Genomic DNA, 56,925 nt, shown 5'->3' on the forward strand with positions numbered 1-56,925 from the left:
GGTGACGGCCACCCCGAACGGCGGAACGGGCCTGTACGACAGCGTGCTGGACACCTACCGGACCGCGCGCCGCGAGTGGGAGCCGGGCCGGTTGAACCTGGTGATCGTGATGACGGACGGCCGCAACGAGGACCCGCACGGCATCTCCCGCGCGGAGTTGCTGACGGAGCTGGCCAAACTGCAGGACGCCCGCCGCCCGATCCCGTTGATCGGGGTGGGCATCGGCCCGGACGCGGACAAGTCGGAACTCGACCAGCTGACGGCGGCAACCGGCGGACAGGCCTTCGTGGCCCCGGACCCGGCCAAGATCACGGACGTGTTTTTCGGGGCCCTGAGCCGGATCGCCGGCGGCTAGCTGAACCAGGCGCCGAACATCGAACCGTGCGACCGGCCGCTCAACCGCTCGTCCAGGTCAACGGCTTGCGCTTCGGTCAGCACGCAGATGTAGTCGACGACGGCCCGTGCTTCCCGGGCTTCCGAGGACCGCGGGTAGGCGGACGCGAAATCGGCGTCATGACCGAGGTCTCGATAAAGCGAGCGAAGCTGGATCGGCAACCGAGGGCTTTTCGGTGACTCTGCGAGACAGTCGCGGAGCCGATCGTAGAGGGATTGGACGATCCGTTTCTGCCCCTTCTGCATCACTGCCAGCGACGGTCTGTCGATGACGTAGAACCAGGTGAGCTCCTTCAGGGCTTCGACCAGGTATTGACACCGCGGATCGACCGTCACGTGCGGAGGTTCGGCCACCAGGGAAACCGCGCCGACGCACTCCGTGAGGTTCATCGTCGTTATCGCGTTCATCGCGGACCGGTTCTCCCGGGTATCCCAGCATGACGAGGTGATGCCCGCTCCGAACCGCTTGATGACCTTTTTCAGGGCGGCGTCGAACCGGGCCGGTTCGAAGTCCGCCATACCGCCGAGCCGGCGATGGGCGTGCCGGGCGATGCGGGCGCGGTCCCGGCGCAAGTCGTGCAGGGGGATCAGGCCGGCTCGGAAGTAATCCTCGATGTCGTGGGTCGCGTAGGTGATGTCGTCGGCCCAATCCATGAGGATGGCGTTGGCCGACCTGAGCGCGGCCGGAGTGTCCTTCCGCGCCCAGCGGAAGTCCCTGAGTTCACTCGCGTACGCACCCCACTTGCTGCCGAAACGACGGTCCGTCCAAGCGGGGACGACGAAGGGATCGTCGGCGGACGTCGGCCTCGGCCGGGGGTATTTGAGCATGGCGTCGAGGGCCGCCCGGGTGAGATCGAGGCCCGGGTAGTCGGTCCTCCGCCTGGCGAGCTTCGTGACGATGCGGAACGACTGGGCATTTCCTTCGAAACCCTCCAGGCCGTCGGTGCGGCGAAGGCAGGCGTCGAGGACGGGTTCGGCGATGTGCCCGAAGGGTGGGTGGCCGATGTCGTGGACGAGACCTGCCGTCTCGACCACATCCGCTTTGATTCCCGCCAGTTTCCGGAGTTCTCGTTCGTCCGCGGATTCGCCGTGTTTCAGCTGCTGGACCAGCCGACGGCCGAGTTGGGCCACCTTCAAGCTGTGCGTGAGCCGGTTGTGCAGAACTCGCTGCTCGTTCACCGCGGCCACTTGGGCGACGCCGGACAGGCGGCGGAATGCGGACGAATACAGCACCCGGTCGCGGTCTCGCTGGTAAGGAGAGCGAAACGGGTCATCTTCGATTTTGACGTGCTTTCGTGCGCACCTTCGTGGTTTTCCCATGGTCGCCCCTCGACGCTCGCAGTTGCCATATATCAACGGCGTGGCGAGCGGCCTGTTACTGGGAAAAGGGGGGTGAGAATCCGGAAGTTGCCGTGTCGTGTCCGATCCGGAAGCGGATTGCGATCCTCGGGTGCGGTCGGTTGCGATCGAGCATCTTCGGCGAGGCGCGCATCTCGTCAATCACGCGTGATGCCGGGTGCCGCACGGCCGGATCGCCGGCGGATGAGGGCGTAGACACCGAGGATCACCGCCAAGCTGATCAAGCTCAAGTACAGCTGCGCCCGGGCGTCCTCGTCGACGAACAACATCGAGGCCACCACGACCAGCGTCAGGGCCAGCGTGACCCAGCTCAGCCACGGATAGCCCCACATCCGCAGCTTCAGCTTCTCCGGCGCCGTCGCTTCGAGCGTGCGGCGCATCCTGAGCTGGGAGCCGCAGATGATCGCGTACACGAACAGGGCCACCGCGCCCGCCGAATTGATGATGAAGTAGAAGATCTTGTCCGGGGACACGTAACTCATCACCACCGCCACGTAGCCGACCGACGTCGACGCCAGGATCGCCTTCCACGGCACGCCTCGCGCGTTCGTGTCCGCGATCCAGGCCGGCGCCCAGCCGTGGCGGCGCAGCGCGAACAGCATGCGGGATGCCGTGTACAGCCCCGAATTCAAGACCGACAACGCCGCCGTGAGGACCACCGCCGACACGATCGTCGACGCCGCCGGGACGCCGAAGCGGCCGAACGCCGCCGCGAACGGGCTTGTCTCGCTCGGGATTTCGCGCCACGGCGTGATCATCACCAGCAGTGCCACCGAACCCACGTAGAACACGATCACGCGCCAGACGATCGTCGAGGTCGCCTTGCGGACCGCCGTCTCCGGCTGGTCGGACTCCGCCGCCGCGATCGTGACGATCTCCGCGCCGAAGTACGAGAAGATCACGATGACCACGCCGTGGACGACCGAAAACGGCCCGTTCGCGACGAAGCCGTCGAGGCCGATGTTGCCGACCGAGAAGTGCGCGTCCGGCCAGAGCCCGAGCACGAACAGCGTGCCGAGCAGCAGGAACACGACGATGGTGGCGACCTTGATCGACGCCAGCCAGAACTCCGTCTCGCCGAAGGAACGCGCCGACGCCAGGTTCGTCGCCGTCAGCAGGAGCATCAGCGCCAGCGAGAACACCCACTGCGGGACGCCCGGGATCCAGCCCTGCAGGATCTTCGCGCCCGCGACGGCCTCGAACGCGACCACGCCGACCCAGAAGTACCAGTACAGCCAGCCGATCGTGAAGCCCGCCCAGCCGCCGAGCGCGTCGCGCGCGTACTCCATGAACGAGCCCAGTGCCGGCGCCGCCGTCGCCATCTCGCCGAGCATCCGCATCACCAGCACGACGAGCAGCCCGCCGATGGCGTAGGACAGCACCGCGGCCGGGCCGACGGTGTGGATCACCGCGCCGCTGCCGATGAACAGGCTCGCGCCGATGATGCCGCCGAGGGCGATCATCCGGACGTGCCGCTGCCGCAGGTCGGGCCGCAGCCCGGACTTCGTCGCCAAGGTGCTTCCTCCCCGGGTGGGCATCGATCGCGGGAATTGTCCACCCGGGCGAGGTCAGACGCAGAATTTGCGCAAGCTCACCCGCTGAGGATCTCCGAGTAGCGCTGCACGATGTACGCACCGGCCAGCAGGATCGCCGACCCGAGCAGCTGGGGCCAGGCGAGCTCCTCGCCGATGAGCACCCACGCCGCGAAGATCGTGATCACCGGTTCGACCAGCCCGACCACGCTCGCCACCGACGCCGGCAGGTGGCGCAGCGCCGAAATGCCGCAGACGTACGCGAGCACCGTCGCGACCAGCACCAGCAGGGTCAGCAGCAGCCACACCGGCGGGTGCCAGGCGCCGAACCCGACCGGGACGTCGAGCAGCGCGGCGGGCCACGTCCACGGCGGCGCGACGAAGCTGATCGCGACCGCGCCGATCACCATGCCCCAGGTGACCAGGCCCAGCGGGTCGATCCCGGCCACCGCGCGTTCGCCCAGCAGGAAGTACCCGGCCGAGCAGAGCGCCGCGCCGAAGCCGGCCAGCAGGCCGAGCCCGTCCAGCGTGACGCCTTCCCAGACCTGGGCGACCAGCGCGAGCCCGGCCATGGCCAGCGCGATGCCGCCCCAGACCGCCCGCGGCAGCCGGTGCCGCCGCACGAACCGCACCCACAGCGCGATGAGCACCGGCGAGACGAACTCCAGCAGGATGGCGATCCCGACCGGGATCCGCCCCGCGGCGACGAAGTAGAGCAGCTGCACGCCGGCCACGCCGAGCAGGCCGTACCCCGCCAGGACGGGCAGCTCCGCCCGGCGCACCCGCAGCTTCCGCGGCGCCACCAGCGCCACCCCGGCGAGCAGCACCACGCCGGCCAGCGCGATCCGCGCCGCGGCCACCTGCTGCGGCGTGACCCCGGCGGACATCACGGACTTGCCCAGGGTGCCCGACGTACTGAAGAACAGGGCGGCGAGCAGGACGTAGGCGGTCCCCCGGCCCCGGTGGGCGACCCGGGGCGGTGCGAGGACGGGGAGTTCGGTGGTCACCACCGCGACTGTAGGTGGCCCGGCGTGACCGCCGAAGCGATTTTCCCGGTTACGCTGGTCACGCGGGCGCGGAGTCCGGTTCGTTGCGTCGAGGTCGCAACCGGGCCGGTGGGCAGGCGTCTTCCGGCTGTCTCGAGAGACTTGGAACCCCGCGATTCATTTCGGCGGCGAGCGATTTCTCTTCACGCGCTGTCGCCGTCGTGGCGTCGGCCGCGGAAACGCCCGACCGCCGACCGGCGGCACTCGGACTGTCCGAAGAGGACTGAATCCGGCGAGTCCGTTTCGTTACGTCCGGGTGGCAACCACCGATCCGGCGGCGGGCGTCTCCAAGAGGCTCGCGCGCAGTTGCCGTGCGAGGACCCTGGAGGTGAAACAATGCGAAGAACTTTGCTCGTCGCTGGTGTTTCCGCCGGTTGCGTGTTGCTGTCGCCGATCGTGGCTTCGGCCGACAAAGCGTACCCGGGCAATCCGACGTCGATGAAGGTCACCGTGAAAGGGAACGCGGTGACCATCACGGGTACGTGTGAGACCGCCGATGTCCGGGCCCTGGCGACTTACGACTACTACCGTGGGCAAAGCCCCGTTCAGCAGGGGGTCATGGTCCAGAACGGGAACCGGCACACCATCACGTTCACCGGCGTGCAGGCGGGTGTGTGGTACGCGACCATGTCCTGCCTCGAGGGCGGCACCGGCAGCTGGTGGCGGCAGTTCACCGTCGGGGTCACCGGCACACCGACGCCCACCAAGCCCACGCCGAAACCCACCAAGCCGAAGCCGAAGCCCGCGCCGCAGGTTGCGGTGAAGCCGCACGGTGCGCCGCAGACCGGCGGTGGCCCGGCCGATGACGGCTCCGCCGCTCCGGCGCTCGTCGCCGGCGGGGTGCTCGTCCTCGCCGGTGCCGGTGGTGCCTGGGCCCTGCGCCGCCGGAACGCCGCCCGGCGCTGAGACCGAGGGTCGGGCTGAGGCGCCCGGGCCGTCATCCGGCGTGCTTCAGCCCGGTGGCGACGTGCGTGGTGATGGTGGCCAGCCGCCGGCCCTGCAGCCGCAGCGCGTCGAGGGCGATGTCGTCCGGCGCCGCGGACTTCCGGGACACGAACGAGCCGCCGTACGGGTTGCCCGACTCCTTGAGGTGCGGGTCGGTGTAGCCGAGCGGGACCACGATCGCGCCCCAGTGGTAGAAGACGTTGTTGATCGCCAGCAGCGTCGACTCCAGGCCGCCGTGCGCGGTGGACGCCGTCGTGAACGACGTCGCCACCTTGTCCGCCAGCTTTCCCTGCGCCCACAACCCACCCGTGCTGTCCAAAAAGGACTTCAGCTGGGCGGCCGGTCCGCCGAACCGGGTCGGGCTGCCGACGGCGAGCCCGTCGGCCCACTCGAGGTCGCCGAGGGTGACGAGCTCGTGGTGCGGGCCGGCGTCGACCCAGGCCTGCCAGCGCGGGTTCCGCGCGATCGCGTCGGCGGGCACCGTCTCCGGCACCGTCCGCACCCGCACGTCGGCCCCGGTCTCTCGCGCGCCGGCGGCGAGCGACTCGGCGAGGGCGGCCGTGTTCCCGGTCGAGCTGTAGTAGACGACGAGTATCCGTGTGCTCACGTCCGCCGACTCTAGGCGGCCGCGCCCGCCCGTCTCACAGTACGGACGGCGGCTTCCAGGGGCTGACCGTGTCGGTGGGGCGCGTCGGGTCGTGGAACTTGGGCCGGTCGAGCTCGTCGCGGCGTAGCGGGACGAGACCGTCGGTGATCGCCTGCATGATCTTGGCGTGCGCACGCACCCCGGCGCCCGGGCGCTGCTTGTCGATCTCCGAGAGGTCGACGGGGTCGCCGAAGTGCACCCGGAACCGCGGCCGGCGCAGCGGAGCGCTCAGCCCCGAGCGGGCCAGCGGGATCAGGTCGGCCGGGCCGTTGACGGTCTCGGTGCCCCAGTAGACGGCCTCGTGCGCGCCCCACTGGCTGATCGGGATCACCGGCACGCCCGAGGCCAGCGCGAGCCGCGCCGCGCCGGTCTTGCCGCGCTCCGGCCACAGCCCGGGGTCGTGGCTGATCCGGCCCTCCGGGTAGACGATGATCGGCTCGCGCGTGGTCTTCATCGCCTCGAAGGCCTCGGCGAACTGCCCGACGGCGGTCCCGGCGTGCTTGCGGTCGACCCGCAGGTGCCCGCTGACCCGCAGCGCCGGCCCGATCACGGGCGCGTCGAGGATGCCGCCGGCCAGCATGAACCGCGGGTTGATGCCGATCCGCTTGCACGCCGCCATCAGCACGAAGGCGTCGAACACGCCGATGTGGTTCGCGGCCATCAGCAGCGGCTTGCCCCGCAGCTGCGCGGGCACCCGGCCGGTGACCGTGAGCCGCCCGACGAGGTTCACCAGCCCGCGGTCGATGTTCAGCATGGTCCGCCAGATGGCGGGCGCCCGGCGAGCGGTGTTGTCGGAGTTCAGCGCGACCATGGGGCAGAGCATGGCAGACGCCGATTTCACCCGATTGCGCACTGGGCGGATCGGTTCACCCGGATGGCCGCTCAACCCGCGGTGTGAGGCAGAAGTTCACCCTGGGCCGAGAGTGGCGCGTGGGACGAACCGCCACGGCCGGTTACCGTAAACGGTATGGCTGGGTCGGCGACGAGGAAGAGAAGCACGGGAAGCGGCGCGAAGGGGGCAGCGGCGCGTAAGCCGCGTACACCCGCGAAGTCACGTCCGGCCCCTCGCAAACCCGCGCCACGCGCCCGCCGCAAGACGCCCGGGATCTTCGGGAAGGGCGTCCGCGGCACCTGGAACCTGCTGGCCAAGGGCCTCGGCACGCTGGCCAGGACGGTCGGCCGCACCCGCGAGCTCGAGGCCGAGCACCGCCGCGACGGGCTCGCGCTGGGCTTGATCGCGCTGGCCATTGTCGCGGCCGTCGGCGTCTGGTGGCGGGCGGCCGGGCCGATCGGGGCCGGGGTGGAGATCGCCACCCGGACCGTCCTCGGCGCCGGGGCCGTCACGCTGCCGCTGGTGCTGGTCGTCGTCGCCGTCGCGCTGATGCGGTCCGAGCCACACCCGGAGACGCGGCCGCGGATGGTCGTCGGCACGATCATGGTCGTCCTGTCCGTGCTCGGGATGCTGCACATCTTCACCGCGCTGCCGGAGACCAACGACGGCCGGATGTACGCCGGCGGCATCGTCGGCGCCTTCTCCGGCGGCCTGCTCACCATGGGCGTCACCACCTGGGTGGCCGTGCCGCTGCTGATCCTCGCGCTGTTCTTCGGCGTACTCGTGTTCACCGGCACGCCGGTCCGCCAGATCCCGCAGCGGCTGCGCAACTGGGGCCTCGACGAGGAGGAGATCGCCGAGGCCGAGGCGCAGCGCTCGGGCTTCGCGACCGACGAAGAGAAGGTCACCGACGCCGACCCGAAGTCCGCGCGGCTGCGCAAGCCGTCCCGGCGCCGTCAGGCCAGCGACGCCGAACCCGAGCAGCTGGACATCGACGCGATGCTCGCCGAGGCGCCGACGCCGATCAAGCCGCCCAAGCCCAAGCCGGCGCCCGAGGTCGTCGAGAAGAAGCCGAAGAAGGCCCCGGAACCGCCGCTCGCGGTCACCCGCACGGTCGAAGGCGACTATCAGCTCCCGCCGCCCGACCTGCTGAAGCTCGGCGACGCGCCGAAGTCCCGCAGCAAGGCCAACGACGCCATGATCGAGGCGATCACCGGCGTACTGGAGCAGTTCAACGTCGACGCGCAGGTCACCGGCTTCACCCGCGGCCCGACGGTCACCCGCTACGAGGTCGAGCTCGGCCCGGGCGTGAAGGTCGAGAAGATCACCGCGCTGACCAAGAACATCGCCTACGCGGTGGCCACCGACAACGTCCGGCTGCTGGCACCGATCCCCGGCAAGTCCGCGGTCGGCATCGAGGTGCCGAACTCCGACCGCGAGATGGTCCGCCTCGGCGACGTCCTGCGGGCGCCGTCCACGGTCAAGGACAACCACCCGATGGTGATCGGCCTCGGCAAGGACATCGAGGGCCACTTCGTCACCGCGAACCTGACGAAGATGCCGCACCTGCTGGTCGCGGGGTCGACCGGCTCCGGTAAGTCGAGCTTCGTCAACTCGATGCTGGTGTCGCTGCTCGCGCGCTCGACGCCGGACGAGTGCCGGATGATCCTGATCGACCCGAAGATGGTCGAGCTGACGCCGTACGAGGGCATCCCGCACCTGATCACGCCCATCATCACCCAGCCGAAGAAGGCGGCCGCCGCGCTGGCCTGGCTGGTGGAGGAGATGGAGCAGCGCTACCAGGACATGCAGGTCAACAAGGTCCGGCACATCGACGACTACAACAAGAAGGTGCGCTCGGGCGAGATCACCGCGCCGCCGGGGTCCGAGCGCGAGTACCGGCCGTACCCGTACATCATGGCGATCGTCGACGAGCTCGCCGACCTGATGATGACCGCCCCGCGCGACGTCGAGGACGCGATCGTCCGCATCACCCAGAAGGCGCGTGCCGCGGGGATCCACCTGGTCCTGGCGACGCAGCGGCCGTCGGTCGACGTCGTGACCGGCCTGATCAAGACCAACGTGCCCTCGCGGCTGGCCTTCGCGACGTCGTCGCTGACCGACTCGCGGGTCATCCTGGACCAGCCGGGCGCGGAGAAGCTGATCGGCATGGGCGACGCGCTGTACCTGCCGATGGGGGCGGGCAAACCGGTCCGCATCCAGGGCGCGTTCGTCGGCGACGAGGAGATCGCCGCGGTCGTCAACTACGCGAAGGAGCAGGCGCAGCCGGACTACCAGGACGGCGTCACGGCCCAGAAGGCGGGCGAGAAGAAGGAGATCGACCCGGACATCGGGGACGACCTCGACGTCCTCCTGCAGGCGGCGGAGCTGATCGTGACGTCCCAGTTCGGCTCGACGTCGATGCTGCAGCGGAAGCTGCGGGTGGGGTTCGCGAAGGCGGGCAGGCTGATGGACCTGCTGGAGAGCCGGGGCGTGGTGGGCCCGTCGGAGGGCTCGAAGGCCCGCGACGTGCTGATCAAGCCGGAGGAACTGGAGTCGGTGCTGTTCATGATCCGCGGCGGCGGCCCGGTCGACACCGGCGCCGGCGACGACGACGAGTAGCGCGTGCAACCCCGGCTCGGTCCGTTCCGTCATGGAGGCGTGGACCTACAGCGATTCGTAGCCGGACTGTTCGCCTTCGCCGTCGTCACGGTGGGCGCCGGGAGCTCGGTCGCCGCCGGGCGGCCCGGGGCCGTGGCGGCGCCCGCGGTGGCTCCGAGCACCGTCAGTGCCGCCGCCGGGGGCGAGGTCGCCTTGCGACTCGGGCAAGAGGTTGCCGTGCAGGGGAAAGACCTCACCGTGCGCTTCACGCGGGTGGTCGCCGACTCGCGGTGCCGGCCCGGGATGACCTGCATCTGGCAGGGAGAGGCCACGCTGGCGTTCCTGCTGAAGGAGCCCGGCCGCGGCGAAAGCACCACGGCCGAGCTCCACAGCGGCCCGCGCACCGGCCCGCAGGCGACGTCGTTCGCCGCCAGCCGGATCGAGCTGGTCTCGGTGAGCGAGGACGGCGGGGAAGCGACCGTCCGGATCAGCTGATCAGCCGCCGAACTTGCGGACCGCCTGGTAGTACGTCCAGGCCGCGCCCTTGCAGGCGACGTTCGACCCGCAGACGCTCTTCAGGTCGGTGTACAGGTTGTCGTCGATCTTCAGCCGGTTCGCCGCGGTGAACCGGCCCTGCTTCTTGTAGTTGCGGTAGCCGAAGTCGTGCCGGTGGCAGCCCGGCAGGAACTGCCAGCCGAACGGGGTGTCCGGCGACCAGGAGCAGCCGTCGGACGACCAGTCGAGCTGGCCGGAGTAGGGCGCGGAGTTCCGGATCGTTTCGAAGCCGGACAGCGACGTCGAGAAGAGGTACTGGTCGGTGACCGCCGGGATGTCGACGGCGGCCGCGGTGCCGGTGCCCAGCAGGGCGCCCGCGCCGACAGAAACGGCCACCGTCACGGTGGCCCCCAGGTTCCGCAGTGTCGTGCGCATCGGTTTTCCTTGCCGATCGGTGGACTGGTGCCCGATCAGCTTCCGGCAGCGCAGTGGCGCACGTCACCGCCCGAAAGGAGGTTTTCACTCACAGTTCGAGCAACATGCGGGAATTCCCCAAGGTGTTCGGCTTGACGTAAGGCAGGTCGAGGAATTCCGCGACACCCGTGTCGTGCGACCGCCGCATCTCCTCGTAGACCTCGTGCGACACCGGGGTGCCGTCGATCTCCACGAACCCGTGCCCGGCGAAGAAGCTCGTCTCGAAGGTCAGCACGAACAGCCGTTTGAGACCCAGCTCACGTGCCTCGTCGACCAGCCGGGCGACCAGCACCCGCCCGACGCCCTGGCCGCGGACGGCCTTGTCGACCACGACCGTGCGCAGCTCGGCGATGTCCTCCCAGAGCACGTGCAGCGCGGCCGCGCCGACCACCTCGTCACCCGTTTCGGCGACCCAGAACTCCTGGACGTCCTCGTACAGCGTGACCAGGTCCTTCTCCAGCAGGACGCGCCCGGCGTCCGAGTCGACCAGGGCCTTGATCTTGCGGACGTCGGCGATCCGGGCGCGGCGGACGGTCGGGCGGGGCGAGTCGGACGGCACGATCGTCCACCCTGCCACATCGCCCGGCGCGGGTGGCGACACAGCTCTCTTTCGGGGCCCGGGTGGCGAAGCCCCCGGCCCGGGGCGAGGCCCCGGTTGTCACAGCCCGGGCTACGCCGTCGTCGGGCCGCCCGGGACCGGCGGCTACCCTGAGCGTTGTGCCTTCCCCTGCCACGGACCCAGCCGCCACCCGACGCGTCTCCCTGCTGACCCTGGGCTGCGCCCGCAACGAGGTCGACTCGGAGGAGCTGGCGGGCCGGCTCGCGGCCGGCGGCTGGGAGCTGGCGGCCGATCCCGAAGAGTCCGACGTCGTCGTGGTCAACACCTGCGGCTTCGTCGAGTCGGCCAAGAAGGACTCCGTCGACACGCTGCTCGCCGCGTCCGACACGGGCAAGAAGGTCGTCGCCGTCGGCTGCATGGCCGAGCGCTACGGGCACGAGCTCGCCGACAGCCTCCCGGAGGCCGACGCGGTGCTGGGCTTCGACCACTACGCCGACCTCTCGGCCCGGCTCGACGACGTCGTCGCCGGCCGCAAGATCGCCTCGCACACGCCCGGTGACCGCCGCAAGCTGCTGCCGATCAGCCCGGTCGAGCGGCCCGCCGCCGCGGAGGCGGTCGAGGTCCCGGGGCACGCGCAGCACGGCTGGGGCCCGAGGGTGCTGCGCACGCGCCTGGACGACTCGCCCGTGGCCGCGCTGAAGATCGCTTCCGGCTGCGACCGGCGCTGCTCGTTCTGCGCGATCCCGTCGTTCCGCGGCTCCTTCGTCTCGCGGCAGCCGGACGAGGTCGTCGCCGAAGCGATGTGGCTGGCCGAGAACGGTGTCAAGGAGCTGTTCCTGGTCAGCGAGAACTCGACGTCCTACGGCAAGGACTTCGGCCGCGACGGCGCCACCGCGCTGGAGCGGCTGCTGCCGCGGCTGGCGGACATCGACGGCATCGAGCGCGTCCGGGTCTCCTACCTGCAGCCGGCCGAGACGCGCCCGCAGCTGGTCAAGGCCATCGCGACCACGCCGGGCGTCGCCGAGTACTTCGACCTGTCCTTCCAGCACTCCAGCGAGCAGGTGCTGCGCCGGATGCGCCGGTTCGGCTCGACCGACTCGTTCCTGGCGCTGTGCGAGCAGATCCGCGAGTACGCGCCCGAGGCCGGCATCCGGACCAACGTGATCGTCGGGTTCCCGGGCGAGACCGAGCACGACCTGAGCGAGCTCGAGCGGTTCCTGACCGGCGCGCGCCTCGACGCCGTGGGCGTCTTCGGCTACTCCGACGAGGACGGCACCGAGGCCGAAACCTTCGACGGGAAGCTCTCCGCCGAGGAGGTCGCCGCGCGCGTCACCCGGATCTCGGCGCTGGTCGAGGAGCTGACCGCGCAGCGCGCCGAGGACCGGATCGGCACGTTCGTCGACGTCCTGGTCGAGCTGGACGACGACGGCGAGCTCACCGGCCGCGCGGCGCACCAGGCGCCGGAGGTCGACGGCGAGTGCGTCATCCTCGACGCGCCGGAGAAGGTGCAGGTGGGTGACTTCCTGCGCTGCGAGGTCGTCGACTCGGCGGGCGTGGACCTGATCGTCCGCGCGGTACCGGACGCCGACCGGTGAGTGCGCTCCCCAGCGACGCCGCCGACGAGGGCCTCACGCGCGACACCGCCGCCCAGGTCCCCGAGCCGACCCCGGTTCCCACGCTCAACGTCGCGAACCTGCTGACGCTGTCGCGGCTGGTCCTGGTGCCGCTGTTCGTGATCGCGCTGTTCGTCGGCGACGGCCACGACACGACCTGGCGCGCGCTCGCGACCGGGCTGTTCGCGATCGCCTCGGCCACCGACCAGCTGGACGGCTGGGTGGCCCGCAAGTACGGCCTGATCACCGACTTCGGCAAGATCGCCGACCCGATCGCGGACAAGGCGCTGACCGGCGCGGCGCTGGTCGGGCTGAGCGTGCTGGGCGAGCTCGGGTGGTGGGTCACGATCGTCATCGCGGTCCGCGAAATCGGCGTGACGCTGCTGCGGTTCTGGGTGATCCGGCACGGCGTGATCCCGGCCAGCCGCGGCGGGAAGGCCAAGACGATGGCCCAGATCGCGGCGATCGTGGCGTACCTGCTGCCGCTGCCGGTGGGAGCGGACCCGGTGCGGTGGGCGCTGATGGGGCTGGCGCTGGTGCTGACCGTCGTGACCGGCGTCGACTACCTGGTGCGGGCGGTGCGGCTGCGCGCGGCCGGGCGCCGGGTCACCGGGAGCTGACGGTGGCCGGAACCCCCGCCGAAGCGTCGCGAATGACTCATTCGGGACCTCCGGCGCCGGTAATGAGTCATTCGCGGCCTCCGGCGCCGGGTGATGAGCAAGCCGCCGCCCTGATCGGCGCCCTGACCGCGCGGGGCGAGACGGTCGCCGCGGCCGAGTCCCTCACCGCCGGCCTGGTCTGCGCCACCCTCGCGCGGGTGCCGGGAGCCAGCGCGGCGCTGCGCGGGGGACTGGTCGTCTACGCGACCGAGCTGAAGGCGGCCCTGGCCGGCGTCTCTTCGGAGCTGCTGGCCGAACACGGCGCGGTCCACCCCGAGGTGGCCGCCCAGCTGGCCGAGGGAGCCCGCGACCGGTGCGGCGCCACCTGGGGGCTCGGGCTCACCGGCGTGGCCGGGCCGTCGGCGCAGGACGGCGTCGCGCCGGGCACCGTGCACGTCGGGCTGGCCGGGCCGGGAACACGTACAGTCCGTACCCTGGCCTTGACCGGCGACCGCGATTTGATCAGGACCGAGTCGGTCTTGGCCGCGTTTGCCCTGCTCGGGGAACATTTGAGGTGAAACACGCGTTCGCCCTTGGCGTACGTGCACACCAACTCCTGCGCCCGGGGCACCGCTCTGGGTAACGTAGGGGGTACTTGTTCGGAAGGGAGGCGCGTGATGACCGTGCTGTTGCGTGAGGCGATCGGTGATCGGCTCCGTCATGCCCGCACCAACCAGCGTCGTACGCTGCGCGACATCTCCCGCGCCGCCAGGGTCAGCCTCGGCTACCTCTCGGAGGTCGAGCGGGGCCAGAAGGAGGCGTCGAGCGAACTGCTCGCGTCCATCTGCCAGGCCCTGGACCTTCCGCTCGGCGAGCTGCTGCACAACGTGGCGGCGGACGTTTCGGCCCTCGACAACGTCGAGGTCCCACCGGTCGACGAGCGGATCGTGGAGGGCCCGCCCCGGGAGAAGCGGGGCGCGGAGGCCTCGGCAGCCGGCATCGAAGGCGGCCGCCTGATGTCCGAGCTGATCGGCAACGACCTCGCCGACCTGCGGGTTTCCCCGGCCCCGCGGATGAACACGACGCTGCGGACGACGATCGGCCAGCCCAAGCTGGCCTCCACGATCGCCGCGTAGCCCCAGCGCACACGACCGCACGGCCCCGGGCAACCCGCCCGGGGCCGTCGGCGTTGTCTACGGGTAGTGATCGGGGTGATCCCTGAATTCGGCCGGGTCGCCTGGAACGGACGTGGCCGACCTGACACGATGGAACCCGACGCCGGGGTCGGAGCGTTGCACTTGCAGGGGAGCGACGCCCCACACCCCGAGTACCTAGGCCCGTGGGACGCAAGAAGGCAGGCGGAGGAGATGGCCAACCCGTTCGTGAAGTTCTGGAAGTACATGATGGCGGCGTTCTCGTCGAAGATCGACGAGCACGCCGACCCGAAGGTACAGATCCAGCAGGCCATCGAGGAGGCGCAGCGCAACCACCAGGCGCTGACGCAGCAGGCCGCCTCCGTGATCGGCAACCAGCGGCAGCTGGAGATGAAGCTCAACCGGCAGCTCGGCGACGTCGAGAAGCTGCAGGCCTCGACCCGGCAGGCGCTCGTCCTCGCCGACGAGGCCCGCTCGAAGGGTGACGAGCAGAAGGCCGTCGAGTTCGAGAACGCCGCGGAGAGCTTCGCCACGCAGCTCGTCACGGCCGAGCAGAACATCGAGGACCTGAAGACGCTGCACGACCAGTCGCTGCAGGCCGCGGCGCAGGCGAAGCAGGCCGTCGAGCGGAACTCGCAGATGCTGCAGCAGAAGCTCGCCGAGCGCACCAAGCTGCTCTCGCAGCTGGAGCAGGCGAAGATGCAGGAGCAGGTCTCCGCCTCGCTGAACCAGATGAGCCAGCTGGCCGCGCCGGGCAACACGCCGTCGCTGGAAGAGGTCCGCGACAAGATCGAGAAGCGCTACACCACCGCGCTGGGCCAGGCGGAACTCGCCCAGAACTCGGTCCAGGGGCGCATGATGGAGGTCCAGGCCTCCACCACGCAGCTGGCCGGCCACTCGCGGCTCGAGCAGATCCGCGCGTCGATGCGCGGTGACTCGGTCGCCCAGGTGACCGACGGCGGCAAGACGGCCCAGCAGCCGGCCAGCAGCTCGGCCGACATCCAGCGGGAAATCCAGGCGCGCGTGCAGGCCGAGCAGGGCAAGAACCCGGCCTGACGACTCCGGAGGGGGCGAGCACCATGGGGCAGCAGGGCAGACGGCGCGACTTCAGCGAGCTGAGCGCGAAGCTGGAGAAGCACATCGAGAAGCTGCCCGACTACGCGGTGCGCGCTCAGGAGAAGCTCCAGAAGGTGCAGAAGTACTTCCCGCCGGCCGACCAGGCCGGCGGGAAGCCCGCACCGCAGCGCCCCAACCCGTTGCAACGCCCGCCGGTGCGGCGCCCCGACATGACGGCGTCGCTGTCGTCGATGGCCAGCCAGGTCCCGGCGTTCGCCGAGGCCCGCGCCAAGTGGGACCGCTGGAACCACCCGGCCGCGAAGCTCGAACGCCGCAAGCGCCGGACGTCGAAGGCGATGACGCTGTGGATCATCCTGACGATCCTGTGCGCGGTCGTGACGGTGGCCGCGGCGGTGGGCTGGCTCAGCCCGACCAGTGCCGCGATGATGCCGCAGGCGATCACGGCGTTCGCCGGAGCCGTCATCTTCGGCACGTTCAGCGTCCGCTCCGGCCTGAAGCTGCGTGAACTCAAGCGCACCCCGATCCCGGCGGCCCCGGCCGGCCCGCCGCCGTTGCCGCCCGCCCGCTCGGCGGCCCGTGAGCCGATGGAACGTCTCGCCGAGTGCGAAGCGTCGCTGACGGAGCTCCTGCGCCAGCTTTCGGTGCCCTCGTCGCTGGGGACGCCGCTGGTCTCGGAGGTCTCGGTCGCGGACGCCCGCCAGACGGCGACCGAAGCGGCGGCCGCGTTGCGCGGCCTGGCCGGCCGCATCCAGGCCATCGAGCGCGGCCGCGACTCGGCACCCGCCCGGGAGAAGGCGGCCCTGGACGCGGCGGTGGCCAAGCTCCGCGAGCAGCTCGAAGACGGCCTCGAGGGCTACCGCGGCCTGGTCGCCGCGGCCGGCCACACGGTCGCCGCCGCCGGCGACGGTCTGGTGACGTCCAAGCAAGCCCTCACCGACGCCACCGACCGCCTGGCCGGCCTCGCCATGGCCCTCCGCGAACTCTCCTGACCGTGATCCGAAGGTCGACACTCGTGATTGAAGGGTCGACACGCGTGATTGAAGGGTCGACACGGCGAACCGGCCTCCGGTGCGGTGTGTCGACCCGGGAATCACGCGTGTCGACCTCCTGATCACGCGTGTCGACCCTTCCATCACGCGGATTTCGGCTTCGCTGGGCCATTGGGATCTGAAACTCGGCCGTTCGGGTGCCGCCGACCGGGGGATCCGGCTGGTCGTCACGGCGCGTGCGTGATCGTGCGTTTCACCCCGGCGTCGCCCCCTGTTCACCTTCCGGGGCCGAAACCCGCGCGTAATCGGAAACTGATGGCTACGGAAACGTCCGCGCCCTAACGTTTCTGTCATGCATGCCGAGGTGTCACTCGCCGGGAGGCCCGCCGTGGACTGAGGTTCGACGGCGCCGACCGTACACAGTGGACTTTCTCGACCGCCGAGGAAAGGACGCCCCGTGAACACGCTCCCGCCGGACCCGGACCCCGTGCCGATCACCCCGCCCACCGCCTCCCAGCGCGTCATCGCGGCCTTCGAACGCCTCACCGAGGCCGGCCGCCCCGAACTCTGGACCACCCTCCGCGCCGTCGAAGACGTCCTCGTCGACGCCAAGGCCGTCGACGAACGCGTCAAGGCCGGCGAAGACCTGCCGCTGGCCGGCACCGTCATCGCCGTCCAGGACCTGATCGACGTCGCCGGGCAGCCGTCCGGCCACGGCGTCCCGGAGACCAGCGCCGCGGTCGTCACCCGGCTCACCGCCGCCGGCGCCGTCGTGCTCGGCAAGACCGGCGCCGCCATGATCTCCGGCGCCTGGGACCGCACCAAGGCCGGCGGCAACGGCGCCGCGGTCGCCGTCGCCCTCGGCGTCGTCGACCTGGCCCTGAGCACCGGCGGCGCCGTCCCTGCCGCGCTGAACGCCATCGCGGCGGTGAAGCCGACGCGGGGCCTGCTGCCCGGCGCCGACAACGTCTCCGTGTACGCGACCGGCCTGGTCGCGGCCCACCGCGCCCTCACCCTGATGACCGGCGGCGACCGCCCCTGGCCCGCCGACGTCCGCCTCGGCGCCGGTGAGCACCCGCGGATCGCCTACCCCGCCGACCTCCCCCTCGGGGAGGCCGCGAGCCTCGCGCTCGAGGCCGTCGTCGCCCGGCTGACCGCCGCCGGCGCCGTGCTCACCCCGATCTCCGTGCCCGACCAGGGTTTCGACGGCTTCGACGCCCTCCTCCTGCCGACCGTGCCGGAGCACCCGGGGATCGCCGAAGCGCTGGCCGACCCGGCCGGCGTCGGCCACCGCCTGACCTCCTGCACGGCCTTCGCGAACCTCCTCGACGTGGCTTCCGTGTCCGTCCCGGTGCTGCCGGGCGACCGCCGTCCGTTCGGCGTCACCTTCCTGACACGGGCGTTCGAAGACCAGATCGCCCTCGACCTGGCGACCGTCTGCACGGACGAGCCGATGACGCCCTACCCGGAGCCGGGGGAGGACGTCGTCGTGTTCGGCGCCCACCTGCGCGGCCAGCCGCTCAACGCCGACCTCACCGCCCTCGGCGCCCGCTTCACCGGACCGGTCCGGACCACCGACGCCTACCGGATGGTGCTGCTGGACACCGAACCGCCGCAGCCGGGCGTCCTCGAGGGCACCGCCACCCTCGACGGCGAGCGCTGGCGCCTGTCCCCGGCCGCGTTCGAGCGGTTCGCCACCACGCTGAAGGAGCCGTTCGTGCTCGACCGCGTCGTGCTCGACGACGGCACCGCGCCCCTGGCCGTCCGGTGCCTGACGGCCGAGGGGCCTGGTCTGGACCGCTACGAGTCCTGGCGCGGGTACGTGCGCTTCACGTCTACCGCCGGGCCGCGAGACCCCGGCTGACCCGGCGCACCAAGCCCGGCCCGTGCAGCGCGAAGCCCGTGTAGAGCTGCACGAGCGACGCGCCGGCGTCGACGAGCCGGACCGCGTCGTCCGGGCCCATGATCCCGCCCACCCCGATGATCGGCAGGCTCCCGCCGGTCCGGTCGTGCACGAACCGCACGACCTCGGCCGCGCGGGTGGTCAGCGGCCGGCCGGACAGTCCTCCCGCCTGTCCGGCCAGGCCGCTCTCCCCGGGGGCGATGCCCTCGCGCGACAGCGTCGTGTTCGTGGCGATGATCCCGGCGACACCGTGCTCGAGCGCGACTTCCAGCAGCTCGGCCAGCGCGTCGTCGGTCAGGTCGGGCGCGACCTTCACCAGCAATGGCACCGGCGATCCGCCGCCGGCCAGCTCGGCCGACGTGGAACGCAGCTCGCCGAGCAGCTCGGCGAGCGCCGTGCGGTCCTGGAGCTGCCGCAGCCCCGGCGTGTTGGGGGAGCTGACGTTGATCGCGAAGTAGTCCGCGTACGGGTGCAGCGCGCGCAGCGAGAACCGGTAGTCCTCGACGGCGTCCTCGAGCGGCGTCACCTTCGACTTGCCGATGCTGATCCCCAGCGGGACACCCGGTTTCCCATCGCGCGCGAGCTTGGCCGCGAGCGCTTCGGCGCCCTCGTTGTTGAAGCCCATGCGGTTGATCACCGCGTCGCTGGCGGGCAGGCTGAACAACCGCGGCTTCGGGTTGCCCGGCTGCACGAGCCGGGTCACGGTGCCGACTTCGACGAACCCGAAGCCCAGCGCGGCCCACGCCGGCAGCGCGCGGCCGTTCTTGTCCATCCCGGCGGCCAGGCCGACGCGGTTGGGGAACCGCAGGCCCAGCACGGTCACCGGGTCGTCGACGCGGAGAACGCCGGGGACGCCGCGGGGAGCGAGCTTGCCGAGCCGGGCGAGGACGGCGATCGTGCGCTCGTGCACCAGTTCGGGGTCGTCGGAGGACAGCCGGTACAGCGCCGGGCGGACGATCTTGTCGAAGAACACGCCCCCATGCTGCCAAATCGCCCGCCGGGCGCGACCCGAGCATCACACCGGAGTGAAGGCCGCCACTACTCGCGGTCCTTCCACTCGTCCTCGAGCATCGCGTAGATCAGTTCGTCGGTCCACTCGCCCTTGACGATCTCGTTCTCCCTGAGGTGCGCTTCGCGGCGCATGCCGAGGCGTTCCATCAACGCGGCGGACGCGGTGTTCCGGCCGTCGCAGCGGCCGATGATGCGGTGCAGCCCAAGATCTTCGAAGCCCAGCCGCAGCAGCTCGGTGGCCGCTTCGGCGGCGAGGCCCTTGCCGTGGTGGTCCGGGTGGAAGACGAACCCGATCTCGCCCTGGCGGTGTTCGCTGCTCAGCCACTCCAGGTTCAGGTCGCCGATGAGCTGCCCGGTCGCGGCCAGTTCGACCGCCACGGCCAGGAACTGCCCTTCCTTCGTCAACGTCGAGCTGTGCACCCGCTTCGCGAGCGCGGCGGCCGACTCGGCGCGGCTGCGCGGGCCCCAGTAGAGGTAGCGGGCGACGTCGGCGCGGGACTGGAAGGAGTTCAGCGCGTCGAGGTCCCCGGACGTGAACGGGCGCAGGATCAGCCGGGCCGTGGTGATCGGGTAGTCAGGCCTGAGCATGCATCCAGGCTAGCGACCGTCAGCCGTCCGGGGGACGGAACGGCGAAACGCTGATCGCCGGACGGTCGTCTTGCTACGCCGGGTGGCGCGAACTGCACAAACGAGCGAAATAAAGGGACCCCCGGGGGGTGCTCTCAAGCGCCGTCAAACGCCTGAGCCCGAGCCGGACTGGTGCTCGGGAACCCCGGGGGCACGGTGACTGCCTGGTATTCGCTATCAGGCACCACGTGAAGCAGGCGATGAGCCGAAGGTGGCTCGGTTGTATCGCTGCTCAAAGTCCTCCACGTGCCATCCGCTAGCGGACAGTCACCTCACGAGTCCTGTTGGAATACAACTTAGGACCACCTCCTTTCTCGTGTACTGCCACGCTAGGTGAAGTCCGCGGTGGCGTGCAACGTCATTTCGCCGATCTCACTCCGCAGACGGGCTTTCCGCCGCTCGCCGAGGAAGGAGGCGTCGACGGCGTTCTCCGCGAGCCGGGCCAGTTCGGCCGCGGTGAGGCCGAGCGTCTCCGCGACAGCGACGTACTCACCGGTGAGCGTGGCGCCGAACATCGGCGGGTCGTCGGTGTTGAGCGTGACGACGACGCCGTGGTCGAGCATGCGCCGGACCGGGTGCGCGGACACGGACGGGACCTGGCCGGTCCGGACGTTCGACGTCGGGCACACCTCGAGCGGGATCCGGTGCGCCGCAAGGTGTTCCATCAGCGCCGGATCGGCCGCGCAGCTGGTGCCGTGGCCGATCCGCTCGGCGCCGAGGTCGTGCAGCGCGGACCAGATGGTCGCCGGCCCGGTGGTCTCGCCGGCGTGCGGGACGCTGTGCAGCCCGGCTTCCCGCGCCCGCGTGAAGTACGGCTCGAACTGCGCGCGCCCGACGCCGAGTTCGGGGCCGCCGAGCCCGAACGACACCAGGCCTTCGGGCCGTTCGCGGAGCGCGAACACGAGGGTCTCCTGCCCGGCGCGGTTGCCCTTTTCGCCCGGAACGTCGAAGCACCAGGCCAGTTCCACGCCGAGTTCGGCGGCGCGCGCCCGGCCGGTTTCCAGCCCGGTCAGCAGGTCGTCGCCGGACATGCCGTCGAGCAGGTGGTTGTACGGCGTCACGGTGACTTCGGCGTAGCGGCAGTTGTGCGCGGCGAGATCCGCCGCCAGGCCGGTCACGAGCGTGTGGATGTCGTGGCGGTCGCGCACCAGCGACGTGACCGCGAGGTAGACGGTGAGGAAGTGGGCGAAGTCGCGGAAGGTGAAGAACTCCGCGAGCTCGCGCTCGTCGGTGGGGACGCCGGCGGCGGGGCGGCGCCGAGCCAGTTCGAGGACGGTCGGCAGGCTCGCCGAGCCGACCAGGTGGACGTGCAGTTCGACCTTGGGCAGGGCGTGCGCGAACACGCGCAGCGCCTGCCCGGTCAGGATTGCGGGCATGACGAAGCTCCCTTGAGGGGGTACGAGGTGACGGAAGAAGGGCGCGGCTCAGGGAGCGAGGTCGCCGCGTTCGGTGTCGGCCCCGTAGAGCGGGAGCTTGAACGTCGTCACGGGCGCCAGCCTACTGCGGCGGGTACGGGCCTGTCTGGTCCTTCGGGCAGAACCACGTCGGCCGCCGCTGGACGTCGTGGCCCTGCGTGCGGACCAGGAGCTTGCCGCCGCAGCGGAAGCAGCCCTGGCGGGTGCGCTCGTACACCCAGTTCTTGCGGTTGCGGTCGAGGTGGCCGGTGGTGCTCTGCTCGAACCGCCCGGCGAGGGCGTTGGCCAGCAGCAGCTTGCGGGCCAGCGCGACCGTGCGCCCGGCGTCCACTTCGGACACCGGCGTCCACGGCGTGACCCCGAGCAGGAAGGCGATTTCGCACTTGTAGAGGTTGCCGACACCCGCCATCACGCGCTGGTCGAGCAGCGCGAGCCCGAGTTCGCGCGCGGGGGCGGCGGTCAGGTTCGCGATCGCCCGCTCCAGGTGCTCGTCCGTCCACTTCGGATCGAGCAGGTCCGGGCCGAGGTGGGCGACGAGGTCGTGTTCCTTGCTCGTGGCCACGAGTTTCAGGTCGTGCACGCGGAACCCGATCGCCTGGACGTCGGCCGCGGTGAAGATCACCCGCGCGTGGTGGCCGGGCCGCCGCCACTTCGCGCCGGCCGGGTAGACGTCCCACATCCCGTCCATCAACAGGTGCGAGTGCAGGGTCAGGTCGCCGGAGAAGCGGGTGAACAGGTGCTTGCCGACCGTGCCGACGCCGAGCACCTCACGGCCGGAAAGGTCCACTGTGGCCAGTTGTGGCACCCGGAACTCGCCGCGCAGCAACGTCTTCCCGGCCATCGCCCTGGCGAAGCGGCGGGCGACCAGGAAGACGGTGTCACCTTCGGGCACGGCTCACCCCGCGGATTCGGACACCTCGGCCGGCGCCTCGGGCGTCTCCGGGGCCGGGCCTTCGGGCCAGTCCGGGCCTTCGGGCTCCTCGCCGGCGATGCGGTGCCGGCCCGCCCGGTTCGAGCGCAGGATCTTGGCCAGCACCATGTTGAACGTCAGCGCGATCTCCTGCGCGCCCGGCGAGTGCCACTCGTGGATCGGGCTGCACGCGCCCTGGGCCTGCTGCACCGCGAGCCGGTCGGTGATCGCCGTCGGCATCACCAGCGAGCCGAAGTTCTCGCGCAGCTCGGCGATCCGGAACTGGTGTTCGTAGGAGCGCACGCGCAGCTTGTTCACCAGGACGCCGATCGGGCGCAGCTCCGGGTTGAGCTCCTTGCGGATCTTCTCGATCGCCTCCAGGGCGCGCGACGCCCCGGCGACGGCGTACATCGTGGGCTCGGTCACGATCAGCGCGCTGTCCGCGGCGACCAGCGCCGACTTCGTCAGGCGGCCCAGCGACGGCGGGCAGTCGAGGATCACCAGCTCGTACGGGGTTTCCCGCAGCGGCGTGCGGTGCAGCTCGTCCAGCGCCCGCGAGAAGTTCGCCAGGCGCTCGCTGTCGGCGTCCGGGTCGTTGAGCAGCTCCAGCTCTTCGGCACCGACGAGGACGTCGACGTCCTCGCTCCAGACGCTCGGGGCGATCGCGCGTTCCAGCGTTTCCCGGGTGGGGGTCTCGAGCACGTCCGCGAGGGTGGCGTCGGTGAAGGGCGGGTCGAGCGAGGTGGTGGCGTTGCCCTGCGGGTCGAGGTCGACCACCAGCGTCCGCGTGCCCCTACGCAAGGCGGCGGACGCGATACCGAGAGCGACCGTCGTCTTGCCGACGCCTCCCTTGAGGCTGAGTACGGCGACCGTGTGCACGTTCACCAGCCTACGGGTGCGCGCGCAAGGCGCCGCCGGGCAAGGGCCGTTCACTCGAAGGGAGGAGCTCGGGAGGCCGGCGGGGGCGGGCACTACCCTGTGCGACATGAAGACGGAGACCGTGGCCGCCCGGGGTTCGGGTGCCGTCCGCCGGGTGCTCGAGGCCGAGATCGAGGCCGCACGCGCCCGGGGCGCCGAGCACCCCCGCGTCGTCGACGTGGGCGGCGGCAGCGGCGGCTGGGCGGTGCCGTTCGCGGCGGCGGGCTGCCGGGTGACGGTCGTCGAGCCGAGCCCGAACGCCCTGGCCACGCTGCAGCGGCGGGCCGAGGAGGAAGGCGTCTCCGAGCTGATCACGGTGATCGCGGACGACTCCGACGCGCTGGGGCGGCACGTCGAGGCGGGCTCGGCCGACCTCGTGCTGGCGCACGGGCTGCTGGAGATCGTCGACGACCCGGCCGCGGTGCTGACGGCCCTGGCCACGGCGGTCGCGCCGGGCGGCGCGGTGTCGGTGCTGGTCGCGAACCGGCACGCGGCGGCGTTCCACCGCGCGCTGGCGGGCCGGGTGGGCGAGGCGCGGCAGCTGCTCGAGAGCGCCGACGGGGTCGTCGCCGGCGACACGGTGCTGCGGCGCTTCTCCGCTTCCGGGCTGCAGGCCGACCTGGAGGCGGCGGGGCTGGAAGTCACGCTGCTGCAGGGCGATCGGGTGATCGCCGACCTGGTCGGCGGCGACGTCCGGGACGACGAGCTGGCGGCGTTCGAGCGGACGGCGTCCGCGACGCCGGTGCTGCGGGACATCGCCGGTCGGCTGCACGCGGTGGCGCGCCCGGTCTGAACTGCGGTTTCGCGCCTCGTCCGAAACTGTCGGTGGTGCCCGGTAGCGTCCTCGGCGTGGGACGAAATGCCGAGTTGCCGGGCGGGATGGGCCGGTTCCGCGTCCGGCCGGGTGAGCCGGTGCCGGACGACACCGGGTGCGGGCTCCTGCACGTCGACATGGACGCGTTCTTCGTGTCGGTCGAGCTGCGCACCCGGCCCGAGCTGGCGGACAAGCCGGTCGTGGTGTCCGGGGGCGGGCCGCGGGCGGTCGTGGCGGCGGCGAACTACCCGGCGCGGAAGTTCGGCGTGCGCTCGGCCATGCCGTTCTCGACGGCGAAGCGGCTGTGCCCGCAGCTGATCAACATCCCGCCGACGTCGGGGCTGTATTCGTCGGTGTCCCGCGGGGTGATGGGCATCTTCCGCGAGCTGACGCCGCTGGTCGAGCCGCTCAGCCTGGACGAGGCGTTCCTGGACGTCAGCGGGGCGCTGCGGCGGCTGGGCGCCACGCCGGCGTCGCTGGGCGCGGAGATCCGCTCGCGGGTCGCGGCCGAGCACGGGATCACCTGCTCGGTGGGGGTGGCGAAGGTCAAGTTCGTCGCGAAGCTGGCGTCGGGGATGGCGAAGCCGGACGGGATGGTCGTGGTGCCGGCGGCGGAGACCCTGGCGTTCCTGCACCCGCTGCCGGTGTCGGCGCTGTGGGGCGTCGGCGCGCGGACCGAGGAGCACCTGCGGCGCCTGGGGCTGGCCACGATCGCCGACGTCGCCGCGTTCCCGCCGGAGCGGCTGAAGAAGTCGCTGGGGGTGGCGGCGGGCGAGCACCTGTACCGGCTGGCGCACGGGGTGGACGAGCGGTCGGTGGTGGTCGACTCGCCGGAGAAGTCGATCGGCGCGGAGCACACGTTCGACGTCGACCTGCATTCGCGCGCTTCCCTCGAGCTCGAGCTGCTGCGGCTGGCCACGAGGGTGGGGGCGACGCTGCGGGAGCGGGGCGTGCGGGGCCGGACGGTGTCGATCAAGGTGCGGTTCGCGGACTTCCGGACGATCACCCGCGCCCGCACGCTGGTTTCGGCGACGGACGTGGCGCGCGAGATCCACGCCGTGGCCGTGGCGCTGCTCACCGAGCACGCGCCGACGGGGGCGGTGCGGCTGATCGGCGTCCGCGTCGAGGGGCTGGACACGGGGGAGGCGGGGGAGCAGCTGGTGTTCGACTCACCGGCCCCGCGCTGGCGGGACGCGGAGGTGGCCGCGGACGTCGCGCGGTCGAAGTTCGGCTCGGCGGCGGTGCGGCCGGCGTCGCTGCTGGGGCCGCGCGAGAACGGAGGGTGATCTTCGGCTCGGTGACGTTCCCCCACAACGGCGGTCGGGCGGCAAAACGGTCACGATCGGCAACGGTGACGGTCCGCAACGCCTGTCGAGCGGGATTTAGCCCAATTCGATCCCTTCTGGATGCGGGATCGGGTAGTCGTGCGGGCGCGGGCCTCGTATCCTGGACAGTGCCACCCCGCCTGGGGTTGGCTGTTGGGTCCAGGACGTTGCGCGGCCCGGCGCCCGCGACAGCTGTGCCGGAGGAGGAAAGATGCCACTCTCCGAGCATGAGCAGCGGCTGCTCGATCAGATCGAGCGCGAGCTCTATGCCGAGGACCCCAAGTTCGCATCCACGGTGCGTGGCACCCGGTTGCGTCGCCCCGCTCGCCGACGGCGTATTCAGGGCATCGCCCTGTTCGTAGTGGGCGTGGCCCTGCTGGTGCTGGGCGTGGTGGTGCCGCAGTTCCGGGTGGCCGACATCCCGCTGATCAGCGTGCTCGGGTTCCTCGTGATGTTCTTCGGAGTCATGATGGCCGTCACTTCGATTCGGCACGGCGCCGACGGAGACGGCAAGGGCGGTGGCTCGGGTGCCCGCGGTGGGAAACCATCGGGTCGCCGGAGTTCCTTCACCCAGAGGATGGAGGAGCGTTTCCGCCAGCGCTTCGAGGAGCAGTAGCGCCGCAAGACGACAAGATCCGCGTCCCTCCGTTCGGCGGGATGCGGATCTTCTTGTGTGCTCAACTGGGCCTGTGGGGCGTTGGAAGCTGCGGTGACAGTGGGTGACCCCCACCCGGGTGAGCTGGCCACGCCTTCGGGTCCGTGCTCGCTTCCTCCGCAATGAGCTCACCCCACGAGCCGCCTCCGCGCCCGCTCGGCCGCATGATCAAGCCGAGCCTCGCGTGTTCGAGCCCAGAACTCGCGTGATCAGAGGGTCAGCTCGCGTGATTGGAGAGTCAACTCGCGTGATTGAAGGGTCGACACGCGTGATTGGAGGGTCGACACGCGTGATGCCTCTCCAAGGGCGGGTGAGCGGAGCGGTTAGTCGTGGTTGCGGAAGATTGATCGGGGGAACAGCCTGCCCTTCCACGAGAGTGGGGCGTTCCGGCGGAGGCTGCGGCGCAGGCCGTCGAACGCCGGGGGGAGTTCCGGCTGGGGCGTGTCGTCGCCGCCGTACCAGGACCTCTCCAGGACGCCGATCACCGTGCGGAGGCTCTCGCGGCCGTCGTCGTCCAAGTGGTGCTTGGCCGCCAGTTTCTGGCCCGCCACGCGGACCGTGTCGCTGCTCGGGATCGGCAGGCCCCGGTCCGCGCACTCCGCGCGCAGCTCTGCCCACGCCGCGTCCGCCGCGCCCGCTTGCTGCTGGAGGACGCGCTGCAGGCGCCGGCGGCGGAAGGCCTCGCGGACCATGGCCGGACCCGCCACCGCGAGCAGCAGGACCACCACCAGCACACCCAGCCACCAGGCCACCGTCGCCGCGAGGAGGCCGAGCGCGATGATCCACAGGCCCACCGCCAGCAACGGCAGCCAGCCGAGCAGCGCCTGCGGCCGCGAGGGCGCCGCCACCGGGGCCGGTGCCCGCACGAGCAACGCTCCCTCGCTGCGGTCACCTTCCGCCGGGCCCGCACCGCCGGACGGTGACGCGGGTTTCCGTCCGCGGTCGAGGAGCCGCCGCAGCAGGGCCGCCGCGAACAGCGCGCCCGCGCCCAGCACCGCCAGGGCGAGCGCGATGTTGAACAGCCAGTCGTCGCCGCCGGACTCTTCCTGGGCCGACTGCGCCGGGAGGTTCGGCTCGTTGTCGCGCGGGACGCCGGTCGGCGCCGCGCTCGACTGGACCGTGCTCGGGGCCACCTGGGTGTCGTCCGGCTGGTTGCCGTTCTGCGGGCCCGCCTGCAGGTACGACGGGGTGATGCCGCGGCCGTCGGACAGCGGCGTCGGGTCGAACGTCACCCAGCCCCGGTCGCCGAAGTACGCCTCGACCCACGCGTGCGCGTCCTGGGTGCTGATCGACAGGTAGTCGTTGACCTGCACGCCCGGCGTGAACCCGATCGCCACCCGCGACGGGATGCCCGCCACCCGCAGCATCACGGCCATCGCCGACGCGAACTGCTCGCAGAAGCCGCGCTTGCCGTTGAGGATGAAGTCGGCGAGCGCGTCGGCGTCGTTCGCCGGTGCGGTCTTCGTGTCGTAGACGAACCCTTGCTGCGCCGTGAAGTAGCGCCAGATCGCCGACGCCCGGTCGAAGTCGTTGGACGCGCCCGCGATGAGCTGCTGAGTCTTCGCTCGGACGCGCTGGTCGACCTGGTCGATCTGGGTGTAGCGCGGCGGCAGGTCGTCGGCGCGCGGCGTCACGCGCAGTTCGGCGGCCGTCGGCTCCTTCAGTGACGCGTATTCGGTGTACGACGGCGGCGCTTCGCTGCGGGTGGTGAACACCGTGCCGCTGATCTGGTCGTAGAGGTAGCCGGTGCCGGCACCGTCGATCACGCGCGGCGCGCCGTACACCGGCAGCCAGTTGTCGCGCCAGCTGGTCGGCTCGACGTCGATCCGGCGGGCGGTGCCGGTGCCGTCGTCGCCCGGGGCGGGCGGCAGCTGCGGCCCGACCGGGACGCCCTGCTGCGAACGGCCTTCGTCGTGCAGGCCCCAGCCCTTGTTGGGGTAGTAGGTGTCGAGCGTCATCGCGCGCATCAGCCTGCGGTCGGTGCCGAGGCCGCGGACCTTGAACAGCTCGCGGTTGCTGCCTTGGTCGAGCATGCCGCGCAGCTCGGTGAACGGCTGGATGCCGAAGCCGCCGGAGCCCGCGCCCGGGCCGTTGCCGCTGCCGCCGAACGGCATGCTCCCGACGGTGCCGACCCAGGTGATCCCGCCGCCCAGCAGGCCGAGCACGATGGCCGTGCCGACGACCGCGACCGGGGCGGACAGCACGCCCGGCTTGCCGCTGCGGCCCGGGGCTTCGCGGGTGCGCCAGCGCCGGTGCCGGTGGTTGCCGTCGACGGCGAGCAGGCCGGCGAACGCGGCGCCGCCAAGCAGGAACGTCCACCACGGCAGCATGTCCTCGCTCAGCGCGGCCGGCACGGCGTAGACGCAGAGCAGCACGAGCCCGGTGGCGGCGGGCGCCGCGGCGGCGACGGTCAGCGTGTCGACGAGGACGGCGACCAGCCCGATCAGGATGGTGATCAGGCACAGGATCGGCTGGCTGCCCTCGACCGGCGGCAGCCCGACGCGGATCTGCTCCGCGGCGGCGGACAGCGTGGTCCCGATTTCGGAAAACGCTTCCGGGCCGGGGATAACCTGCAGGATGCCGTGCGTGGTGAAGGCGCCGGTGATGAGGAAGAGCAGGACGAGCAGCTGCCCGAAGCCGACCAGGACGGTCGGCGCCTGCAGCGAGCGCAGGGCGAGCCCGGAGGCCCCGATGAGCAGGACGGCGACGAAGAGGTAGCCGAACCAGGCCAGCCCGGAGACGACGCTGGTGACCGAGGTGGCCGCGCAGAGGGTGGCGACCCCGGCGGCCACGGGCGCGAGAACGCTGCTGCGCCAGGCGGAAAGCGGACGTTCCGGCCGGGACACGGGCCGCTCGGACTTCCGCGGCGGTGCGGCGGTGCTCATCGCGGCCCTCCGATCAGCGTCCCGCGGCGGGCGCCGCTGCGGCACAACTCGGCCCACACCTGAGGCATCGGCGAGCCGGGTCCCGCGACGATCACGCCCCAGCCCGCCGCGCGCAGCAGCGCCGCCGAATCTTCCGTCGCCGCCGCTCGCTGCTCCGGGGCCGTCACGCCCGCCGACCACGTCGGCGTGTCCAGCAGGACCGCCAGGCTCCGGATGCCGCGCGGGCGGTACTGGGTCAGCTCGTGCACCGCCTCCGTGCTCACCGTGCCCAGCACCGCGATCAGTTCCTGGCCCTCGGCCGGGTCGCCGGCCAGTGTGATGTCGCGCTGGTGCGCCGGCTGCAGGCCCGCCAGCGCGTCGAGCACGACGTGGTCGTAGTGGTCACCGCCGTCGCCCGGGGTGTCCGCGAGGGTGACGCCGTGCTCGCTGACCAGGCGGACGCGGTGGCCGGAGCGGCGCAGGTGCAGCGCCGCCGACGCCGCGAACGACACCGCCCACTCCAGGCTCGCCGCCGGGCCGCTGCCGTGGTGGGCGGCGGCGCGGTGGTCCAGCAGCACCGTCGTGCCGCCGCGCCACGGGCGCTCTTCGACGCGGACCATGATCTCGTCGCGGCGGGCCGTCGAGCGCCAGTGCACCTTGCGCAGGTCGTCGCCCTGGCGGTACTGGCGGACGATCACGTCGGCCTCGCCCTGTCCCGCGTGCAGCCGGACCGTGCCGTCGTCGCCGACGCCGATGCCCGCGCCGCTCGGCAGGCCCCACAGCGGGACCACCCGCGGCACCACGACCAGCCGGGAGTGCCCGATCAGCTCGCGTTCGAACTCGCACAGCCCGAACGGGTCGGTGATCGTCGCGCGCAGCGGCCCGACCTGCTGGATCCCGCGCAGCACCGGCTGCAGCGGGTAGCGGAGGGCGACGCGCCGGTCGTGCGGGAGCCGCTCGACGACGAACCGCGGCCGCGAACCCAGCGCGTAGGGGACGCCGTCTTCGAGGAGGATCTCGCCGGCGGGCAGCCGGCCGCTGCGCCACAGCTCCAGCTGGACCTCGCCGTTGCCGCCGACCGCGACGCGTTGCGGGCGCAGCGCGCGGGTGGCGCCGATGCGCAGCCGGGTCGCCGAGATGAACGCGGCGACCAGCAGCGGCAGCGCCACCACGAACACCGCGACCCGCAGCAGGTCGCGTTCGTTGAGCACGAACGAGCACACCGCGGCGGCGATCCCCGCGGCCAGGAGGCAGCGGCCGCGGGTGGTCAGGCCGGACAGGGCACGCAGCATGCCGTTCTCTTCCCCTTCAGCAGGCGAAAGCTAGGGCCGGGTGCCCTGCGGCACCGGCACCCGGTGCAGCACCGCGCGCACGACGTCGGTCGCCGACCGGCGGGCCGCGTGGGCCTCGGTGGTCAGCACCAGGCGGTGCGCCAGGACCGGGACCGCCACCGTGTGCAGGTCGTCCGGCACCACGTAGTCGCGGCCCGACAGCGCGGCCTGCGCCCGCGCCGCGCGGACGAGGTGCAGCGTGGCCCGCGGGGACGCGCCGAGCCGGATCTCCGGGACGCCCCGGGTGGCCGCGACGACGTCGACGGCGTACCGGCGGACCTCCGGCGCGATGTGCACGCCGCGGACCGTCTCGATCAGCCGGTGCACGGTCTCGCCGTCGGACACCGGCTGCAGGTCCTCGAGGGGGTTGTGGCCGGCGTGCTCGTCGACCATGGCCAGCTCGGCCTGCTGGTCGGGGTAGCCGATGGAGACGCGCGCGGTGAACCGGTCGCGCTGGGCTTCGGGCAGCGCGTAGGTGCCTTCCATCTCGATCGGGTTCTGGGTCGCGATGACCATGAACGGCTGCTCGAGGCGGTAGGTCGAGGTGTCGACGGTGACCTGGTGCTCTTCCATGCATTCCAGCAGCGCCGACTGCGTCTTCGGCGACGCGCGGTTGATCTCGTCGCCCACCACGATGTTCGCGAACACCGGGCCGGGGCGGAAGTCGAAGTCGCCGGACTGGCGGTTGTAGATGGAGACGCCGGTGACGTCGCTCGGCAGGAGGTCGGGGGTGAACTGGATGCGGCTGACCGTGCAGTCGATCGACCGGGCGAGGGCCTTGGCCAGCGACGTCTTCCCGACGCCGGGCACGTCTTCGACCAGGAGGTGGCCTTCGGCGAGCAGGGTGACCAGGGCGATCCGGATGACGTCGGGTTTGCCGACCAGCACGCGCTCCACGTTGGCGGCGATCCGCCGCGCGGTGTCGTGCAGTTCGTCCAGCGGCACTCTGGCGGGGTGGCCGTGGACCCGGCCGTTGCCCGAGGGCTCCGCCGGATAAGGCGGCCGCCCGGATGCCTGCTCGCCCGATCCGGGCGCGGCAGACTGGATTCTCGACGTCACTCGACCTCCTGGTGGCGCATGGCCGCGCGCATTGTGCGCCCGGCCGGGCCGAACGGCCCCCTCGCTGCTGTCCGCGCGCAGCGACCAGCCTTCCACCCAGTGTGTCAAACCCGGGCGAACCGGGGGCTGGAACCCCGCGATGACACTGCGCAAGCAGCGACGATACCCCGAATGGGTGGGTATTCACCCGATTCTGGGTGCTCCCGCTGACGCCCTGCTCTGTCGTATGCTGCGGTTCGAGGTCGCCCGGCTACGGAGAGGCGTAACCGCTTATGAGCGAGGTGCTGCCCTACGACGTGCGCGGCTTCGCGGTCGCGCCGGACCTGGCCACGGACGCCTACGCGAGGCTCGGCCGCCTGCAGGACGTCGTCGGCGAGATGGTGCGCGAAGCCAAGGTGCTCGGCCGGACCGTGCCGCTGGGCGGCGGGTACGCCGGGGAGATCGGCGCGTTCATGGCGGAGTACGGCATCGGCGGCCAGGGTTCGGCGGTGCAGCAGCTGACGGCGTTCGGCAAGGAGCTCGAGACGCTCAAGCGGCGGATCGGCGAGGCGCTGGCGAAGTACCAGCACGCGGACGAGCAGGCGGCCGAAGGCGTGGACTGCACGGGTGGGTGAGCGGCGGCGGACGGTCCGGTGGCTCGCGCCCGTCCTTCTTCTTCTCCTGCTCGGCGGCTGCGGGCAGCACCCGGCCGCCGCGGGGCACCCGGCCACGTCCTCGGCGTCCGCGACGACCGCACCGCCACCGGTCGCCTGGACCGGCCTCGCCGCGCTCGACCCCTGCGCGCTGCTCGGCCCGCAGGACCGGTCGGCCGCCGGGATCAGCGTCCTCGGCAAACCCAAGGACATCGCCGGGGCGAAGGCGTGCGACTGGACCGTGCCCGGCACCTTCGGCGTCACGGTGACCCTCAGCGCCACCGACGGGCTGGCGGAGCTCGACGTCGCCAAGAAGAACGTCACGAAGACGACGGTCGGCAGCCACCCGGCGCTGAAGGTCGCCGACAAGAAGGCCGCCGACGGCACCTGCGCCGTGCTGCTCGGGGTCGGCGACGGCGCCAGCGTGCAGATCGACGTCAGCAACACCGGCTTCTCGGACACCCCGCTCGCGTGCCGCCGCGCGGGCACGGTGGCCGCGCTGGTCGAACCGAAGCTGCCCTGACCAGGAGGTGCGCCGTGCCCGAACCACCCGTGCCGACCGCGCGGTACGAGGCCTACAGCCACGAGGCGATGGCCGCGGAGGTCGAGCGCGGCAACGACCCGGTCGCCGCGGGCGAGGCGGGCGCGCGCTGGGACGGGCTGGCGAAACGGCTGCAGGAGTCCACCGCCGACGTCGCCGCGCTGGTCGCGTCCTCGGAGGAGCACTGGCGTGGCCAGGCGGGGGACGCCGCGCGGGCGTCGCTGGGGCGGGCCGCGCGGTGGCTCGCGCACTCCGCCGCCGTCTCGGCGTCGGTCGGCCAGGCGGTCGGGGCGCAGGCCGAGGTGGCCGCGCGGGCCCGCGCCGACATGCCGCCGCCGGTGACCTACGACCCGGCGTCGATGATCCGCGACGCCGCGTCCAGCGGGAATGTGCTGGTCCTGGCCGGGCTGGCGGGGGAGATGGCGGCCCGGCGCGCCGAAGCGGAGGCCGCGCGGCAGAAGGCGATCGACGTCCTCCGGACCCGGGACACGGCGTTGCGCGGGCACGTGCCCGCCGAGACGTTCCCCGTCCCGCCGGCGCTGGGGCGGGCTTGATCCGGGTTTCGGCGTCGGCGTTCGACATCCTCTGGACCGACCTCGGCCACGACCGGCCGCCGGAACCGCTGAGCGTCCGCAGCGTGGGCGTCACCGACGCCGAGCGGGCCGAGGTGCGCAAGGCCGTCTACGAGAACCTGGCTTCGCGGGGCCTTTACGACGGGTCCCGGCTGGAGCCGGCGCTGGCCGCGCGCCTGGACCTACTGGCCGGCGCGGACGTGTTCGTCGCGTGCGAGGCACTGGCGGACATGACGGCGGCGACGCCGTTCCGCGCGGTGACGGCGGCCCGGGGCCGCCGCGGCGTCCTGGCGGCCCAGCCGGAGCAGACGATCGGCCTGGACTCGATCCACGAGGGCGAACTGGCGACGGCGATCGTCGACGTCCTGCCGGAGCTGGCGGCGGGGCCCGGGTACGGGATCAGCCTGCCGGCTTCGGTGCTCGGTTCGGACGTCGCCTCGGGAACCGCCGCGGCGCAGCTCGAGGAGGTCCGCGCGATCCAGGCGCGGCCGGTGTACGCGGCGGGGCAGTTCAGCGTCAGCCGCCGGTCGGCGTCGGGCCGGGTGGAGCGGGTCGGTGGCTTGACGTGGTTCGACACCGACGTGGGCGCGTACTGCGCGACGAAGACGGCGGGCCGGGGTGGGGCGGAGTGGGTGACGGTCAGCCCGGTCGACAGCACCCGCCTCGCGGCCCGCGTCACGGCCCTCCTGACCCCCAAAGCCTGAGCCGCCCCAGCGTCGCGAATGACTCATTCGGGACCTCCGACGTCCCGAATGAGTCATTCGCGACGTTCGGCCAGGCGCACAGGGGGACGCGGGCGGTTCGACGCCGCGCGGTAAGCCTTCACGAGCTCGTCGGCAACGGCTCGCGGCTCGTTGTGGAGGCGGCTGGGCACTGTCTGCACGACCGCGACGCCCGCGGCGGCGTACCGGTTGTTCCGGACGAGGGTCGACGCATAGCCGGGTTGTCCGAAATGGAACTCGTAGGAGTCGATCTCCCAGGCCAACGCGACCTCGTCGGACCAAGCGTCCGGGGTGGCGAGGTAGCGGTCGTGTTCGTCGTGGATCTCGATGTTCCAAATCGGCTCGGGCAAGCCGGTGCGACGCCAGAGCGCCATGGCTTCGGCTTCGGCGGCGGACCGGGCGCCTCTCCCGATCTCCCGGAGCACTTCGCGCGGCAGAGCGCTGCCTCTGTCGCTTCCCTTCTCGAGTTCCGCGGACAGTTCCGCGGGGTCGGCCTTCAGCTGCTGGACCGCTTCGGCAAGCAAAGCCCTGATCGGCGCGCGTTCGGTCAGCCGTCGGCACTCGTCCAGCACTGCCCTGGCCACTGGTGCCAAAGGCAGCTCTTCGAGCTCGATCGGCGTGGGCATCCGAGTGGTCCGTTCGACGAGGACGTAGCCGCTGCTGGACGTCTTGAGGTGCGCCGGCAGCAGGAGATGGATCGGCTCGCCCGGCCGGGCTTCGCGCTTCAGACCCTGCCGACGGCACGACTCGAGCCCGGTGACGACCGCTTCGGCGCCGCCGTAGAGCAGCGCACTTTCGAGCAGCTGCCGCCGGGTTGGCGTGCCCGTGCGAAGCAGAACCACGCCCGGGAGAAGCCGCTGCCAGGGCTGGCCGGGGCGGCACCGTCGATAGCTGGTCCGCGACGGAACGCCCAGTGCTTCCAGCTGCGCGACCGTGATCACGCCGCGCCTGCTGGCGGCGAAGAGTCCTTCGGCGTGGCTGGCCCACGATCTTCTGGTCACCGATCGATCGTCCGGCGACCGGGCAAGCGAAACCACAGGTTTGCGTGATCTGTGGACTACTTGGAGGACCGCGGACGGGCCTGTGGATAACTTCGGCGCGCTTCGGATGTCGCGAATGACTCATTCGGGACCTCCGGCGTCCCGAATGAGTCATTCGCGACGTGTGGGCCGGGCATGTCCCCACGAGGACCCACCTGCGTCCCCACCAGGCCCCACCCGGGTTCCCCACTGGGCCCCACCTGTGTCCCCACTGGGCCCCACTGGAGGGGGTGGGGTTCTTTCGCGGCCGTTATGCGGACGTTTCAGGAACAGCTGAGGTTGCTCCGGCCCCCGGTGAGGGGGATCTTGGCCACCGTCCCCCACCACAGCCCCCACCGGGCCCCACCCGGCTGACCTGCGCAAACGGAACACTCGACGGAGTGGTCTGCCCGTTTGTCGCGTTGACTGTGGTGAAAAGTGGGGTACGGTGGTGGCCAGTGGGGCGGAAGGGAAGCCCCGTGGCCGTCCGGGGTGGTTCGCCACCGTGGACGGTAGGGAGGTGGAGGCCGTGTTCCTCGGCACCCACACCCCGAAGCTGGACGACAAAGGGCGGCTCGCGCTGCCCGCGAAGTTCCGTGACGCCTTGGCGGGTGGGCTGATGCTTACCAAGGGGCAGGACCACTGCCTCTTCGTCTTCCCCCGCGCCGAGTTCGAGCAGATGGCGCGCAAGGTCGCCGAGGCCCCGTTCACGAACGAGGCGGTTCGGGCCTACCAGCGCTACCTGTTCGCGGGCACGGACGAGCAACGTCCGGACGGCCAGGGGCGCATCACCATCGCGCCCGAGCTCCGCCGCTACGCGGGGCTCACCAAGGAGTGCGTGGTGATCGGGGCGATCACCAGGCTGGAGATCTGGGACGCCCAAGCGTGGCAGGGCTACCTGGAGGAGCACGAAGACAGCTACGCGAAGGCTCGAGAGGAAGTACTGCCGGGCGTCTTCTAGGCGTGCGGTCGCGGTGCACCTTCGTCGTCGGGGGACGAAGAGGTTCGCCGCTCCGTGCGAGGAGGGGAAGCCCACCCGGATGCCGTGAGGCCTCTGTCCGCTCAACAGCCCTGGTGCACCTTCCCCGGTACCAGGTCCGCAGCGGGCGGACAGGGACCTGACGGCATCCGCCATATTTCCCCCGGGCCGACTGGGCAAGAGAGGGGGAGGGAACGATGACCGAGCACGTCCCGGTGCTGCTCGACCGGATCGTCGAGCTGTTCACTCCCGTGTTCATCGACCGCGACGGCGTCCTCGTGGACGCGACGGTCGGCCTCGGCGGGCATTCCGACGCCCTCCTGGAGGCCTTCCCGCGGCTGCGCCTGGTCGCCTTGGACCGCGACCCCGCCGCGCTCGAGAAGTCCGCCGAACGCCTGGCCCGCCACGGCGACCGCGTCGACTTCGTCCACACCGTCTACGACGGGCTCCCCGAGGCCCTCGACGGGCTGGGCATCGCGAAGGCCGACGGCATCCTGTTCGACCTCGGCGTCTCGTCCATGCAGCTGGACCGCGCCGAGCGCGGGTTCGCCTACGCCAAGGACTCGCCGCTGGACATGCGGATGGACCCGACCACCGGGTTCACCGCCGCCGACGTCCTCAACACCTACGCGCCCGGCGAGCTCGTCCGGATCCTGCGGGACTACGGCGAAGAGCGCTTCGCGCAGCGGATCGTCAAGGCGGTCGTGGCCGAGCGGGCGAAGGAGCCGTTCACGAATAGCGGCCGCCTGGTCGAGCTGCTCTACGACGCCGTCCCGGCCGCCACCCGCCGCACCGGCGGGCACCCGGCCAAGCGGACGTTCCAGGCGCTGCGGATCGAGGTCAACGGCGAGCTGGAGGTGCTGCGCCGCGCCATGCCGGCGGCGCTCGGCGCCCTGAAGGTCGGCGGCCGGATCGTCGTCGAGTCGTACCAGTCCCTGGAGGACCGGCTGGTCAAGCAGGCGCTGGCCGAGCTCGCGAAGTCCCGCACCCCGGAAGGGCTCCCGGTGGAGCTGCCGGGGCACGGGCCGGAGCTGAAGCTCCTCACGCGCGGCGCCGAGAAGGCCGGCGAAGAGGAGATCGAACGGAACCCGCGCGCCGCTTCGGTGCGGCTGCGGGCCGCAGAGAGGATCGGAGAGCCGCGATGACCGCTCCCGCGAAGTCCTCCCGCCGCCGGGCCGCGCCGGCGACGGGGGGTCGCACCTCGACGGACGCCGTCGAGCCGGACCGGCAGACGACGCAGACCGCGCCCCGGCGCGCGTCGCGGGGCCGCACGTCCGCGGCCGAGCGGGCCTACGCCCGCCGCGCCCAGCGCGCCGACCTGCTCAAGGAACGTGAGCCGCGCCTCGAGCCGAAGGCCAGGCCTGCCGAAACGCCGGAGAAGCCGAAGCTCCGGTTGAAGCTGCTGCTGCCGAAGTCGCGGGCGTCGTTCGTGCTGATGATGATGGCGCTGCTGGCCGCCGGCGTGGCGACCACGCTGTGGCTGACCACGCAGGCGATCGCCGACTCCTACCGGCTCGAGCAGCTGCGGACCAGCAACGCGAACCTGGCCGAGCAGAAGGAACAGCTGCAGCGCGACGTCGCCAAGGCGGAGTCGCCCGCTTTCCTGGCGCCCGCGGCCCAGCAGCTGGGCATGGTGCCCGGCGGTGACCCGGCGCGGATCGTCGTCGGCCCGGACGGGAAGACCTCGCTCGTCGGCGAGCCCAAGAAGGCCAAGGCGGACGCCCCCGTGGTGCCGGCCGCGCCGCCCGCCGCGCCCGCCGCGGGCACGCAGTCGCAGCAGGGCGCGCCGATCGAGGGCGACCAGCCCGCCGTGCCCGCCGAGGAGCAGCCGCCGGCCCAGCCGGGAGGCGGCCAGTGATGGCTTCGGGCCGCAGCCAGGTCCGCGCCCGCGCCGCGGGCAGCGCCCGGCGGACGTACGCCGCCGGGACCCGCAGCGCGGCCGCGCGCCGCGGCAACGGCGGGCACCGCAGCCGGTTCTCCGCGGTGCGCCTGCTGCTGGTCGCCGTGCTGCTCGTCGCGGGCGTGAAACTGGTGCAGGTGCAGTGGTTCGACGCCGCCGCGCTGTCGGCCGCGGCCGAGCGGCAGCGCACCCAGACCATCGACATCCCGGCCCAGCGCGGGTCCATTATGGACCGCAACGGCGCCAAGCTGGCGTTCAGCGTCGAGGTGCGCACGCTGTCGGTGAACCTCAAGGCGCTGCACAAGAACATGGACGACTTCGCCGCGAAGAACCCCGGCACGCAGAAGACGTTCGACGCCGAAACCGCCGCCGCCGCGAAGTACATCGCGGCGAAGGTGCCGAACCAGCTGACCGAGCAGCAGCTGCTGGACCTGTTCCACAAGCAGGCGTCCTTCACCTACCTGGTGAACAACGTCGAGCCGTCCGTCGCCGCCGACATCGTCAAGCACTTCGCGTGGATCGGCGTCGAGAAGCGCGCGCTGCGGGAGTACCCGGGCGGCAGCCTGGCGGCCAACATCGTCGGCGCCGCGAACTGGCGCTCCGAAGACAAGGACGTGTCCAAGCACAACCTCCACGGCCTCGTCGGGCTGGAGCTGCTGCGCGACAACGACCTGGCGGGGACACCGGGCCGGATGATGGTCAACACCAAGAACGGCAGCGACAACGTCGTCATCCCGGGCACCGAGCACGACCTGCAGGCCGCCGTCCCCGGCTCGGACCTCGAGCTGACCATCGACTCCGACCTGCAGTACGAGGTGCAGCGGCAGCTGAGCGACTACGTCCAGCAGTCGCACGCCAAGGGCGGCCAGGCGGTCGTCATGGACGCCAAGACCGGCGAGGTCTACGCGCTGGCCAACGACAAGACGTTCGACCCCAACGACCCGAGCACGTGGAACGCCGACGACCTGGCCAACCCGGCGGTCACCACGCCGTTCGAACCCGGGTCGGTCAACAAGCTCGTCACCGCGACCGGGGCGATCGAGTACGGCATCGCGACGCCGGAGTCGACGGTTCAGGTGCCCGGCGCGCTGCAGGTGGCCGACAAGACGGTGCACGACGCCTGGACGCACGGCACCCAGACCTTCACCACCACCGGCATCTTCGCCAAGTCGTCCAACATCGGCACCCTGCTGCTGGCGCAGAAGATCGGCGAGGAGCGCTACGCGAACCTGCTCAAGTCGTTCGGCCTGGGCCAGCGCACCGGCGTCGGCCTGCCCGGCGAGAGCGCGGGTTCCGTGCCGGCGCGCAGCCAGTGGTCGGCGACCACCTTCGGCAACCTGCCGATCGGGCAGGGCCTGTCGATGACCATCCTGCAGATGGCCGGGATGTACCAGGCGATCGCCAACGACGGCGTGCGCGTCGAACCCCGGATCGTCAAGGCGAAGGTGAACCCGGACGGCACGACCGTGCCCGAGCCGGCCCCGAAGTCGGTCCGGGTGGTCGATCCCCAGACCGCCAAGACGGTGCGCGACATGATGCGCGCGGTCGCCCAGAACGGCAAGGGCCTGCAGAAGGGCACCGCGCCGACGGCGGCGGTCGAGGGCTACCAGATCTCCGGGAAGACCGGCACCGGCCAGCAGGTCGACCCGCGGACGAGGGCCTACAGCGACCACCTGTACAACATCACCTTCGCCGGCATCCTGCCCGCCGACCACCCGCGGTTCGTCGTCGGGATCCGGCTGGACGCGCCGGACACGACGCTGCCGGTCGGGCACTCCGCCGCGCCGCTGTTCCACACCATCGCCTCGTACGTGACGCAGCGGTACCAGATTCCGTTGTCCGACGGCCCCTCGCCGGAGGTCCCGCTCATCATCGCCCCGTAGCCAGGCACGGTCCGTCGAGGCCCCCTCACCCGAGGGGGCCTTCGGCGGTTGAGCGTCCACATCGGCCGGCGCGGGGGAAACCGTTGCGGGGCAACGAGGTCGGGAACGGCGCCTAGCACATGTGCCTCAGCCGTGCGCAATCGCCGTACCGCGTGCGGGGGCCCGGAACGGCCGCCGGTAGCCTCTTGGCCGTGTCCGTGTCCTCGTCCAGTTCCCCGGTGCCGGAAAGCCCGGTGAAAGCGGTCCCCGCACCGCCGCGCCCGGCGCGCATCGTCCCGGTCCCGCTGGCGACGCTGCTCGCCAGGGCGGACGCCCGCCTCATCGCCGGCTCGCCCGACGCGGCCGAGCTCACCGTCACCGGCACCACGCTGCGCGCGCAGCACGTGCTGCCCGGTGACCTCTTCGCCGCCCTCCCGGGCGCCCGCGCGCACGGTGCCGACTTCAGCGACCAGGCGGTCGCCGCCGGGGCCGTCGCGGTGCTCACCGACGCCGCCGGCGCCGAGCGGCCCGCCCTGCGCGACGCCGGCGTCCCGATCCTGGTCCACGCCGACCCGCGCGCCGCCCTCGGCGAGATCGCCGCCTGGATCTACGGCGAGCCCTCGCTGCGGCTGTCCGTCCTCGGCGTCACCGGCACCTCCGGCAAGACCACGACGTCCTACCTGGTCGACGCGGGCCTGCAGGCGGCCGGCCTGACCACCGGCCTGATCGGGACGGTGGAGACCCGGATCGCCGGCGAACGCCTGGTCAGCGGCTTCACCACACCCGAGGCGCCGGACCTGCAGGCGCTGCTCGCGGTGATGCTCGAGCGCGGCGTCACGCACGTGCCGATGGAGGTCTCCAGCCACGCGCTCGCGCTGGGCCGGGTCAACGGCACCCGGTTCTCGGTCGGCGCGTTCACCAACCTCTCCCAGGACCACCTGGACTTCCACAAGGACATGCAGGAGTACTTCGCCGCGAAGTCGCTGCTGTTCGACGGCCGCTCGACGCACGAGGTCGTCGTGGTCGACAGCGCGTGGGGGCAGGCCCTGCTGACGCCGCAGACGATCACCGTCACCACCGATCCGGGCACCGACGCCGCGTGGAAGGCCACCGACCTGGAGGCCACCCCGCAGGGCGAGCAGACGTTCACCCTCCACGGCCCGGACGGCGTCCGCGCCGCGGCCCGCATCCCGCTGCCCGGGGAGTTCAACGTCGCCAACGCCGTGCTCGCCGCCGCGATCCTGAGCACCGCCGGGGTGAGCCTGGAGCACATCGTCACCGGGCTCGCCCAGGTGCAGGTGCCGGGCCGGATGGAACGCGTCTACGTCGGCCAGGAGTTCACCGCCGTCGTCGACTACGCCCACAAGCCGGCCGCGGTCGCCCAGGGCCTGGACGCGCTGCGCGCCCGCACCGAAGGCCGGATCATCACCGTGCTCGGCTGCGGCGGCGACCGGGACACCGCCAAGCGCCCGATGATGGGCGAGGCCGCGGCTCGCCGCAGCGAAGTCCTGATCGTCACCGACGACAACCCGCGCTCCGAAGACCCGGCGGCGATCCGGGCCGCCATGCTGGCCGGCGCCCGCGCGGTCGGGCCCGCCGAAGGCGGCGAGGTCATCGAAATCGGCGACCGCCGCGAGGCCATCGCGCACGCCGTCGCGCTGGCCGAGCCGGGCGACATCGTCTTCCTCGCCGGCAAGGGGCACGAGTCCGGCCAGGAGGCCGGCGGTGTCGTGCACCCGTTCTCCGACCGCGACGAGCTGGCCGCGGCCATCCGCAACAAACTCGAGGTGAGTGTGTGATCGTGCTCAGCCTGGCCGAGATCGCCGACGTCGTCGGCGGCCGGCTGCACCGCGCCGATCCGGGCGCGCAGGTGACCGGCACCGTGGAGTTCGACACCCGGAAGCTCACGCCCGGCGGCCTGTTCGTCGCCCTGCCGGGCGAGAAGGTCGACGGCCACGACTTCGCCGCGCAGGCCGTCGAGGCCGGCGCCGTGGCCGTGCTGGCCGCCCGCGAGGTCGACGCGCCCGCGATCGTCGTCCCGCCCCTGGCCGCGGGCGAGGCCCACGAGCGGTCGGTCGCGCTGACCGGCGACAAGGACGGCTCCGGCGCCGCGGTGCTGGCCGCGCTGGCCAAGCTCGCCCGGCACGTCGTGCAGCGCCTGGCCGAGGGCGAGCTGACCGTCGTCGGCGTCACCGGCTCCTCCGGCAAGACCTCGACCAAGGACGTCATCGCGCAGCTGCTCGAGCCGCTCGGCCCGACGATCGCGCCGCCCGGGTCGTTCAACAACGAGCTCGGCCACCCCTGGACGGCGCTGCGGGCCGACGCGCAGACCCGGCACCTGGTGCTGGAGCTGTCCGCGCGGGGCCCCGGCCACATCGCCCACCTCGCCGAGATCGCCCCGCCGAAGATCGGCGTCGTGCTCAACGTCGGCAGCGCGCACGTCGGCGAGTTCGGTTCGCGCGAAGGCATCGCGAAGACCAAGGGCGAGCTCGTCGAGGCCCTGCCCGAAGACGGCGTCGCCATCCTGAACCTCGACGACCCGCTGGTCGCGGCCATGGCGAGCCGCACGAAGGCCCGGGTGGTGTTCGTCGGCGAGAGCCCGTCCGCCCAGGTCCGCGCGGAGAACATCACCCTCGACGACGAGGCCCGCGCCTCCTTCCGGCTGATCACCCCGGCCGGCGAGGCCGACGTCAAGCTGCCGCTGCACGGCGAGCACCACGTCGGCAACGCGCTCTCGGCCGCCGCGGTGGCCCTGGAGCTGGGCGTGCCGCCGGCCGAGGTCGCCGAGCGGCTCTCGGCCCTCGAACGGCGCTCCGCCCGGCGCATGGAGGTCGTCACCCGGCCCGACGGCGTCACGATCCTCAACGACTCCTTCAACGCCAACCCCGAGTCGATGCGGGCCGGCCTGAAGGCCCTCGCCGCGATGACGCGGGAGACCGGCCGCCGCTCGTGGGCCGTGCTCGGCGTGATGGGCGAGCTCGGCGCGGATTCGGTCACCGCCCACGACGAGATCGGCAGGCTCGTCGTCCGGCTCAACATCGCCAAGCTCGTGGTCATCGGGCCCGAGGCGGCGGCCATGCACCAGGGTGCGCACCAGGAAGGCTCCTGGGGCGAGGAGTCCACTCTGGTACCCGACGTCGAGGCCGCCGCCGCCCTGCTGCATGATCAGCTCCGCCCCGGGGACGTGGTGCTGGTCAAGGCCTCCAAGGCGGCCGGCCTCTGGCGGGTCGCCGAAGCCCTGCTCGAACCCCGGGAATCCGACAACTCCGAGAATCGCTCGAACGGTGGTGACGCGTGATCAGCATCCTGATCGCGGCCGCGGCGGGCCTGCTGATCTCCATCCTGCTCACGCCCTACCTCATCCGGGTCTTCTCCCGGCAGGGCTTCGGCCAGGAGATCCGTGAGGAAGGCCCCCAGGGACACAAGTCCAAGCGCGGTACCCCGACCATGGGCGGTGTCGCGATCATCATCGCGATGGTCGTCGGGTACTTCGCCGCACATCTGATCAACTGGATGTTCAACTCCCGCAGCGGCGCGCCGACGGCCTCCGGGCTGCTCGTCCTGATGCTCGCGGTGGGCCTGGGGATCGTCGGCTTCCTCGACGACTTCATCAAGATCCGCAAGCAGCGGAACCTGGGGCTGAACAAGACCGCGAAGCTGGTCGGGCAGCTCGTGGTCACCATCGCCTTCGCGGTGCTGGTGCTGAACTTCCCGAACGAGCATGGCATCACGCCGGCGTCGGAGAGCCTCTCCTACGTCCGCGACCTCGCGCTGATCACCTTCCCGTCGGTGATCTTCGTGATCTTCTGCTACATCGTCATCTCCGGCTGGTCGAACGCGGTGAACTTCACCGACGGCCTCGACGGCCTGGCCGGCGGCGCGGCGGCGATGGTGCTGGCCACCTACGTGGTCATCTCGTTCTGGCAGGAGCGGCTGTCCTGCGCCAACGCGCCGGCCGCCGCCTGCTACGACGTCCGCGACCCCCTGGACCTGGCCGTGGTCGCCGCCGCGGCGACCGGCGCCTGCGTCGGGTTCCTCTGGTGGAACGCGGCCCCGGCGAAGATCTTCATGGGCGACACCGGCTCGCTGGCCCTCGGCGGCCTGGTCGCCGGCCTGTCCATGACGACCCGCACCGAGCTGCTCGCCATCGTCATCGGCGGCCTGTTCATGGTCGAGATGATCTCGGTGGTCGCGCAGATCGCGGTGTTCCGGACGACCCGGCGCCGGCTGTTCCGGATGGCGCCGTTCCACCACCACTTCGAGCTCGCCGGCTGGGCCGAAACCACGGTGATCATCCGGTTCTGGCTGCTGTCGGCGATCTGCTGCATGTTCGGGCTCGGCCTGTTCTACAGCGAGCAGCTGGGCCTCGGCGGCTGACCGTGGACATTTCGGGTCGTCACGTCCTGGTCGCCGGGGCCGGGGTCACGGGCAAGTCCGTGGTGCCGGTGCTGGTCGAGCTGGGGGCACGCGTCACCGTCACCGACGGCAACGCCGAGCGCCTGGCCGAGCTGGACGGCCTCGGCGCCGAGCTGGTGCCGGGCCTGACCGAGCCGCCCGCCGACGTCGTCCTGGTCGTCACCAGCCCCGGCTGGCGGCCGACGTCGCCGCTGCTGGTGGCCGCGGCCGAGGCCGGGATCGAGGTCATCGGGGACGTCGAGCTGGCCTGGCGGGTCGGGCAGCTGCGCGAGCACCCGCCGTGCTGGCTGGTCGTCACCGGCACCAACGGCAAGACGACCACCGCCGGCATGCTCGAGTCGATCCTCAAGGCCGCCGGTGCGAACGCCGTGGCCTGCGGGAACATCGGGTACGCGGCGCTCGACGCGGTCCGCGCCGGCTACGACGTGCTGGCCGTGGAGCTGTCGAGCTTCCAGCTGCACTGGTCTTCGACACTGGCCCCGGACGCCGCCGTCGTGCTCAACCTGGCCGAGGACCACATCGACTGGCACGGCTCGATGGCCGAGTACGCGGCCGCCAAGGGTCGCGTCTACACGCGGGCCAAGGTCGCCGTGCACAACGCCGACGACCACTGGTCCACCCGGATCGCCGCCGAGCACGCGCCCGAGAGCGCCCGCCGCGTCGGCTTCCAGCTCGACACCCCGCGCGCCGGCGAGCTGGGCGTGGTCGAGGACCTGCTGGTCGACCGCGCTTTCGTCGCCGACCCGGCGAACAGCGCCGAGGAGCTCGCCACGCTGGCGGACGTCCGCCCGGCGGGCCCGCACAACGTCGCCAACGCCCTGGCCGCGGCCGCGCTGGCCCGCGCGCACGGCGTCACGGCCGACGCCGTGGTGGAGGGCCTGCGCGAGTACCAGCCGGCCCCGCACCGGGCCGTCGAGGTCGCCGAAGTGGCCGGCGTGCGGTACGTCAACGACTCGAAGGCGACCAACCCGCACGCGGCCGCTGGATCCCTGCGCGCCCACGCGAGCATCGTGTGGATCGCCGGGGGCCAGCTCAAGGGCGCCTCGGTCGACGAACTCGTGAGCAGCATCGCCGGCCGCCTCCGCGGGGTCGTGCTCCTCGGTGTCGATTCACCCGTGATCGCCGCCGCGGTTGCGCGACACGCGCCGGATGTCCCGGTGAACAGCCTCCGTCCGGGTGACGATGAACCCATGACTGCGGCGGTGAGTGCGGCCAGCGCGATGGCCCGGCCAGGTGACGTGGTGCTGCTGGCACCCGCCGCGGCGTCGTTGGACATGTTCTCGAGCTACGGCGCGCGCGGCGACGCGTTCGCCGCGGCCGTGCGTGTCCTCCGCGACGACGCAGCGGGGGAGCCGAGTGACGACAGCTGAGACCAAACCCGTACCGCCGCCGAAGCAGCCGCGCCGGGATCGCAAGGAAAGCGGCTTCGTCGCGTTCCGGACCGCGCTGACCGCGTGGCTCTCGCGGCCGCTGGCGTCGTTCCACCTGGTGCTCGCCCTCACCGGCGTGCTCACCGTCATCGGCATCGTCATGGTGCTCTCGGCGTCGTCGGTCGCCTCCTACAACCCGAAGACCGGCAGCGGCGTGTATTCGCTGTTCGTCAAGCACCTCGTGTTCGTCGCGCTCGGCTCGTTCGTGTTCTGGCTGGGCCTGCGGGTCAAGCTGGAGCGGATCCGGCGGATGTCGGCCACCGCGACGGTGATCTGCCTCGGCCTGCTGGTGCTCGTGCTCACCCCGCTCGGCTCGACGGTCAACGGCTCGCAGGGCTGGTTCAAGATCGGCGAGTTCACCTTCCAGCCGGTCGAGGCCGCGAAGGTGGCACTGGCCTTCTGGGGCGCGCACATCCTGGTGATCAAGTACAACGTGATCCACCAGTGGCGGCACCTGCTGGTGCCGGTGGTGCCGATCGCGCTGCTGATGTTCGCCCTGGTCATGCTGCAACCCGACCTCGGCGGCACGGTCACCCTGGCCGTGGTGCTGCTGGCGCTGCTGTGGTTCGCCGGCGCCCCGAAACGGCTGTTCGGCGTCATCCTCGCGGGAGGCTTGGCCGGCGTGCTCGTGCTGGCCGTCATCGCGCCCTACCGGCTCGCCCGGGTCATGTCGTTCCTCTCGCCGGACGCCGACGTCAGCGCCGAGGGCTTCCAGGCCAACCAGGCCAAGCTCGCCCTGGCCGACGGCGGGTTCCTCGGCAAGGGCCTCGGCCAGGGCACGTCCAACTGGGGCTACTTGCCGAACGTGCAGAACGACTTCATCTTCGCCCTGATCGGCGAGGAGCTCGGCCTGATCGGCTGCGTGGTCGTGCTCGCCCTCTTCGGCGGGGTCGCCATCGTCGGCCTGCGGATCGCCACCCGCAACATCGACCCGTGGATCCGGATCGTCTCCGGCACGCTGACGGTGTTCCTGGTCGCCCAGGCCGGCATCAACATCGGCTACGTCGTCGGCCTGCTGCCGGTCACCGGCGTCACGCTGCCGCTGATCTCCTACGGCGGCACCTCGCTGGTGATCACCATGCTCATCATGGGCGTGCTCGCGAACGCCGCCCGGCACGAACCGGAGGCGGTGGCCGCGCTGCGCACACAGGGGCCGGGTAAATTCGGGCGTCTGCTGCGGCTGCCCGCGCCCGACCCGTACCGCCCGCCCGCCACGCGCAAGGCGGCGGGGCGGAGTGGGGCGAAGGCGGCCCGGCCGGCGCCCCGTGCGGCCCGGCCCGCCCCGGCGCAGGAACGACGCAGGTCGGTCCGCGAACCGGTGCGCCGCAGCGCGGCACGGACGAGCACGGCCACGTCTCGCGGCGGGGCCGCGCGGACAACAGCGAGCCGTGGTACCCGGAGTACCGCGAACCGGAGAGGTCATAGGTGAGTAAGCCCGTCAAGGGAACCGAGCGAGCCGCCGCGGGCAAGGCGCCCGTGGTCGTGGTCGCCGGAGGTGGCACCGCAGGACACATCGAACCCGCCCTCGCCCTGGCCGACGCCGTCATGCGGCTGCGACCGGACGCGAAGGTCGTCGCGCTCGGCACCGAGCGCGGCCTGGAGAACAAGCTCGTCCCGGCCCGCGGCTACCCCCTCGAGCTGATCCCGCCGGTGCCGCTGCCCCGCAAGCCGACCCCGGAGCTGGTCAAGCTGCCGCTGAAGGTCCGCGACTCGGTCCGCAAGACCCGCGAAGTGCTGGAGCGCGTCGGCGCGGACGTCGTCGTCGGCTTCGGCGGGTACGTCGCGCTGCCCGCCTACCTGGCCGCGCGCGGGCGCGTCCCGATCGTCGTGCACGAGGCCAACAAGTCGGCCGGCCTGGCCAACAAGGTCGGCGCCCGGTTCGCCCGCCGGGTGGCGGTCGCCGTCTCGGGGACCACGCTGCCGAACGCCGAGGTCGTCGGGATCCCGCTGCGGCGGTCGATCACGGCCCTCGACCGGGCCGCGCTGCGGGCCGAGGCCCGCGCGTTCTTCGACCTCGACCCGGACGCGCCGACGCTGCTGGTCTTCGGCGGTTCGCAGGGCGCGCAGTCGATCAACGCCGCCGTGTCCGGCGCGGCGAAGGAGCTCGCGGACGCCGGGGTCGGCGTCCTGCACGCGCACGGCCCGAAGAACACGCTGGTCGTGCAGGAGTTCCCGGGCAAGCCGGCGTACGTGCCGGTGCCGTACTTGGAGCGGATGGACCTGGCCTACGCCGCCGCCGACGTCGCGATCTGCCGCTCCGGCGCGATGACCGTCGCCGAGGTGACCTCGGTCGGGCTGCCCGCGGTGTTCGTGCCGCTGCCGATCGGCAACGGCGAGCAGGCCACCAACGGCCGTCCCGCGGTCGACGCCGGGGCCGCGCTGATGATCGACGACGCCGACCTCAGCCCGGCCAAGGTCGCCGAGGTCGTCGTCCCGCTGGTCACCGACGCCGACCGCGTCGCGAAGATGGGCGCGGCGGCGGTCGGCATGGGCCACCGCGAGGCCGACGAGACCCTCGCCCGGATCGTTCTGGAGGCCGCCGGTGCTTGACCTGCCTGAAGAACTGCGCCGGGCGCACCTGATCGGGATCGGCGGGGCCGGCATGTCCGGCATCGCGCGGATCCTGCTGGCCCGCGGGGCCTTCGTGTCGGGTTCGGACGCCAAGGAGTCGCGCGCGCTACTGTCGCTGCGGGCCCAGGGCGCCGAGCTGTTCGTCGGCCAGCGGGCGTCCAATTTGGACGAAATGGCCGAGCCGCCGTCGGCCGTGGTCGTCTCGACGGCGATCAAGGAGACCAACCCCGAGCTGGCCGCGGCGCGCGCGGCGGGCATCCCGGTGCTGCACCGGGCGCAGGCGCTGGCCGGGCTGATGGAAGGCCACCGGGTCGCCTGCATCGCCGGCACGCACGGCAAGACGTCGACGACGTCGATGCTCACCGTGGCGCTGCAGCACTGCCGGCTCGACCCGTCGTTCGCCATCGGCGGCGACCTCAACGAGTCCGGCGCGAACGCCCACCACGGCGAGGGCGGCATCTTCGTCGCCGAGGCCGACGAGAGCGACGGCTCGTTCCTGACGTATTCGCCGTCGGTCGCGGTCGTGACGAACGTCGAGCCGGACCACCTGGACCACCACGGCACGGCCGAGGCCTACACCAAGGTGTTCACCGAGTTCGTGAGCCGGATCGTGCCGGGCGGGCTGCTGATCGTCTGCGCCGACGACGCCGCGGCGGACGACCTCGGCAAGCAGGCCGAGGAGCTCGGCGTCCGGGTCCGGCGCTACGGCCGCACGGCCACCGACGCGCGGATCCTGGACTACGTCCCGGCGCCGGACGGCGGTGTGGTGCGGCTGTCGCTGGACGGCTCCGAGCTGTCGGTGCGGGTCGCGGTGCCGGGCGAGCACATGGCGTTGAACGCCGTGGCGGCCCTGCTGGCCGGGATCGAGCTGGGCGCGCCGCCGCTCGAGCTGGCCGAGGGGCTCGCGGCGTTCGGCGGCGTCCGGCGGCGCTTCGAGTTCAAGGGCCGGGCCGGCGACGTCCGCGTCTACGACGACTACGCCCACCACCCGACCGAGGTGGCCGCGCAGCTGCGCGCGGTGCGCACGGCGGCCGGGTCCGGGCGGGTGATCGTGGTGTTCCAGCCGCACCTGTACTCGCGGACGAAGACGTTCTCGGCGGAGTTCGCGGCGGCGTTGTCGCTGGCCGACGAGGTCGTCGTGCTGGACGTCTACGGCGCGCGCGAGGAGCCCGAGCCGGGCGTCACCGGCGCGCTGATCGCGGACCAGGTGACGGCGTCGGTGCGGTACGAGCCGGCGTTCGACGTCGCCGCGCCGCTGGCGGCCGGGCTGGCCAAGCCCGGCGACCTCGTGGTGACCATGGGCGCCGGGGACGTGACGCAGCTGGGGCCGGAAATCCTCGCCGAGCTGGACAAGCGCTGAAGCCATGAGTCCGACCAGGGAACGCCGTCCTCCGGAAGAAGACGCGCCGGATCGTGCGGCCCTGGCCCGGCAGCGGCGGGGGCGGCGCTCCGAGGAGGAGCGCCGCCGGACCCGCGCCGCGCGCGCCAAGCCGTCGCCGCGCAACCGGCCCAACCGGCAGGTGGAGATCCGCCGCCGGTGGGTCGCGCTGCTGTCGGTGCTCACCGTGGTGGCGCTGGTCTACCTGCTGTTCTTCAGCTCGATGCTCGGGGTGCAGGAGGTCGCGGTCAGCGGGTCGCGCACGGTGCCGGCCGACTCGATCCGCACGGTGGCGGCCGTCCCGGCGGACAAGCCGATGCTGCGGCTGAGCACGGACGAGATCCGCGACCGCGTGGCGGCGATGCCGGGCATCGCCACGGTCGAGGTGTCGCGTTCGTGGCCGAACACGGTTGAGATCACGGTGACCGAGCGAACGGCGATCGCGTTCTTCGACAGCGGCCCGGGCGGCGACGGCGTGCACCTGGTGGACGGCGGCGGCGTGGTGTTCAAGACGGTCGCGGCGCGGCCGCCGGGCCTGCCGGAGCTGAAGCTGCCGAAGGTCTCGGCGGACGACCCGGTGACCCGGGCGGTGACGGCGGTGCTCGGGGTGATCCCGGAGCAGCTGCTCAAGCAGGTCACGACGGCGACGGCGAAGACACCGGCCAGCGTGGAGTTCACGCTGGCCAACGGCAAGGTCGTCCGCTGGGGGACCGCGGAGCAGACGGACCGCAAGGCGAAGGTCCTGGCGGCCCTGCTGACCCAGGACGGCAAGGTCTACGACGTCGCGGCACCGGAACTGCCGACCATCACCTCCTGAATTTCCGTTTTCCCGTGCACCCGGGTTCTCGTATGCCGTACGATCTCGTACGGCATACGAGAACGAGGAGGGTGCTCATGACGATCCTGGTGACGGGCGCGACCGGCAACGTCGGCCGGCTGGTGGTCGACGAACTGCTGGCCGCGGGGGTACCGGTGCGGGCGCTGACCGTCGACCCCGAACGTGCGCAGCTGCCGGCCGAGGCCGAGGTGGTCGTCGGGTCACTGGCCCGGCCCTCGACGCTGCCGGTGGCGCTCGAAGGTGTCTCGGCGGTGTACCTCGCCCCGATGGCGCGGACCGTCCGGCGCTTCTGCGAGCTGGCCTCCGAAGCCGGCATCGAACGGGTCGTCGCCTTGTCGGGCAGCAGCATCGGGGACGAGCACGAAGGCTCCAGTGGTCACGAGTACGCCGCCGTCGAGGCTGCTGTCCGGGAGGCCGGGTTCGCCTGGACCTTCCTGCGGCCCGGCGTGTTCATGAACAACACGCTCGACTGGGCGCCCATGGTCCGGGCGGGGGAGGTGGCGATGGCCTACGGCGACGCGACGCAGACGCCGATCGACCTCGGCGACATCGCGGCCGTCGCCGCGCGGGTGCTGACCACCGACGGGCACGCCGGCGCCACGTATGTCCTGAGTGGACCGGAGGCGATCACCCTGCGCGGGCAGGTCGGGACCCTGGCTTCGGTGCTGGGCAAGGACATCCGGTTCCGCGAGCTGACGCCGGCGGAGCAGCGCGCGCAGTGGATCGGTTACGGCGTCCCGGAAGACGCCGTCGGCTGGCTGCTCGAAGGCTTCGCGGAAACGCTGCGGCACCCGCAGGTGCCGACCGGCGTCGTCGAGGAACTGCTGGGCCGTCCGGGAACGACCTACGCGCAGTGGGTGGCGGCGAACCGGGCCGTTTTCGCAGGGTGAGCGTCAGACGCGGGTGCGGGTCATCCCGGCCAGGCCGAGCAGCGGCAGCGCGCCGGCGAAGATGACGACCGCCGTCCAGCCGCCCAGGTGGTAGGCGATCGAGCCCGCCTGAGAGCCGATCGCGCCGCCGACGAAGAACGTGCCCAGGTACACGCTGTTGACGCGGGCGCGGGCCGAGGGGTCGAGCTGGTAGATCACGTGCTGGCCGGTCACCAGCGTCGCCTGGACCGCCATGTCGATGGCGATCGCCGCGATCGCCAGCAGGATGACGCTGTGCGCGCCGAACCCCGCGAGCGCGAACGCGGCCGCGCAGAGCACGAACGCCGCCGCCGTGAGCCGCCGGCCGTGGCCGTGGTCCGACCAGCGTCCGGCCAGGGGGGCCACCGCGGCGCCGGCCGCGCCCGCCAGGGCGAACAGGCCCACACCGAGCTGGGAGTAGTTGAACGGCGGTGCGGTGAGGACGAACGCGATGGTCGTCCAGAACGCGCTGAACGCACCGAACATCGCCGACTGGTAGAGGGCGCGGTGGCGCAGCGCCGGGTGTTTGCGGGCCATGGCGAAGGTCGAGCGGAGCAGCTCGCCGTAGCGGACGTCCGTCTTGGGCGCCCGGGGCGGCAGGATGAACCGCAGCACGACGGCGAGCGCGGCCATCGCGCCGGCCGAGATCAGGAACACGACGCGCCAGCTCGTCACCTCGGCGAGCAGGCTGGCGACGACCCGGGAGAGCAGGATCCCGAACAGCAGCCCGCTGACGACGCGCCCGACGATCCGGCCGCGGATGGCGTCGGGCGACAGGTCGGCGGCGAACGGGATGAGGATCTGCACCACGACCGACGCCGCCCCGACGGCCAGCGAGGCGATGAGCAGCACGGCGAACCCCGGCGCGATCCCGGTGACGACCAGGCCGGCGCAGGCGACGGCGAGCAGCGTCGCGACCAGGCCGCGGTTCTCGAGCCGGTCGCCGAGCGGGACGAGCAGCAGCATCCCGGCGGCGTACCCGATCTGGGTGGCGGTGACCACCCCGCCGGCCGCGGCCTCGCCGACGCCGAACGTCTGCCGCAGCTCGGCGAGCAGCGGCTGGGCGTAATAGAGGTTGGCGACGGTCAGTCCACAAGAGACGGCCAGGAGCAGCACGAGCCAGCCGGGCGGGGCCTTCTGTTCGGTCTCGGTCATGCGTGCCCCCAATAGTGGAACCGGTTTGATCGGTTCCGAAGGTACCAGTCAAACCGGTTCCGGCGTACTGTGACCCGTATGACGGACAGATTCCGCGCGGGAGCGGGCCGCCTGTGCCTCGACTTCATCCGGACCCTGCGGTACCGGGGGACGCCGTCGGAGACGGAGGAGCTGCCGGACGCGGCGGCGTGGGGAGCGTGGATCGACCGGTTCGGCCCGTTCGCCACCCCGGTCCGGCCGGAGTCGGCCGAGGAAGCGCGTGCCGTCCGCGAAGCAATCCACGAGCTGCTGACGGCTTCGGTGCGCCCGTCGACCCGGCAGCGGCTGAACCGCGTCGCGGCGCTGCCGGTGCCCGCGCCGTCGCTGACGCCGTCGGGCCAACTGCGCTGGCAGGCCGCGGACCCCGCGTCGGCGATGCTGGCGGTGCTGGCCCGGGACGCGGTGGAGCTGGTGGCGTCGCCGGAGTTCGCGCGGGTCCGGCGGTGCGAAGGGGCCCGGTGCGGGGCGCTGTTCCTGGACACCTCCCGGCCGGGGACGCGCCGGTGGTGCTCCATGGGGGTCTGCGGCAACCAGGCGAAGAAGTCGACTTATCGAGCCAAGGCGGTCCGATAAGTCGGGCAAACACCCGACGACACGGGCGCCGCCCGCTCCTAACGTCCTGGTCCGGACGAAGGGAGCGACAAGATATGTCGAACAAAGCCGTCATCAGCCTGTCGACGGGCCTCGAGGACGCGGAAAAGGTGACCGTCGCGTTCCTGGTCGCGGTGGGGGCCGCCGAGACCGGGCGCGAGACGCTGATGTTCCTGACCAAGGAGGCGGTCCGGATCGCCCTGGCGGGCACCGCCGTCGGCGCCGCGTGCGACGGCTGTCCGCCGCTGGCCGACCTGGTCAAGCGCTACGAAGCCGCGGGCGGCCGGTACTACGTGTGCCCCATCTGCTTCACCGCGAAGCACCTCGACGCCGGCAGCCTGATCGACGGCGCGGAGCTGAACGGCACCATCCCGCTGTGGAAGTGGATCGGCGACGAAGCGGCGACGACGTTCAGCTACTGAACCGGTCCGGTGATGAGTTGCCGCGCTCGCCGTCGTCATACCTGCGACAGCCACGACGAGGCGGAAGGATGACGGGATGAGTGCGGACACGCGGCTGGAGGAGCCGGCGTTCTCGGGACTGGCGGAGCGGCACCGGCGGGAGCTGCACGTGCACTGCTACCGGATGCTGGGGTCGTTCGAGGACGCCGAGGACGCCGTCCAGGAGACCTTCCTGCGCGCCTGGCGGCGGCGGGAGACCTTCGAGGGGCGGTCGACGTTCCGGGCGTGGCTGTACCGGATCGCCACCAACGCGTGCCTGGACCGGCTGGCCCGCTGCCGCCCGGAGCCGGCGGCCGGGGGCGAGGTGCCGTGGCTGCAGCCCTACCCGGACCGCCTGCTGGACGAGCTGCCCGCGGCCGGTGCGGACGAGCCGGAGGCCGTCGCCCTCGCGCGGGAGACGATCGAGCTGGCGTACCTGGTCGCGGTCCAGCACCTGGCGCCGCGGCCACGGGCGGTGCTGATCCTGCGCGACGTGCTCGGCCGGCCGGCGAAGGAGGTCGCGGAGCTGCTCGGGGACTCGGTCAACTCCGTGAACAGCGCGCTGCAGCGGGCCCGCGCGGGCATGCGGGAGCACCTGCCCGCCGAGCGCCAGGACTGGACCGGCGGCGAGGAGGACGCCGGCACGCGCGAGCTGGTGCGCCGCTACACCGAGGCCAGCGTGGCCAGCGACGTCGCCGGGATCGCCGCCCTGCTGCGCGAGGACGTCCGCTGTTCGATGCCGCCGACACCGGGACTGCACCTCGGCCGGGACGCGGTGGTGCGGAACTGGATCGAGGACGGGTTCGAGCAGCTGACGGGCTTGCGCGGCGTCCCGACGGCGGTCAACCGGCAGCCCGCGGTCGCGTTCTACCTCCGGCAACAGGGGATGTACCGGCCGTTGACGATCGATGTCCTGCGGGTCAGCGGCGGGGTGATCACCGAGATCACCACGTTCGACGCCGGGCGGTTCCCGGTGCTCGGCCTGCCGGAGCGCCTGCCGGGGTAGGCCGAAATCCGATTGCCCGCGAAGGCCCGCGGGCGCGACCATCGGCCACGTGCTGGTGGAAGAGGTGAAGTCCGGGCTCCGGCGTGCTTTCACCTGGCGCGGGGATCGCACGGACGACGGCTGCTACGCCGACGTGACCGGGTGGTGGCGCCGGCCGGAGCTGCTCGCCGGCCTGGGGCCCGCACTGGCCGGGCTGTTCGCCGACCGGCGGCCCACCGTCGTGCTGGGGCCGGAATCCCGTGGCTGCCTGCTGGGGCCGCTGGTCGCGCTGCACCTGGAGGTCGGCTTCGTCGAAGTCCGCAAGGACCGCGGGCCGTTGGCCGACAGCGAGGCCTGGCTGCGGCGGACCACCCCGCCGGACTACCGGGACCGCCACCTCAGCCTCGGCTTCCCCAAGGACCTGCTCGACGGCGGCGACCGCGTGCTGTTCGTCGACGACTGGATCGAGACCGGGGGCCAGGCTCACAGCGCCCGCCTTCTCACCCAGGACGCCGAGGCCACCTGGCTCGGCGTGGCGACCGTGGTGGACGGGTTGCGCAGCAACCAGGTGCGTCGGCAGCTGGACGTCCGGTCGCTGCTGCACGTCAGGGAACTCTGATGGCGGTGGCCAGCAGGGCGACCGCCCGGTCGTCGTCGCCGGTCAACTGCTGCAGGACGTCCTGGGCCAGATCTCCCGGCAGCTCCGCCAGAGCCTGAGTCACGCGCATCCGCACCGGAGGAGCCCCGGCGAGTTCCCCGGCCAGCGCCTCCAGGATCCGCGCACCCTGGCCCGGCTCCCGGGCCAGCACCCCCAGCACTTCCGCCGCCTCGACGTCGTTGGTGCCTTCGACCACCATCGCGACGAGCAGCGGCACCGCCCTGATCTCGCCGCGGCCGCCCGACGCCAGCGCCGCGTGGCGGCGCACCTGCGGGTCCGGGTCGTCGAGGGCGCCCGCCAGCGCCGCGGTCGCTTCGTCGCCCGGGAGCTCGGCGATGGCCAGGACCGCGCGCCGCCGGATGGCCACCTCCTCCGAGCGCAGGCCGGTGGCCACCGCGGCCACCGCGTCGGCGCCCGCGCGGGCCAGCGCCCAGCGCAGGGCGCCGGCGACGTTCGGGTTCGTCTCCGTCAGCACCGCCCTGGCCAGCAGCGGAACGTCCTCGACCGGGGCGAGGGCGGCTTGCTGCCGGCGACCCGGGCTCGGGGAACCGAGCCCGTGCAGGAGCCCGACCACGTGCAGGACGCCGTCCCAGCCCGCGGGGTCCGAGGCGTCGATCGCCCGGAGGCGGTCGAGGAGTTCGCGCTCGCGCTCCAGCCGCTCCTCGGTCCGCCGGATGAGGTCGCCGACCATGGTGGCCGGGGTGAAGGCGGGATCGGCCAGGGCGCGGCCGATCTGCCGCAGCGACATCCCCAGCGTGCGCAGGCCTTCGACGTGGAAGATCCGGCGGATGTCCGCTTCGGAGTACTCGCGGTAGCCGCCCACGGTCCGGCCGGTCGGCCGCACCAGCCCGAGGGTGTCGTAGTGCCGCAGCATCCGCGTGCTCACCCCGGACCGGCGGGCCACCTCCCCGATCAGCACGCGGCGTCCGGCCCGAGCGCGACGACCCGCTTCGCCTCGTCGACGGCCAGGTCGAACCCGGCGTCCGGGTCCCGCACCAGCCGTTGCGTGGCCCGGGCGTGCGCCCGCACGTCCGGGTCGGCACTGGCGAGTCCCGTCGTCAGGGCGGACTCGGCCGCGTCACCGAGTGCGGCGAGAGCCCGGCTCAGGCTCAGCCGCACGGCCCGGTCGCCGCGGCCGAGCTGCCCTGCCAGTTCCCCGGCCAGGTCCGGCCGGTCGCCGGGTGGCGCGAGCACGACAGCGGCACGCCAGGCGCTTCGCGCGACTTCGTCGTCCGGGTCGTGCAGCAGCGACGGGGTGATCGCGGGCCACGCCGTCCGGTCGCCGATCTTGGACAGCGTGTGCAGGGCCTGGCTGCGGGCTTGCGCACGTCCGGACCGCAGTTGCGCGACGAGCTTGGGCACGGTGAGGTCCGCCGGGAGGCGGGTCAACGCCCAGGTGAGCATGTCGCGCACGTAGAAGTCCGGCTCGACCGCGCAGCGGGCCACGAGCGCGTCGGCGAGCCCGGGGTCGGCTCCGGTGCCGGCCGCCAGCGCGGCCTGCAGCCGGGCCGACGAGTTTCCGGCGGCCAGCTGTGTGTCCAGTACGTGTTCCATGGGAACCACCTCCTCCCGGCAGTGAAGACCTTGTCACAGTGTGAAGGTCAAGGGCGCCGCCCTCTAGGATCGGGCCCCGTGATCGCCGAGCTGCCGTTGGACCAGGTCAGGACGTTGCTCGCGGTCGTCGACGCCGGGACGTTCGACGCCGCCGCGGCCGTGCTGCACGTCACGCCGTCGGCCGTGAGCCAGCGGGTCAAGGCCCTCGAGCAGCGGACCGGGAGCGTCCTGGTGACCCGCACGAAACCGGTGCGCGTCACCGACTCGGGGCAGGTGGTGGTCCGGTTCGCGCGGCGGCTCGCGGCCCTCGAGCGGGACGCGCGAGCCGAGCTGGGCATGAGCGGCGAGCCGGTCCGCGTGCCGATCGCGGTCAACGCCGACTCGCTGTCGACGTGGTTCCTGCCGGCGCTGGCGGGCGTGGTCGCCGACCCGCCGATCTGCTTCGAACTGCACCGCGAGGACCAGGAACACACCACGACGTTGCTGCGGGAGGGCCGGGTGATGGCCGCGGTGACGTCCTCGGCCGCGCCGGTGCAGGGCTGTTCGGTGCGCCCGCTGGGCGCCCTCCGCTACCTGCCGCTGGCCAGTC

55 protein-coding genes (2 of these 55 running past the window's edge) are annotated in these 56,925 nt (G+C 72.1%); 36 read left to right on the top strand and 19 right to left on the bottom strand.

Translation table 11 applies throughout. The annotated features are described in order from the left end of the window. On the top strand, positions 1–355 hold the final stretch of the coding sequence (locus H5965_RS24680) for a substrate-binding domain-containing protein (protein ID WP_310972598.1). The gene continues 1,289 nt to the left of window position 1, outside the view; only the last 355 of its 1,644 coding nucleotides appear in the window; its start codon lies beyond the left edge, outside the window; it ends in the stop codon at positions 353–355. Here the strand turns inward: H5965_RS24680 and H5965_RS24685 are convergent. From H5965_RS24685 to H5965_RS24695, 3 genes are all read right to left on the bottom strand, one after another. Beyond that, positions 352–1,713: a dGTP triphosphohydrolase gene (locus H5965_RS24685; RefSeq protein ID WP_310972599.1), complete on the bottom strand. Its 1,362-nt coding sequence runs from the start codon at positions 1,711–1,713 to the stop codon at positions 352–354. The two genes, H5965_RS24680 and H5965_RS24685, sit on opposite strands and share 4 nt — an antisense overlap. Before the next feature lie 176 nt (positions 1,714–1,889). After that, positions 1,890–3,290, bottom strand: coding sequence for an amino acid permease (locus H5965_RS24690; protein ID WP_396136936.1), 1,401 nt, complete (start codon positions 3,288–3,290; stop codon positions 1,890–1,892). A 53-nt stretch (positions 3,291–3,343) separates the two neighbouring features. Further along, positions 3,344–4,291, bottom strand: coding sequence for an EamA family transporter (locus H5965_RS24695; protein WP_310972601.1), 948 nt, complete (start codon positions 4,289–4,291; stop codon positions 3,344–3,346). Between the two features lie 597 nt (positions 4,292–4,888). Between H5965_RS24695 and H5965_RS24700 the strand changes: the two genes are divergently transcribed. After that, positions 4,889–5,236, top strand: a complete 348-nt coding sequence (locus tag H5965_RS24700; RefSeq protein ID WP_310972602.1) for a hypothetical protein — start codon at positions 4,889–4,891, stop codon at positions 5,234–5,236. Between the two features lie 31 nt (positions 5,237–5,267). Here H5965_RS24700 and wrbA read toward each other — a convergent pair whose 3' ends face one another. Together wrbA and H5965_RS24710 are read right to left on the bottom strand one after the other, a co-directional pair. Next, positions 5,268–5,882 (bottom strand): NAD(P)H:quinone oxidoreductase, encoded by a 615-nt coding sequence (gene wrbA / locus H5965_RS24705; protein WP_310972603.1) that lies wholly within the window; start codon positions 5,880–5,882, stop codon positions 5,268–5,270. A gap of 34 nt (positions 5,883–5,916) precedes the next feature. Continuing rightward, the gene (locus tag H5965_RS24710) at positions 5,917–6,732 is read right to left on the bottom strand and encodes a lysophospholipid acyltransferase family protein (protein ID WP_310972604.1); all 816 of its coding nucleotides are present in this window, start codon (positions 6,730–6,732) and stop codon (positions 5,917–5,919) included. Between the two features lie 156 nt (positions 6,733–6,888). Here H5965_RS24710 and H5965_RS24715 point away from each other — a divergent pair, with 156 nt between their 5' ends. Both H5965_RS24715 and H5965_RS24720 read left to right on the top strand, forming a co-directional pair. Beyond that, positions 6,889–9,375: a DNA translocase FtsK gene (locus tag H5965_RS24715; protein ID WP_310972605.1), complete on the top strand. Its 2,487-nt coding sequence runs from the start codon at positions 6,889–6,891 to the stop codon at positions 9,373–9,375. 39 nt (positions 9,376–9,414) lie between these two features. After that, positions 9,415–9,849: a hypothetical protein gene (locus tag H5965_RS24720; RefSeq protein ID WP_310972606.1), complete on the top strand. Its 435-nt coding sequence runs from the start codon at positions 9,415–9,417 to the stop codon at positions 9,847–9,849. Here the strand turns inward: H5965_RS24720 and H5965_RS24725 are convergent, their stop codons facing one another. Both H5965_RS24725 and H5965_RS24730 read right to left on the bottom strand, forming a co-directional pair. Next, complete coding sequence (locus H5965_RS24725; protein ID WP_310972607.1) at positions 9,850–10,284, bottom strand: phospholipase; 435 nt, start codon at positions 10,282–10,284, stop codon at positions 9,850–9,852. A gap of 88 nt (positions 10,285–10,372) precedes the next feature. Next, entirely contained in the window at positions 10,373–10,882 is a 510-nt protein-coding gene (locus tag H5965_RS24730; protein WP_310972608.1) for an amino-acid N-acetyltransferase, read from the bottom strand. A 158-nt stretch (positions 10,883–11,040) separates the two neighbouring features. Between H5965_RS24730 and rimO the strand changes: the two genes are divergently transcribed. From rimO to H5965_RS24765, 7 genes are all read left to right on the top strand, one after another. Beyond that, positions 11,041–12,477 (top strand): 30S ribosomal protein S12 methylthiotransferase RimO, encoded by a 1,437-nt coding sequence (gene rimO, locus H5965_RS24735; protein WP_310972609.1) that lies wholly within the window; start codon positions 11,041–11,043, stop codon positions 12,475–12,477. Further along, the gene (gene pgsA / locus H5965_RS24740; protein ID WP_310972610.1) at positions 12,474–13,115 is read left to right on the top strand and encodes a CDP-diacylglycerol--glycerol-3-phosphate 3-phosphatidyltransferase; all 642 of its coding nucleotides are present in this window, start codon (positions 12,474–12,476) and stop codon (positions 13,113–13,115) included. Before rimO ends, pgsA begins: the two co-directional genes overlap by 4 nt. Positions 13,116–13,177: 62 nt before the next feature. Then, complete coding sequence (locus tag H5965_RS24745) at positions 13,178–13,672, top strand: CinA family protein (protein ID WP_310972611.1); 495 nt, start codon at positions 13,178–13,180, stop codon at positions 13,670–13,672. A gap of 99 nt (positions 13,673–13,771) precedes the next feature. Continuing rightward, positions 13,772–14,230: a helix-turn-helix transcriptional regulator gene (locus H5965_RS24750; RefSeq protein ID WP_310972612.1), complete on the top strand. Its 459-nt coding sequence runs from the start codon at positions 13,772–13,774 to the stop codon at positions 14,228–14,230. A 231-nt stretch (positions 14,231–14,461) separates the two neighbouring features. After that, the gene (locus tag H5965_RS24755; RefSeq protein ID WP_091315526.1) at positions 14,462–15,304 is read left to right on the top strand and encodes a PspA/IM30 family protein; all 843 of its coding nucleotides are present in this window, start codon (positions 14,462–14,464) and stop codon (positions 15,302–15,304) included. Positions 15,305–15,327: 23 nt separating this feature from the next. Then, positions 15,328–16,314 (top strand): phage shock envelope stress response protein PspM, encoded by a 987-nt coding sequence (locus H5965_RS24760; RefSeq protein WP_310972613.1) that lies wholly within the window; start codon positions 15,328–15,330, stop codon positions 16,312–16,314. A gap of 457 nt (positions 16,315–16,771) precedes the next feature. Next, positions 16,772–18,178, top strand: coding sequence for an amidase family protein (locus H5965_RS24765; protein ID WP_310972614.1), 1,407 nt, complete (start codon positions 16,772–16,774; stop codon positions 18,176–18,178). On the opposite strand, the gene H5965_RS24770 is transcribed toward H5965_RS24765, so the two are convergent. The 5 genes from H5965_RS24770 to H5965_RS24790 form a co-directional block, all read right to left on the bottom strand. Beyond that, the gene (locus tag H5965_RS24770; RefSeq protein WP_310972615.1) at positions 18,150–19,190 is read right to left on the bottom strand and encodes a quinone-dependent dihydroorotate dehydrogenase; all 1,041 of its coding nucleotides are present in this window, start codon (positions 19,188–19,190) and stop codon (positions 18,150–18,152) included. The genes H5965_RS24765 and H5965_RS24770 overlap by 29 nt on opposite strands. A gap of 65 nt (positions 19,191–19,255) precedes the next feature. After that, positions 19,256–19,816 carry a GNAT family protein gene (locus H5965_RS24775; protein WP_310972616.1) on the bottom strand — a complete coding sequence of 187 codons (561 nt, stop codon included), beginning with the start codon at positions 19,814–19,816 and terminating at the stop codon, positions 19,256–19,258. A 368-nt stretch (positions 19,817–20,184) separates the two neighbouring features. After that, entirely contained in the window at positions 20,185–21,231 is a 1,047-nt protein-coding gene (gene add / locus H5965_RS24780) for an adenosine deaminase (RefSeq protein WP_310972617.1), read from the bottom strand. Between the two features lie 121 nt (positions 21,232–21,352). Further along, on the bottom strand, positions 21,353–22,162 hold the full coding sequence (locus H5965_RS24785) for a DNA-formamidopyrimidine glycosylase family protein (RefSeq protein ID WP_310972618.1): 810 nt from the start codon (positions 22,160–22,162) through the stop codon (positions 21,353–21,355). A 3-nt stretch (positions 22,163–22,165) separates the two neighbouring features. After that, the gene (locus H5965_RS24790; RefSeq protein WP_310972619.1) at positions 22,166–23,059 is read right to left on the bottom strand and encodes a ParA family protein; all 894 of its coding nucleotides are present in this window, start codon (positions 23,057–23,059) and stop codon (positions 22,166–22,168) included. A gap of 106 nt (positions 23,060–23,165) precedes the next feature. On the opposite strand from H5965_RS24790, the gene H5965_RS24795 reads away from it, so the two are divergent. The 3 genes from H5965_RS24795 to H5965_RS24805 all read left to right on the top strand — a co-directional run bounded on the left by H5965_RS24795 (position 23,166) and on the right by H5965_RS24805 (position 25,853). Then, positions 23,166–23,891 carry a methyltransferase domain-containing protein gene (locus H5965_RS24795; RefSeq protein ID WP_310972620.1) on the top strand — a complete coding sequence of 242 codons (726 nt, stop codon included), beginning with the start codon at positions 23,166–23,168 and terminating at the stop codon, positions 23,889–23,891. 86 nt (positions 23,892–23,977) lie between these two features. After that, positions 23,978–25,198: a DNA polymerase IV gene (gene dinB, locus H5965_RS24800; protein WP_310972683.1), complete on the top strand. Its 1,221-nt coding sequence runs from the start codon at positions 23,978–23,980 to the stop codon at positions 25,196–25,198. A gap of 250 nt (positions 25,199–25,448) precedes the next feature. Beyond that, positions 25,449–25,853, top strand: a complete 405-nt coding sequence (locus H5965_RS24805; RefSeq protein WP_310972621.1) for a DUF3040 domain-containing protein — start codon at positions 25,449–25,451, stop codon at positions 25,851–25,853. Positions 25,854–26,215: 362 nt separating this feature from the next. Here H5965_RS24805 and H5965_RS24810 read toward each other — a convergent pair whose 3' ends face one another. From H5965_RS24810 to H5965_RS24820, 3 genes are read right to left on the bottom strand one after another with little or no spacing between them, the layout of a single operon-like run. Then, a complete protein-coding gene (locus tag H5965_RS24810) occupies positions 26,216–28,777 on the bottom strand; it encodes a DUF3488 and transglutaminase-like domain-containing protein (RefSeq protein WP_310972622.1) in 2,562 nt (853 codons plus the stop codon). After that, the gene (locus H5965_RS24815; protein ID WP_310972623.1) at positions 28,774–30,048 is read right to left on the bottom strand and encodes a DUF58 domain-containing protein; all 1,275 of its coding nucleotides are present in this window, start codon (positions 30,046–30,048) and stop codon (positions 28,774–28,776) included. Before H5965_RS24815 ends, H5965_RS24810 begins: the two co-directional genes overlap by 4 nt. Positions 30,049–30,078: 30 nt before the next feature. Beyond that, positions 30,079–31,146 (bottom strand): MoxR family ATPase, encoded by a 1,068-nt coding sequence (locus tag H5965_RS24820; protein ID WP_310972624.1) that lies wholly within the window; start codon positions 31,144–31,146, stop codon positions 30,079–30,081. Positions 31,147–31,418: 272 nt separating this feature from the next. On the opposite strand from H5965_RS24820, the gene H5965_RS24825 reads away from it, so the two are divergent. From H5965_RS24825 to H5965_RS24840, 4 genes are read left to right on the top strand one after another with little or no spacing between them, the layout of a single operon-like run. Further along, complete coding sequence (locus tag H5965_RS24825) at positions 31,419–31,760, top strand: hypothetical protein (RefSeq protein WP_310972625.1); 342 nt, start codon at positions 31,419–31,421, stop codon at positions 31,758–31,760. Beyond that, a complete protein-coding gene (locus tag H5965_RS24830; protein WP_310972626.1) occupies positions 31,753–32,301 on the top strand; it encodes a DUF3558 domain-containing protein in 549 nt (182 codons plus the stop codon). The genes H5965_RS24825 and H5965_RS24830 overlap by 8 nt, the downstream gene beginning before the upstream one ends. Before the next feature lie 14 nt (positions 32,302–32,315). After that, entirely contained in the window at positions 32,316–32,873 is a 558-nt protein-coding gene (locus H5965_RS24835) for a PPE domain-containing protein (protein ID WP_310972627.1), read from the top strand. Continuing rightward, positions 32,870–33,595 carry an ESX secretion-associated protein EspG gene (locus H5965_RS24840; protein ID WP_310972628.1) on the top strand — a complete coding sequence of 242 codons (726 nt, stop codon included), beginning with the start codon at positions 32,870–32,872 and terminating at the stop codon, positions 33,593–33,595. The genes H5965_RS24835 and H5965_RS24840 overlap by 4 nt, the downstream gene beginning before the upstream one ends. A 53-nt stretch (positions 33,596–33,648) precedes the next feature. On the opposite strand, the gene H5965_RS24845 is transcribed toward H5965_RS24840, so the two are convergent. After that, positions 33,649–34,554, bottom strand: a complete 906-nt coding sequence (locus tag H5965_RS24845) for a hypothetical protein (RefSeq protein ID WP_310972629.1) — start codon at positions 34,552–34,554, stop codon at positions 33,649–33,651. A gap of 607 nt (positions 34,555–35,161) precedes the next feature. On the opposite strand from H5965_RS24845, the gene mraZ reads away from it, so the two are divergent. The 13 genes from mraZ to H5965_RS24910 all read left to right on the top strand — a co-directional run bounded on the left by mraZ (position 35,162) and on the right by H5965_RS24910 (position 50,896). Then, positions 35,162–35,593, top strand: coding sequence for a division/cell wall cluster transcriptional repressor MraZ (gene mraZ / locus H5965_RS24850; RefSeq protein WP_310972684.1), 432 nt, complete (start codon positions 35,162–35,164; stop codon positions 35,591–35,593). Positions 35,594–35,808: 215 nt separating this feature from the next. Beyond that, a complete protein-coding gene (rsmH, locus tag H5965_RS24855; protein WP_310972630.1) occupies positions 35,809–36,756 on the top strand; it encodes a 16S rRNA (cytosine(1402)-N(4))-methyltransferase RsmH in 948 nt (315 codons plus the stop codon). Further along, positions 36,753–37,469 carry a hypothetical protein gene (locus H5965_RS24860; RefSeq protein ID WP_310972631.1) on the top strand — a complete coding sequence of 239 codons (717 nt, stop codon included), beginning with the start codon at positions 36,753–36,755 and terminating at the stop codon, positions 37,467–37,469. Before rsmH ends, H5965_RS24860 begins: the two co-directional genes overlap by 4 nt. Continuing rightward, the gene (locus tag H5965_RS24865) at positions 37,469–39,394 is read left to right on the top strand and encodes a penicillin-binding protein 2 (protein ID WP_310972632.1); all 1,926 of its coding nucleotides are present in this window, start codon (positions 37,469–37,471) and stop codon (positions 39,392–39,394) included. The genes H5965_RS24860 and H5965_RS24865 overlap by 1 nt, the downstream gene beginning before the upstream one ends. Positions 39,395–39,627: 233 nt before the next feature. Beyond that, positions 39,628–41,172: a UDP-N-acetylmuramoyl-L-alanyl-D-glutamate--2,6-diaminopimelate ligase gene (locus tag H5965_RS24870; protein ID WP_310972685.1), complete on the top strand. Its 1,545-nt coding sequence runs from the start codon at positions 39,628–39,630 to the stop codon at positions 41,170–41,172. After that, positions 41,169–42,671 (top strand): UDP-N-acetylmuramoyl-tripeptide--D-alanyl-D-alanine ligase, encoded by a 1,503-nt coding sequence (gene murF, locus H5965_RS24875; RefSeq protein ID WP_310972633.1) that lies wholly within the window; start codon positions 41,169–41,171, stop codon positions 42,669–42,671. Before H5965_RS24870 ends, murF begins: the two co-directional genes overlap by 4 nt. Next, the gene (gene mraY, locus H5965_RS24880; RefSeq protein WP_043785144.1) at positions 42,668–43,750 is read left to right on the top strand and encodes a phospho-N-acetylmuramoyl-pentapeptide-transferase; all 1,083 of its coding nucleotides are present in this window, start codon (positions 42,668–42,670) and stop codon (positions 43,748–43,750) included. Before murF ends, mraY begins: the two co-directional genes overlap by 4 nt. 2 nt (positions 43,751–43,752) lie before the next feature. Further along, positions 43,753–45,159 (top strand): UDP-N-acetylmuramoyl-L-alanine--D-glutamate ligase, encoded by a 1,407-nt coding sequence (gene murD / locus H5965_RS24885; protein ID WP_310972634.1) that lies wholly within the window; start codon positions 43,753–43,755, stop codon positions 45,157–45,159. Then, on the top strand, positions 45,146–46,648 hold the full coding sequence (ftsW, locus tag H5965_RS24890; RefSeq protein ID WP_310972635.1) for a putative lipid II flippase FtsW: 1,503 nt from the start codon (positions 45,146–45,148) through the stop codon (positions 46,646–46,648). Before murD ends, ftsW begins: the two co-directional genes overlap by 14 nt. Then, positions 46,645–47,769 (top strand): undecaprenyldiphospho-muramoylpentapeptide beta-N-acetylglucosaminyltransferase, encoded by a 1,125-nt coding sequence (gene murG / locus H5965_RS24895; RefSeq protein WP_310972636.1) that lies wholly within the window; start codon positions 46,645–46,647, stop codon positions 47,767–47,769. Before ftsW ends, murG begins: the two co-directional genes overlap by 4 nt. Further along, entirely contained in the window at positions 47,762–49,150 is a 1,389-nt protein-coding gene (gene murC / locus H5965_RS24900) for a UDP-N-acetylmuramate--L-alanine ligase (protein WP_310972637.1), read from the top strand. Before murG ends, murC begins: the two co-directional genes overlap by 8 nt. A 4-nt stretch (positions 49,151–49,154) precedes the next feature. Next, positions 49,155–49,985, top strand: coding sequence for an FtsQ-type POTRA domain-containing protein (locus H5965_RS24905; RefSeq protein ID WP_310972638.1), 831 nt, complete (start codon positions 49,155–49,157; stop codon positions 49,983–49,985). A gap of 77 nt (positions 49,986–50,062) precedes the next feature. After that, on the top strand, positions 50,063–50,896 hold the full coding sequence (locus tag H5965_RS24910; RefSeq protein WP_310972639.1) for an NAD(P)H-binding protein: 834 nt from the start codon (positions 50,063–50,065) through the stop codon (positions 50,894–50,896). Positions 50,897–50,899: 3 nt separating this feature from the next. On the opposite strand, the gene H5965_RS24915 is transcribed toward H5965_RS24910, so the two are convergent. Then, the gene (locus H5965_RS24915) at positions 50,900–52,069 is read right to left on the bottom strand and encodes an MFS transporter (protein WP_310972640.1); all 1,170 of its coding nucleotides are present in this window, start codon (positions 52,067–52,069) and stop codon (positions 50,900–50,902) included. A gap of 78 nt (positions 52,070–52,147) precedes the next feature. Between H5965_RS24915 and H5965_RS24920 the strand changes: the two genes are divergently transcribed. The 4 genes from H5965_RS24920 (at position 52,148) to H5965_RS24935 (ending at position 54,743) form a co-directional block, all read left to right on the top strand. Continuing rightward, positions 52,148–52,681 (top strand): ABATE domain-containing protein, encoded by a 534-nt coding sequence (locus H5965_RS24920; RefSeq protein ID WP_310972641.1) that lies wholly within the window; start codon positions 52,148–52,150, stop codon positions 52,679–52,681. A gap of 74 nt (positions 52,682–52,755) precedes the next feature. Beyond that, on the top strand, positions 52,756–53,121 hold the full coding sequence (locus H5965_RS24925; RefSeq protein ID WP_310972642.1) for a DsrE family protein: 366 nt from the start codon (positions 52,756–52,758) through the stop codon (positions 53,119–53,121). A gap of 37 nt (positions 53,122–53,158) precedes the next feature. After that, positions 53,159–54,145: an RNA polymerase subunit sigma-70 gene (locus H5965_RS24930; protein WP_310972686.1), complete on the top strand. Its 987-nt coding sequence runs from the start codon at positions 53,159–53,161 to the stop codon at positions 54,143–54,145. A 49-nt stretch (positions 54,146–54,194) separates the two neighbouring features. Then, positions 54,195–54,743: a phosphoribosyltransferase family protein gene (locus H5965_RS24935; RefSeq protein ID WP_310972643.1), complete on the top strand. Its 549-nt coding sequence runs from the start codon at positions 54,195–54,197 to the stop codon at positions 54,741–54,743. On the opposite strand, the gene H5965_RS24940 is transcribed toward H5965_RS24935, so the two are convergent. Further along, positions 54,730–55,701, bottom strand: coding sequence for a MerR family transcriptional regulator (locus H5965_RS24940; RefSeq protein ID WP_310972644.1), 972 nt, complete (start codon positions 55,699–55,701; stop codon positions 54,730–54,732). The genes H5965_RS24935 and H5965_RS24940 overlap by 14 nt on opposite strands. Next, complete coding sequence (locus tag H5965_RS24945; protein ID WP_310972645.1) at positions 55,695–56,336, bottom strand: HEAT repeat domain-containing protein; 642 nt, start codon at positions 56,334–56,336, stop codon at positions 55,695–55,697. The genes H5965_RS24940 and H5965_RS24945 overlap by 7 nt, the downstream gene beginning before the upstream one ends. A gap of 78 nt (positions 56,337–56,414) precedes the next feature. Here H5965_RS24945 and H5965_RS24950 point away from each other — a divergent pair, with 78 nt between their 5' ends. Beyond that, positions 56,415–56,925 carry the 5' portion of a LysR family transcriptional regulator ArgP gene (locus H5965_RS24950; protein ID WP_310972646.1) on the top strand. Its footprint extends 386 nt past the window's final position, so only the first 511 of its 897 coding nucleotides appear in the window; it begins with the start codon at positions 56,415–56,417; its stop codon lies off the right edge, out of view.

Origin of the sequence: Amycolatopsis sp. 505 (genome assembly GCF_031625235.1) — a bacterium.
Lineage (GTDB): Bacteria > Actinomycetota > Actinomycetes > Mycobacteriales > Pseudonocardiaceae > Amycolatopsis.

Coding starts and splice junctions, on each gene's coding strand:
- H5965_RS24685 (WP_310972599.1), bottom strand. CDS start 1,713: ATGGGAAAACCACGAAGGTGCGCACGAAAGCACGTCAAAATCGAAGAT.
- H5965_RS24690 (WP_396136936.1), bottom strand. CDS start 3,290: ATGCCCACCCGGGGAGGAAGCACCTTGGCGACGAAGTCCGGGCTGCGG.
- H5965_RS24700 (WP_310972602.1), top strand. CDS start 4,889: ATGGTCCAGAACGGGAACCGGCACACCATCACGTTCACCGGCGTGCAG.
- H5965_RS24710 (WP_310972604.1), bottom strand. CDS start 6,732: ATGGTCGCGCTGAACTCCGACAACACCGCTCGCCGGGCGCCCGCCATC.
- H5965_RS24715 (WP_310972605.1), top strand. CDS start 6,889: ATGGCTGGGTCGGCGACGAGGAAGAGAAGCACGGGAAGCGGCGCGAAG.
- H5965_RS24725 (WP_310972607.1), bottom strand. CDS start 10,284: ATGCGCACGACACTGCGGAACCTGGGGGCCACCGTGACGGTGGCCGTT.
- H5965_RS24745 (WP_310972611.1), top strand. CDS start 13,178: ATGAGTCATTCGCGGCCTCCGGCGCCGGGTGATGAGCAAGCCGCCGCC.
- H5965_RS24750 (WP_310972612.1), top strand. CDS start 13,772: ATGACCGTGCTGTTGCGTGAGGCGATCGGTGATCGGCTCCGTCATGCC.
- H5965_RS24755 (WP_091315526.1), top strand. CDS start 14,462: ATGGCCAACCCGTTCGTGAAGTTCTGGAAGTACATGATGGCGGCGTTC.
- H5965_RS24760 (WP_310972613.1), top strand. CDS start 15,328: ATGGGGCAGCAGGGCAGACGGCGCGACTTCAGCGAGCTGAGCGCGAAG.
- H5965_RS24775 (WP_310972616.1), bottom strand. CDS start 19,816: ATGCTCAGGCCTGACTACCCGATCACCACGGCCCGGCTGATCCTGCGC.
- add (WP_310972617.1), bottom strand. CDS start 21,231: ATGCCCGCAATCCTGACCGGGCAGGCGCTGCGCGTGTTCGCGCACGCC.
- H5965_RS24795 (WP_310972620.1), top strand. CDS start 23,166: ATGAAGACGGAGACCGTGGCCGCCCGGGGTTCGGGTGCCGTCCGCCGG.
- dinB (WP_310972683.1), top strand. CDS start 23,978: ATGGGCCGGTTCCGCGTCCGGCCGGGTGAGCCGGTGCCGGACGACACC.
- H5965_RS24805 (WP_310972621.1), top strand. CDS start 25,449: ATGCCACTCTCCGAGCATGAGCAGCGGCTGCTCGATCAGATCGAGCGC.
- H5965_RS24810 (WP_310972622.1), bottom strand. CDS start 28,777: ATGAGCACCGCCGCACCGCCGCGGAAGTCCGAGCGGCCCGTGTCCCGG.
- H5965_RS24815 (WP_310972623.1), bottom strand. CDS start 30,048: ATGCTGCGTGCCCTGTCCGGCCTGACCACCCGCGGCCGCTGCCTCCTG.
- H5965_RS24825 (WP_310972625.1), top strand. CDS start 31,419: ATGAGCGAGGTGCTGCCCTACGACGTGCGCGGCTTCGCGGTCGCGCCG.
- rsmH (WP_310972630.1), top strand. CDS start 35,809: ATGACCGAGCACGTCCCGGTGCTGCTCGACCGGATCGTCGAGCTGTTC.
- H5965_RS24860 (WP_310972631.1), top strand. CDS start 36,753: ATGACCGCTCCCGCGAAGTCCTCCCGCCGCCGGGCCGCGCCGGCGACG.
- H5965_RS24865 (WP_310972632.1), top strand. CDS start 37,469: ATGGCTTCGGGCCGCAGCCAGGTCCGCGCCCGCGCCGCGGGCAGCGCC.
- H5965_RS24905 (WP_310972638.1), top strand. CDS start 49,155: ATGAGTCCGACCAGGGAACGCCGTCCTCCGGAAGAAGACGCGCCGGAT.
- H5965_RS24910 (WP_310972639.1), top strand. CDS start 50,063: ATGACGATCCTGGTGACGGGCGCGACCGGCAACGTCGGCCGGCTGGTG.
- H5965_RS24915 (WP_310972640.1), bottom strand. CDS start 52,069: ATGACCGAGACCGAACAGAAGGCCCCGCCCGGCTGGCTCGTGCTGCTC.
- H5965_RS24920 (WP_310972641.1), top strand. CDS start 52,148: ATGACGGACAGATTCCGCGCGGGAGCGGGCCGCCTGTGCCTCGACTTC.
- H5965_RS24925 (WP_310972642.1), top strand. CDS start 52,756: ATGTCGAACAAAGCCGTCATCAGCCTGTCGACGGGCCTCGAGGACGCG.
- H5965_RS24945 (WP_310972645.1), bottom strand. CDS start 56,336: ATGGAACACGTACTGGACACACAGCTGGCCGCCGGAAACTCGTCGGCC.